The organism is Lachnospiraceae bacterium oral taxon 096, assembly GCA_018141845.1.
In the GTDB taxonomy this organism is placed as follows: Bacteria; Bacillota; Clostridia; order Lachnospirales; family Lachnospiraceae; genus F0428.
Window position 1 is genome coordinate 1,510,073 of sequence record CP073340.1, and the last position, 57,671, is coordinate 1,567,743.

Sequence of the window (57,671 nt, forward strand, 5' to 3'; positions counted from 1 at the left end):
TTCGGAGTTATCTGCAATTACACATATTTTTGATGAATTAGAAGGCAATGAGGGCATTTTAGTGGCCAGTAAGATTGCTGACCGTGTGGGCATCACAAGAAGTGTCATTGTCAATGCATTGAGAAAGTTTGAGAGTGCAGGGGTGATTGAAAGTAGATCTTCGGGAATGAAGGGAACCTATATTAAGGTGCTCAATGATGTTGTCTTTGATGAACTAAAGAGAGTAAAGAGTGCACAACAATACGATAATCATTAGGATTTTTCTTGATTTTTAGGAAAGAATATGATATCATCGAATAGCTAATTTAGAAAGCACGTCTGTGCAAGGGTAGGAGCGGTGCCCAAAGGGTACTCCGTGCAGCGCATAGACGGAAGAGAAAAACCAAAGGAGAAAAACAATGAGCGTAATTTCAATGAAGCAATTACTCGAGGCAGGTGTTCATTTTGGACATCAGACAAGAAGATGGAACCCTAAGATGGCTCCATACATCTACACAGAAAGAAATGGTATCCACATTATCGATCTTCAAAAGAGTGTCGGTATGGTCGATGCAGCATACAAGGCAATTGCCGATGTAGCTGCTGAGGGCGGCACAATCCTCTTTGTAGGTACAAAGAAGCAGGCACAGGATACAATTAAGGAAGAGGCTGAGCGCTGTGGAATGTTCTATGTCAATGAGAGATGGCTCGGTGGTATGTTGACAAACTTTAAGACCATTCAGTCAAGAATTAAGAGACTTCAAAAGATTGAAGAGATGAGCCAGGATGGAACATTTGACGTTCTTCCTAAGAAGGAAGTCATTGAGATCAAGAAGGAGTGGGATAAGTTAGAGAAGAACCTCGGCGGTATCAAGAACATGAAGAAGCTTCCAGATGCAATCTTTATTGTTGATCCTAAGAAGGAAAGAATTTGTATCCAAGAGGCACACAATCTTGGCATCGAGTTGATCGGTATCTGTGATACAAACTGCGATCCAGAGGAGCTTGACTATTGCATTCCTGGCAATGATGATGCTATCCGCGCAGTGAAGTTGATCGTGTCAAGAATGGCCGATGCAGTTATCGAGGCAAAGCAGGGCGAGGCAGTTTCAGCAGAAGAGGCTGAGAGTGCAGCAGCTGATGCAGAGACAACAGAGGCATAATTTATTATAAGCACAATAGCCCTGTAGTATTACAGGGCTGTATTTATCATAATTGAGATTGAGGAGGACAAAAATGGCAGCAGTTACAGCAGCAATGGTGAAAGAACTTAGAGAAATGACAGGTGCAGGTATGATGGACTGCAAGAAGGCTCTTGCAGCTACAGAGGGAGATATGGACAAGGCAGTCGATTTCCTTCGTGAGAAGGGACTTGCTGGTGCACAAAAGAAGGCAGGACGTATTGCAGCAGAGGGTATTGTTGCAACCGTTGTTAGTGCAGATGGAAAAAGTGCAGTTGCTGTTGAGGTGAATGCAGAGACTGATTTCGTGGCAAAGAATGAGAAGTTCCAAAGCTATGTAAATGAGGTTGCAGAGCAGGCCTTGACAACAAAGGCAGCAGATATCGATGCATTCCTTGCAGAGCAGTGGGCACTAGATAACTCCTTAACTGTCAATGAGAAGCTTTCTAGCATGATTTCCATCATCGGTGAGAATATGCATATCCGTCGTTTCCAGCAGGTACATGAGGACAATGGTGTTGTTGTATCTTACATCCATGCTGGCGGAAAGATTGGTGTTTTAGTTGACATCGAAACAGATGTTGTCAACGATGCGATTTTGGAGATGGGCAGAAATATCGCAATGCAGATTGCAGCACTTAAGCCACTCTACACATCAGATAAGGAAGTAGATGCTGACTATATTGCTAAGGAGGAGGAAATCCTTCGTGCACAGATTGCCAATGATCCTAAGGAGTCTCAAAAGCCTGCAAATGTAATTGAAGGTATGATTAAGGGACGTATCAACAAGGAGTTAAAGGAGATCTGTCTTCTTGACCAGGCATATGTAAAGGCAACAGATGGAAAGCAATCCGTTGCAAAGTATGTTGAGGAAGTTGCAAAGGCAAATAATGCAAAGATTACGATTAAGTCATTTGTTCGTTTTGAGACAGGTGAGGGTATCGAGAAGAAGACTGAAGATTTTGCAGCAGAAGTTGCAAAGCAGATGGCACAGTAATAGTTTGAGGGAGGACCACCGACTGCAGTCGTGTGGTCTTTTTTCTTAGATAAAGAGTGATTGAGGGAGTGAATAATATGAGAATAGGGCAGATTGTAGCAATTACTGCGGCAATTGTATGGGGGGCATCCTTTTCGGCCATGGCAGATCAAAATACCGTCAGAGCCATTGCCACTGATCTCTATGCAAATGAAAATGATACCACAATTCGGCAATTGGGTATTGATTCGATGGTGGCGAGTGTGACAAAGGCTAATCCTGGCGAGTGGTTTACAAAAGTTGGAGAGTATGCACCGGATGCGAAGTTATTGATGAGTAGCAATGCTGTAGCCTCAACCTATCCTTATGCTTTTGCAAAGCGTGGGGACAAGGTGTTTGTGGCACTGGCCAATGCCAATACAGAAGAAAATATTGCTCAAAATGAGCAATACATCCATACCCTCTACAATGTCGCAAAGAAAATAAAGACCAAGACAGCAAATATGGATGAGTTTTCAAAGGCAAAGTATATTGCAGACTATATTTGTACGCATTCGTCCTATGACTATACGCACAGCAATTATGGGGCGGCGCCAATGTTAGCTACAGGAAAGGGAACTTGTCAGTCCTATGCGGCGTTGTTTTATATTTTGGGACGCTATTGTGGATTGCAGACCAATGTCGTGGCTGGGCAATTTAAGACAGGCAGCGTGACAACGAATCATACATGGAATGAGATCAACATTCAGGGAAAATGGATGTTTGTCGATTTGACCTCCTTTGATACCAAGCAAGATGCCCAGTACCTATTTCAGCCAATCGAGAAGGAAAGTCAAATCTACACTCAATATACAGGAAATTATGATCAGGTATTTGAGGTGTTTAAGAAAAACCAATAGGAGATGGAGAAGATGTTAAAGCATATTGTGATGTGGAATATAAAAAAGGAAGTCAAGGATGTTGAAAAAGTAAAAAGAGAAGCCAAGGAAGCTATTGAAGGCCTATATGGAAAGGTGCCAGCAATTCAAAAGATTACTTTTGTTACCGAGACCTTGCCAAGTAGTAACATGGATGTTGCGGTCATTGCAGAAGTCAAAGATGAAGAGGCACTAAAGGCCTATGCCACCCATCCGCTTCATGTGGAGGCAGGAGAAAAGTTTATTCGCCCATTTATGGAAAATCGCAGTTGCATTGACTTCTTTTATTAAATTTTTTTCTATATTTTACGAAAACATTACAAAATATGAAAAACCTTGCAACCCATTGTAAATAATGGTATAACTACAATTGTTTTGAGGTTAAAATAAGAAGAAGGAGTGTTTTACAATGAGAAAGAATTTAAATAAGACACGTGTAGCTATTGCTACTGGTGCAGTAGCTTCCATGATGGCCTTTGGTGTCGTAGCACTTGTTAACAGCAATCCAGTTGATACATTTGCGACAACATCTGCAGCATCAAACAGCAATACAAGACCAGTGAACCCAGCAAACAACAATGGTACAAGACCAGTGAACCCAGCAAACGACAATGGTACAACACCAGTGAACCCAGCAAATAACAATGCTCAGGCACAGGAACAGTTGAATCAATTACTTGCTGCTGTCAATGGCAAAACAGGTGCACAGGCAAAGCAGATTTTGGATGCAAAGTTTGGTAGACCAGCATCTACAACAAACAGTGTTGTCGATGGAAAGCCAGCAACAACTTATAACTATGTAATTCCAGCAGGATTTACTTCTGCAAGAATTACGGTTACAGAGAAGGATGCAAATGGCAACTTGATTGCAACTTACTACTACAATGTTCCTGTAGGTAATAGCAATGCAAATACAAATACCAACACAAATACCAACACAGATACAAGAACAGCAACACCTTCAGACTTAAGACGCAGAAGCACTGGCGGCGGAACGAAGTCATCAGGTGGCGGTTCAGGCTCCTCAACTCCAGGTAGAAGAGTGGACACAAATGGAACAAGCCAGAATACAACAAATAACACAACTACAGATAACACAACATCAAATGTAACTCCAGGTTACACAACTGATGATACGGCTACAGTAGATGGTGCTCCAGCAAATCGTGGATTCAATGGAGCAAATGGTGTTAAGGGAAATGCTGGTGTCAATGGTGCAAATGGTGCAAGAACAAAGTCTGGTGTCAATGGTGTAAGTGGTGCTAAGTCAAAGTCAACAAAGGGCGGCGTAGCAGGTACATCTGATGTCAGAAAGGGCAAAGTGCCAAAGACAGCTGATCAGTTTAACCCAGCATTGTATCTTGGTTTATTTGCTATTGGTGCAACAGGTGCAGCAGTAGTAGCAAAAAAGAGAAAAGAAGACTAATTCTTTTAAAAGAGAGCAGGCTTTAGGCCTGCTCTTTTTGCATTAAATGATGACCAGTGGTTGCTGGTAGATATTGGGGAGTTCTTCGCTATAGCAAGAATAGTAGAGGGCACGGTATAGATGAGCAGCGTGAACTTCACAGAAGAGAAGTTTGAGGGCAGTGGGAGATGTTGAGAGGATATGATTGGCATCGGCGAGTTTGCTGATGATGGGGATGGAGGAATTTTTCTTTAGTTGAGTGAGTAGATCAGAAGATTCCTTTTTAAAGCCGATTAGTCTTGCATAGGGGGCTAGTTTTCCCTCCTTGTATTCGAGCATATCTTTTTTTGTGATTCCCAAAAAGATATGGAGCAGTGCACGGCTAACCCGAGAAAAGGTGTATTGTTTGGGCTTTATATTGGTGATAAATTCTTCATAATTACTACCTTGGCGAATATAGTTGATGATTCGCCTTGATAACTCATGGCTGACATCAAAAAAATGACTTAGGGGAGTATCATCATATTGTAGCATGAGAATGCGATAAAATATCGGGTCACAGAGAATATCTCGAGGAAGCGGCTTTGCTTCTTTGAGCAGAGAAAGAACACTATGAGGAACAAAGGGAGAGTAATCATTGTGATGCTGAAAAATAGAATTTCTTATGGCCGAGGCTGAAGCAAAGTCTTGAAATTTTGGCAGGGAAGTATCGTGGTAGCTACTGCCCATGCGAGGAATGGCAATGGGAAGGATGGGGGAGCGATAATTTAATTTGGCTTTCATGTACTCAATGCCAAGGATGTTGTTGGGGCTTTGGAGAATTTCTTTGTAGCGAAATCGTTCATCGCTTGAAAGACCATCTTCTTTCATCTGTGCAAGGAGAGCCCCTTCTCTTGCTTGGGGAAAACTGCTGCCAAGGAGTAGCAATTCCTTTAGGTGAAGTTGATAGGTGGGACTTTCATTTTTTAGCAATGAGGCAAGGTAAAGTAATTCCTTAGCACTTGCTCCCTCTGTGCCAAAGCTAATATAGGGAATACCAAGACTTCCAAAGAGATTGATGCCATAGCTGGCAAAATCTTCAGCACTGGCACAGGAAAAGGGAGCGGGCATTTCAAATACAGCATCAGCACCACCGAGTAGAGCCATTTTTGTGCGGGTGTGGCTGTTAAAAATGGCAGGTTCTCCGCGCTGAGTAAAATGACCACTCATCAGCACAACAACAAAGTCTGCGTCGGCCATTTCTTTTGCTCTTTGAATTTGGTAGGCATGACCATTGTGAAAGGGATTGTATTCGGCAATAATACCAATCACCTTTTTTTGATTTTCCATAGTATCCTCCAGTTATTTTTTCCATAACTTTAGCAGATAAAACAAAAGTTGTATAGTCAAAAAAACAAAATTTTGCTTGAATTATCTGCAATCACTATACTATAATTATAAAAGTGTATTTCAATACGCTTTATGCGATGATATGAAAGGGGTAATACAATGGGAGTAATGGAACAAATTAAGGCTAGGGCAAAAAAAGCAAATAAGACAATTATCTTGCCAGAGTCTATGGATCCAAGAACATTTAAGGCAGCAGAGGCCGTGTTAAAGGAGGGAATTGCCAATATCATTATTATTGGTACCCCTGAGGAGATTGAAAAGAATTCTGCTGGTTGTGATATCTCAAAGGCCACAATCATTAATCCACACACCTATGAAAAGACACAGGAGTATGAGGATCTATTTGTAGAGCTTCGCAAGGCTAAGGGCTTGACTCACGAAGAGGCAAGAAAAACGATGCTTACAGACTATGCATACTATGGTTGCTTGATGATTAAAAATGGTGATGCCGATGGTATGGTCAGTGGTGCTTGTCACTCATCAGCCAACACACTTCGCCCATGTTTACAGATTATTAAAACAAAGCCAGGCACAAAGTTGGTATCAGCTTTCTTCTTGGTGGAAGTGCCAGATTGTGAGTTTGGTGAGAAGGGCACATTTGTATTTGCGGACTGTGGTCTTGAGCAAAACCCAGATCCAGAGAAACTTGCCGCAATTGCTCTTTCTTCTGCAGACAGCTTTAAGCTTTTAGTTGGCAAGGAGCCAAAAGTTGCTATGCTCAGTCATTCTTCAAAGGGAAGTGCAAAGCATGCAGATGTCACCAAGGTGGTTGAGGCAACAAAACTTGCACAGGAACAGGCACCAGAACTTTTGCTCGATGGTGAGTTGCAGTTGGATGCCGCAATTGTTCCAGAAATTGCAGCAAGCAAGGCACCGGGTTCAAAGGTTGCGGGACAGGCCAATGTATTGGTATTTCCTGATCTTGATGCAGGAAATATTGGATATAAGTTGGTTCAAAGACTTGGCAAGGCAGATGCTTATGGCCCAATGTGTCAGGGTATTGCAAAGCCAGTCAATGACCTTTCTAGAGGTTGTTCTTGGGAGGACATCGTTGGTGTTGTAGCCATCACAGTTGTACAAGCACAAGCAGACGAATAATCAATAATTAAGGAGATTATCAACATGAAGATTTTAGTTATTAATTGTGGAAGTTCTTCACTGAAATATCAATTGATTAGTATGGAGACAGAAGAAGTTCTTGCAAAAGGACTTTGTGAGAGAATCCATATTGAGGGATCAAAATTGACACATCAAGTTCCAGGAAGAGAAAAGTATGTGGTGGAAGAGCCAATGCCTGATCACACAGTAGCTATTAACCTTGTACTTTCTGTGTTGACAGATCAAGAGCATGGAGTCATTACAGATAAGAGTGAAATCTTTGCTGTGGGACATCGAGTATTACATGGTGGAACAAAGTACAGTGAGTCCATTATTATTGATGAGGATGTAAAGGCAAAAATTAGAGAGTACTTTGACCTTGGTCCTTTACATAATCCAGCAAACCTTATGGGTATTGAGGCCGTAGAAAAGTCAATGCCAGGTATTCCAAATGTAGCTGTATTTGATACTTCTTTTGGTATGAGTATGCCAGAGAAGGCTTATCGCTATGCAATTTCTAAGGAGTACTACGATAAATATTCAATTCGTCGCTATGGTTTCCATGGAACAAGCCATATGTATGTATCAGGTGAGGTTATTCAATTTGCCAATCTTGACCCTCAAAAGGCCAAAGTGATTGTCTGCCATCTTGGAAATGGTTCATCAGTTTCTGCGTCTATTGGTGGAAAGTGCATCGATTCTTCTATGGGTCTTACCCCACTTGAAGGATTGATTATGGGAACTCGTTCGGGAGATATTGATCCTGCATTTGTACAATTTTTGTACAATAAAGAGGGCAAAAATCCAAATGAAGTTTTGGATATCTTGAACAAGAAATCAGGAATTCTTGCAATGGGCGGATATCAATCTTCTGACTTTAGAGATGTCGAGAGTGCAGCGGCCGATGGCAATCCAGATGCAAAATTAGCAATGGAGGCCTTTGGCTATCGCTTGATTAAGTATATTGGAGCGTATATCGCAGCACTGGGCGGTGTGGATGCCATTGCCTTTACAGGTGGTATTGGAGAGAATGATATGCGTGTTCGCCAAGAGATCGGTGATGCCTTTGGATATATGGGTATCAAGATTGATCCAGAGAGAAATCACATTCGTGGAGAGGCAAGAATTATTTCAACAGATGATTCTACAGCAAAGGTTGTTCTATTCCCTACCAATGAGGAGCTTGCCATTGCAAGAGAGACAAGACGACTTACAGAGAAATAGTGATTGACAAACATCCGTGTCGTCTGTATAATATAAAAGTCGTAATCAGGACGCAAGGAGGTGTTTTCATGTCAATTTGTCCAAAGAATAAGACTTCTCGTGGAAGAAGAGATAAAAGAAGAGCGAACTGGAAGATGTCTGTTGCTAGTCTTGCAAAGTGTCCAAAGTGTGGAGAGCTTATGCTTCCTCACAGAGTCTGCAAGAACTGTGGAACATACAACAAGCGTGAGATCGTTACAGTTGAATAGTGGATTGATTAAGCGTAAAAATGTGCCGACCCCAATTGTTAGACTATGCAATTGGTGGTCGGCATTTTTTTCTGAATACTTATTGATATTTGCTTCATTATCGTATATTATGAATTTGTCGCGACAATATAGAATATAGAGGTGAGACATGGTAACAGTAGCATTAGATGCAATGGGCGGAGATCATGCACCAGACGAAATCATTCAGGGTGGTCTTGATGCCTTACAGAAGAACCCGAACATACGAGTAAAGATGGTTGGCGTAGAGGAGACAATTGCACATTATCTGGAGGGAAAGGATTATCCAAAGGAGAGAGTAGAGATTGTGCCAGCCACAGAGGTGATTGAGACAGGAGAGCCCCCAGTGGCCGCAATTCGAAGTAAGAAGGACTCCTCTATTGTGGTCGGTATGCAGCTTGTTCGAAATGGGGAAGCGGATGCCTTTGTTTCTGCGGGAAGTTCAGGTGCAATCTTGGTCGGCGGACAAGTGATTGTGGGGAGAATTAAAGGAGTGGAAAGACCCCCATTGGCACCCGTAATCCCAACAGCCACAGGCGTTTCTCTCCTCATTGATTGCGGAGCAAATGTAGATGCCAAGCCAAGTCATCTTGTGCAATTTGCTCGAATGGGATCTATCTATATGGAAAAGGTTGTCGGAATTAAAAATCCTCGTGTGGCCATTGTCAACATTGGTGCAGAGGAGGAAAAGGGCAATGCATTGGTCAAGGAGACATTTCCACTGCTCAAAGAGCTAAAGGACATCCATTTTATTGGAAGTATTGAAGCGAGAGAAATTCCAAAGGGAGGTGCAGATGTCATTGTCTGTGAGGCCTTTACAGGAAATGTTATTTTAAAATTATATGAGGGACTTGGGGATACATTGCTCAAAAAAATTAAGGGAGCACTCCTAAAAAACTTACAGACAAAAATTGGTGCATTGCTCATCAAATCTTCTTTGAAGGAGACATTAAAGTCCTTTGATGCCAGTCAATATGGTGGAGCACCATTACTTGGATTAAAGGGATTGGTTGTCAAGACACATGGAAATTCCAAGGCATTGGAAGTGTGCAATTCGGTTTTACAATGTGTCAAGTTTAAGGAAGAAAGAATTAATGAATGCATAAGAGACAGCCTAGTAGAGACTGCAGAGGAAAGGAAATAAGGGGATAAAAAAGTGGAATTTGAGAAGTTAAAAAAAATTGTGGCCGAGGTTTTAAATGTCGATGAGAATGAGATTACAATGGACTCCACATTTGTCGACGACCTTGGTGCGGATTCCCTAGATATTTTCCAGATTATTATGGGGATTGAAGAGGAATTTGATATTGAAATTCCGCAAGAAGTTGCAGAAAACATTACTTCTGTGGCCGATGCGGTCGAGCAAATTAAGAATGCAACAAACTAATTTGACCAGATGTAGGGAGGTCACATATCCGCCGATATGTGGCTTCCCATTTTAGAAAGTGAGGAAAATAGTGAAGAAAAAGTTGATGGAGTTACAAGGAGCCATTGGCTATCACTTCCATGATGTGACACTCTTAGAACATGCACTATCCCATAGTTCCTATGCAAATGAAAAGCGATTGGGAAGAGCTGGATCAAATGAACGATTGGAATTTTTGGGCGATGCTGTGCTTGAACTTGTCAGCAGTGAGTTCTTTTTTAAACTCTATGCAGATAAACCAGAGGGAGATTTGACAAAAATTAGGGCAAGTTTTGTGTGTGAGCCAGCACTTGCCTATTGTGCAGAGCAATTTCACCTCGGAGAGTATCTCTTACTGGGAAAGGGAGAGGAAGCCACGGGAGGAAGAAGTCGTGCGAGCATTGTCTCTGATGCGTTTGAGGCCCTGATTGGTGGCATTTATTTAGATGGTGGTTTTGCTAGTGCAAAAGAGGTGATTGACCGATTTATCCTAAGCGATATTGAGGGCAAACAATTCTTTTATGATAGCAAGACGATCTTGCAAGAAGAGGTGCAAAAGGAGGGACAGAGCGTGGAGTATGTCCTTATTTCTGAGCATGGACCAGATCATCAAAAGATATTTACAGTGGCTGTCTTTGTTGATGAGAAGGAATATGCAAGGGCTAGTGGCACAAGCAAGAAGAATGCGGAGCAACTTGCAGCTTATGAGACATTGAAGATATTGGGGAAGGTAAATGTATCTAAAAAAGATTGAAGTGCAGGGATTTAAGTCTTTTGCCAATAAAATCCTGTTTGAATTTCACAACGGAATTACAGGTATTGTTGGACCGAATGGTTCAGGAAAAAGCAATGTTTCTGATGCTGTGCGTTGGGTACTTGGAGAGCAAAGTGCCAAGCAGCTTCGTGGTGGGAATATGCAAGATGTTATCTTTGCGGGGACAGAATTAAAAAAACCACAGGGATTTGCTTATGTTGCGATAACACTCGATAATGCGGACCGAGCACTGAGTATTGACTTTGACGAAGTAAAGGTTTCAAGGCGGCTCTATCGTTCGGGCGAGAGTGAGTATCAAATCAATGGTTCAGCTTGTAGGCTAAAGGATGTTCAAGAAATTTTTTATGACACAGGAATTGGAAAAGATGGCTACTCTATTATTGGTCAGGGGCAAGTAGACAAAATTTTAAATGGAAGACCGGAGGAAAGGCGAGAGCTCTTTGATGAGGCGGCAGGAATTACCAAGTACAAGCGAAGAAAGACCTTGGCGAGCAAGAAATTGGAGAGCGAGAGGGCAAACCTTGTGCGTATCAAAGATATTTTGTCTGTGTTAGAAAAACAGGTTGGCCCTTTGAGAGAGCAATCGGCAAAGGCAAAGGAATATCTTCGATTGAGGGATGAACTTAAGCACTATGATGTCAACTATTTTCTTTGTGAGATGGATGCAATTTCGACACGCATACAGAGCTTAGAAGAAAAAAAGCAAATAATAGAGGGCGATGTCAATGAGACAAAGTCAAGGCTTGTGCAATTAAAGGCTTCCTATGAGCGGATGGAGAGGGAAATTTCCAATATTGATATTTTGTTGACTTCGAATAGGGAGAAAGTTGCACTTTCCAATGTCAGAGAAAAAGAGTTATTTGGTCAAATCGATGTATTGAGAGAGCAAGTAAAGAGCGAAGAGAAAAACATCGAACATATCCACACAAGAGTTTGCACCATTGATGCAGAGATTTCCCAAAAGCAGGAAGGATTTACAAAGTTTCAATCCGAAAAGGAGAACATTGAAAGCGAGCAAAGAGAGCTTGAACAGAGGAAGAAGAAGGTATTGCTTGCCTTGGAAAAAATAGATGGACAAATTGCAAGGATACAAGAGGCTGTGGAGGCCCAAAAGCAGAGCCATCTCGATTACAAAGAAAAGCGTGCGAAATTAATTGCTGAAGAGCAAAAGATGGATTCTTTTTTGGAACAAGTTCGATTGCGAAGTAGTGAGGTATTACAAAAATTACTGAAGGTAAAGTCAAAAGAAAGTGCCATTGGAATGAAGAGAGAACAAAAAATGGCACTGCTTTCTTCTTTGGAGGAAAAGCTTGACCAATTGGAAGGGCAAAAGCAAACCCTTTTGCATTCTTTGCACGAAAGAGAAGAAAAAAAGGTTGAGGAAGAAAGAGAATTTTCAGTGCTTCAAGAACAGGTGCAACACTGCCGTGTAAAACTTGAAACTTTGCAAAATATTGCTGAACACTATGAGGGCTATGGCAATGCCATTCGCCGTGTCATGGAGAAAAAGTCTGAAGGCGTGTGTGGCGTTGTGGCAGATTTGATAGAGAGCGAACAGAAATATGAGCAAGCTATTGAAACCGCACTTGGCGGTCGCATTCAAAATGTAGTCACTAGGGATGAAGAAACAGCAAAGGAGCTGATTTTATATCTAAAGAAGAATCGCTATGGAAGGGCAACATTTTTGCCATTGACAGCCATTCCCAAAAGGGGGAGCGGAAAAGATGAGAATGTGCGACAAGAAGAGGGCGTTCTTGGAATGGCCAGTGAGCTCGTTCGCACGAGGTCGGAGTATCAGCCACTCATTCAATCTTTGCTGGGAAATATCTGGGTGGTAGAAAATATTGACAGAGCCATTGCGATGGAGAGAAAGTATCGCTATGAACTTCGCATTGTGACATTGGACGGAGAGCAGTTTAGCCCAGGTGGAGCAATGAGTGGCGGTGCATTTAAAAATTCTAACAATCTCTTGGGAAGAAAGAGAGAAATTGAAGAGTTAGAAAATCAATTTCTTGTGGCAAAGGAGAAATGGAATCTCCAAAAAGAAAGACTAAAAAAGAGTCAGGAAGAGATTTTGTCCATTCAAAAGCAATTGGAGCAGATAAGAAGCCAAGTTCAGGAAAAGCTCATTGAAAAAAATACCCTAGATATGGATATTCGGGGATTCGATCAGCAAATAGAGGAAATTAGTCATTCGACAAAGGATATGGAAAAAGAAAACAGACTTCTTTTAAAGCGGGCAAAGGAGCTTGAAAATGAAAAGGTGTTGATTCAAGAAGATATTGAAAGGATCGATGACCACAGCCAAGGAATTGATCAAGATGTTCAAGAACTCTTGCATCATTTCGATGAAAAGAAGAGTGAGCAGGAGAAGACGAGGGAGGAAATGGCGAAAATAGAACTTTCCCTTTCAAAGCTTGGGCAACAGATGGTCTTTGCCAATGTCAATGCAGAGCGAGTGGAGACAGAAAAGCGTCAATTGATGGAGGAAAAAGAAGGATTTGATGAGAGCGAAAAGGGCTCGAGAGATAAAATTGCAACAAGGCAAAAAGAGATAGAAAATCTTCAAGTGGAGAGAGAGACTCTGTTGGCCCAGGTGGAAAAGATAAGAGAGGTACTCGATAAAAAGTCAAGGGAAAAGCAAGAATATCAGAGCAAACAAAAGAAGTTCTTTGATCAGCACGAAGAGATTGCTGAGCGGGAGAGAGCACTGGATAAAGATTTTGTGCGACTGACGAGTCAACTAGAAAAGAGCAAAGATGATCAGACAAGTTTAGTGAAGCATATTTGGGATGAGTATGAATTGACCAAGGAGGGAGCACAGAAACTTAGGGATGAGGGGCTTTGTGATCTTTTTCATATACGAAAGCATATGGAAAAATTGCACAAGGACATTCGCCTACTTGGAAATATCAATGTCAATGCGATTGATGAATATGAAGCGGTATTTGGTCAATATGAGCAGATGAGCATTCAGCACAATGATATTGTGGAGGCAGAAAAAAATCTCTTAAAGGTAATTCAAGATTTAGATTTAGGGATGCGACAGCAATTTGCCGAAAAATTTGGATTGATACAAAAAGAGTTTGATGTTGTATTTAAAGAGCTATTTGGTGGTGGACATGGAAAGCTAATTTTAGATGAGGAAAGTGATATCTTGGAGGCGGAAATTCGCATTATTTCTCAGCCACCGGGGAAAAAATTGCAAAATATGATGCAACTTTCTGGTGGAGAAAAGGCTTTGACTGCAATTTCATTACTTTTTGCTATTCAGAATTTAAAGCCATCACCATTTGCCTTGCTCGATGAGATTGAGGCGGCACTGGATGATTCCAATGTCGACCGCTTTGCTAAATATTTACATAAATTGACAGATCACACGCAATTTATTGTGATTACACACCGAAGGGGAACGATGGTCGCGGCCGACCGCTTATATGGCATTACTATGCAGGAAAAAGGCGTTTCCACATTGGTCTCTGTAAATTTAATTGAAGATAGTTTAACCTAGGGGGAAATATGGAAGAGAAGAAGAAGGGATTTTTTGGCAGACTTGTCGAAGGCTTGGCTAAGACAAGAAATAAGGTAGTCAATAGTATTGAGAGCGTATTCTTGGGCTATGATGTCATTGATGAGGATTTTTATGAAGAACTTGAAGAAACCCTAATTATGGGCGACATTGGCATTCGTGCATCGACAGATATTATTGAGGAATTGAGAGCTCGTGTAAAGGCGGACAAAATTAAAAATCCTGCAGATTGCAGGCAAATTTTAATTGAGACAATTAAGGAAAGAATGGATCTTGGCGAAAATGCCTATGCCTTTGAAAATCAAAAGGCAGTTGTTTTGATGATTGGAGTCAATGGGGTGGGAAAAACTACCTCTGTGGGCAAGCTCTCGGCCCAGTTGAGAGAGATGGGCAAGCGAGTGCTGATTGTCGCTGCCGATACCTTCCGTGCAGCTGCCATTGATCAGCTTGCCGAGTGGAGCAAGAGAAGTGGTGTGGATATGATTGCACAAAATGAGGGTTCTGATCCAGCAGCAGTGGTCTATGATGCCTGTCAGGCAGCAAAGGCAAGAAATGTAGATGTCTTAATTGTCGATACAGCAGGAAGATTGCACAACAAAAAGAACCTCATGGAGGAGTTGAGAAAAATCAATCGCATTATTGACAAGGAATACGAGGGAGCATTTCGAGAGACTTTGGTTGTCTTAGATGGCACGACAGGACAAAATGCCTTGGAACAGGCAAGACAGTTTAAGGATGTTGCGGATATTACAGGAATTGTGCTCACAAAGCTCGATGGAACAGCAAAGGGAGGAATTGCCGTGGCTATTCAGGCTGAGCTTGGCATACCTGTGAAATACATTGGTGTGGGTGAAAAGTTAGATGACTTACAAAAGTTTAATTCAGAGGAATTTGTCAATGCCTTGTTTGAATCTGATGATGAGGTAAAAGAAGAAATACAAGAAGAAATTGACGAATAGGAAGGGTGAAAAAATGGATAAGTTGACACTAGAAAAGTTTGAAGAGGCAAGTGAAATTGTAAAGGAGGTGACGGCAGAGACAAAACTTGTATTTAGTGAGTTTTTCTCTGAACAATCGGGAAATAAGGTCTACTTAAAGCCTGAAAATATGCAGCGAACAGGTGCCTATAAGGTGCGCGGTGCCTACTATAAGATTTCACAGCTTCCTGATGAGGACAAGAAAAAGGGCATTATCACAGCCAGTGCAGGAAACCATGCACAGGGTGTTGCCTATGCATCAAAGCTTGCAAAGATTAAGGCAACGGTTTGTATGCCAACCACTACGCCATTGATGAAAATCAATCGAACAAAGGGATATGGTGCAGAGGTTGTACTTGAGGGGGATGTCTTTGATGAAGCCTGTGCAGCAGCATATCGCATTGCTGATGAGACAGGAGCAACCTTTGTTCATCCATTTAATGACTTGGAAGTGGCAACAGGTCAGGGAACCATTGCAATGGAGATTATTAAGGAACTTCCAACCGTTGATATTATTCTTGTCCCTGTCGGTGGTGGCGGTCTGATTACAGGGGTGTCTACCTTGGCAAAGATGCTCAATCCCAATATTACGGTGATTGGCGTTGAACCTGCCAATGCAGCATGTATGAAGGCTTCCCTTGAAGCTGGTCAAGTTGTGACTTTGCCAAGTGCCAATACCATTGCCGATGGAACAGCGGTGAAAAAGCCAGGAGAGACTATTTTTCCATATGTTCAAAAAAATGTTGACCATATCATCACCATTGAAGATGATGAGTTAATTGTGGCCTTTCTTGATATGGTTGAAAATCACAAGATGATTGTTGAAAATTCAGGTCTTTTGACAGTTGCAGCATTAAAGCATCTAGAGGTCAAGGACAAAAAGATTGTTTCGATTCTCAGTGGTGGAAATATGGATGTCATCACGATGGCTTCTTTGATTCAACATGGATTGATTCAAAGAGACCGAGTATTTACAGTGTCGGTACTTCTTCCAGATAAGCCAGGTGAGCTTGCAAAGGTTTCTGCACTTTTGGCGGAGGAAAAGGGCAATGTCATTCGCCTAGAGCACAATCAATTTGTTAGCATCAATCGAAATGCAGCTGTTGAATTAAAGATTACCTTAGAGGCGTTTGGAACAGAACACAAGAAAATGATTGTTAAGAGGTTAAAAGATGAGGGATATCGTCCGAAAGTTGTTAAATCCACTGGCATTTATACAGACTGATGCACAGCATCCAAGAATTGATGAGAATTTTAAGGAGACTTCGCTCTATCGAAATGTGCACTACTTTATAAAGTGGTCCATAATTTCAATTTTGATTGGAACTTCAGTGGGGTCAGTGGGTGCAATTTTTGCACGTGCCATTGAGTTTGCCACTACTTTTTGGATGGGGCACAGCTATGCACTGTTTTTACTGCCCATCTGTGGTTTAATTATTGTATTTTTATATCATTTTGCTGGGGCGGATGCACCGAGAGGAACAAATTTAGTTTTGAGCTCTATTTCTACAGGAGAAGAGATTACATCGAAGATGGCACCGCTCATTTTTGTCTCTTCTGTGCTCACCCATTTGGGCAGTGGGTCGGCGGGACGAGAAGGTGCGGCTCTTCAGATTGGTGGAAGCCTTGGAAATTTATTTGCACGTATTTTTAAGCTCAATCAACTTGACCGAAATATAGTCGTGATGTGTGGAATGAGTGCCTGCTTTTCGGCTCTCTTTGGCACACCACTTTCAGCAGGAATTTTTTCTATGGAAATTTTTAGTGTCGGGGTGATGTACTACGCTGCATTGATTCCCTGCCTGTTTTCTGCCTATATTGCTGCGGCCGTTGCTCCATTTTGGGGCGTAGCTCCAGAGCGTTTTGTTGTGGAGAGTCTTCCAAATTGGGATATTAAGACGGTTTTACTGTTGATTGTGCTTTCCGCAGCGACAGCCATTGTCTCCATTGCCTTTTGCGTAATGATGCACGGGGCAGAACATCAATACCACAAAATAAAGAAGACCAGTGTCCGCATTTTGGTTGCAGCACTCCTTTTTATTGGCGTGACTTTATTGATTGGAACAAGGGACTATTGTGGCGGCGGTTTTCCATTGATTGAAAGATGCATGGAGGGAAAGGTAAGACCAGAGGCATTTTTTATGAAAATGCTGATGACGAGCATTGTCATTGGTGGCGGATTTAAGGGAGGAGAGATTGTGCCGACCTTTACTATTGGGGCGACTTTTGGATGCTTTTTTGGCACACTCATTGGTCTTCCGCCACAGATTTCTACCGCCTGCGGAATGGTGGCCTGCTTTGTGGGGGTTACAAATTGTCCGATTGCCTCATTGATTATGGGATTGGAACTCTGCGGAGGTTCTGGACTGGCTTTTTATGCCATTGCGGTAGCAGTGAGCTTTACACTCTCTGGCTATTATGGCCTTTACAGTGCACAAAAGTTTGCCTACTCAAAGACCATGCCAATGTATATCAATGCTGAGGCAGAAAAGATTAGGCAGAATAGAAAGAAAAAAAGTGTCAAGTAAAAATACTTGACAAGATATCACTTTTGCTTTACTATAGCAGAGGTGATTTTATGGAAGATATTGTAAATCAGAGCTTATTATATGATTTCTATGGAGAGCTTTTAACTGAACATCAAAGGCGTATTTATGAGGAAGTGGTCTTTAATGATTATTCGATTAGCGAGGTTGCCAGAGATGAGGGCATATCCAGACAGGGCATATCCGATTTGATTCGCCGGTGCGATAAGTTACTGCAAGGATATGAGGAAAAATTGGGTCTAGTCAATAAATTTGAACAGACGAAAGCATTGGTACAGCAAATACACAGAATTTCTACAGAGTTTCATGAGACCAAAGATGATCGTTTGATGAATGAGGTCGAAAAGATTTCTAGGGAAATACTTGCATTATAGGAGATCGATATGGCATTTGAAAGTTTATCAGAGAAACTTCAAAATGTATTTAAGAATTTGAGGGGGCGAGGAAGACTCTCAGAGAATGATGTCAAGGCAGCGATGAAGGAAGTCAAGCTCGCACTTTTAGAGGCCGATGTCAACTTTAAGGTTGTCAAGCAATTTATTAAGGCCGTCGAGGAAAGAGCAATTGGACAGGATGTCATGAACTCACTGACACCAGGACAGCAGGTCATCAAGATTGTCAATGAAGAGATGATCGCACTGATGGGTGCAGAGACGACAGAAATTACAATTAAGCCAGCAGGCGAGATGACCGTGATTATGATGGTGGGTCTTCAAGGTGCTGGTAAGACGACAACAGCGGCAAAGCTTGCGGGAAAGTTTAAGGCCAAGGGATACCAGCCACTGCTTGTCGGCTGTGATATCTATCGCCCAGCAGCAATTGAGCAATTAAAGATCAATGGAGAAAAGCAGGGGGTACCTGTGTTTACGATGGGAAACACACATTCTCCAGTCGATATTTCAAAGGCAGCGATTGAGCATGCCAAAAAGAACAAGAACAACATCGTCATTATTGATACAGCAGGTCGCTTGCACATTGATGAGAGTATGATGGATGAACTTGTGCAAATCAAGGAAAATGTAAATATTGATTACAGTGTGCTTGTCGTCGATGCGATGACAGGTCAAGATGCTGTCAATGTGGCAAAGACATTTGATGAGCGTCTGGATGTCTATGGTGTCATCTTGACAAAGATGGATGGTGATACCCGTGGTGGTGCGGCACTTTCTATTAAGTCAGTGACAGGAAAGCCCATTCTCTATGTCGGTATGGGCGAAAAATTGTCCGATTTGGAGCAATTTCATCCAGATCGAATGGCGAGCAGAATTCTTGGTATGGGGGATATCCTCACCTTGATTGAAAAGGCCGAGCTTGAGTATGACGAGGAAAAGGCCAAGGAGCTTTCTAAGAAAATCAAAAAGGCAGAGTTTGACTTTAATGATTTCTTGGAGCAGATGCAACAATTAAAAAAGATGGGTGGCATCAATGGACTGTTGGGAATGCTTCCTGGTATGGGAGCAAAGGCAGATGCCTTAGCTGAAGTTGATGACAAGCAAGTGGCTAGGATTGAGGCGATTGTGCTGAGTATGTCGGCACAGGAAAGAGCCAATCCTTCCATTTTGAATCCGTCAAGAAAGAATCGCATCGCAAAGGGTGCGGGTGTGGACATTGCGGAGGTCAATCGCATTGTGAAGCAATTTGACCAGATGAAGAAGATGATGAAGTCGATGTCTGGTCTTACAGGTGGCAAGAAACGTGGTGGCGGTCTTGGTGGCCTGATGGGAGGAAAATTTAAGCTCCCAGGTGGTATGTTTTAAAACAGAAAGATTTTAGGAGGAATACAACAATGGCAGTAAAGATGAGATTAAAGAGAATGGGACAGAAGAAGGCACCTTTTTACAGAATTATTGTGGCAGACGCAAGATCTCCAAGAGATGGTAAGTTTATCGAGGAAGTTGGTTACTATGATCCAACAAAGGAGCCAAGTGTAATCAAGTTTGATGAGGAATTGGCAAAGAAGTGGCTTTCTAACGGTGCACAGCCAACAGAGAGAGTTGCAAAGCTTTTGAAGGAAGCAAATATCCAAAAGTAAGCCAGTAGCATAGGGGAACAGCTATGAAAGAAGTTGTAGAAGTGGTGGCAAGAGCACTAGTAAACGAACCAGAAAAAGTAGTTGTCACACAGACAGAACAAAAAGATTCAATTGTCGTGGAACTTCATGTTGCACCTGAAGATATGGGGAGAGTGATTGGCAAATCGGGAAGAATTGCCAGTGCGATTCGCAATGTTGTCAAGGCAGCATCTTCTAGGGAAGGAAAAAAAGTAATAGTTGATATTCGTTAGAAATGGGGACTCCACGCTTGAGTCCTCATTTTTTTGGAGGAAATAATGGTAGAAAAATTGCGAGTGGGTGTGATTACAAGTCCACATGGTGTGCGAGGAGAGGCGAAGGTCTATCCGACAACAGACGATCCAAAACGCTTTTCAAAATTAAAAAAAGTCCATATGAAAAGTATGCGGGAGGCAAAGGAACTGGAAATTGAGAGCGTCAAGTACTTTAAGAATATGGTGATTTGTAAGTTTAAGGGCATTGACACCCCAGAGGAGGTGGCAAAATATAAAAATGCAGATCTTTTCGTAGACAGAAAGGATGCAACACCTTTAAAAAAGAATGAAAATTATATTGCCGATTTGATTGGACTGTTGGTGGTTACGGATGAGGGAAAAGAGCTCGGCGTTGTGGAAGATATTTTTCCAACGGGAGCCAATCAAGTGATGGAAGTCAAGATGGAAAAGAAAAATGTGCTCATTCCTTATATCAAGGAATGCATTCTCGATGTCGATTTAGAAAATCAAAAGATTGTTGTGCATTTACTGAAGGGTTTACTCGATTTGTAGGAGAAAGAAATGAAATTTCATATTTTGACTCTATTTCCAGAGATGATGGAGATGGTATTAAAAGAAAGTATTATTGGCAGGGCACAGCAGGGAAATTTAATTGAAGTTGAGGCAATCAATATCCGAGATTATGCTCATAATAAGCATCGCCATGTCGATGACTATCCCTATGGGGGTGGGGCAGGAATGTTGATGCAGGCAGCTCCCATTTGTGAGGCCTATGAGGAACTTTCTAAGAAGTTGGGAAAAAGACCCAAGGTTTTGTATATGACACCACAGGGAAAGGTCTTTAATCAAGGTTTGGCCAAGGAGTTAGCAAGAGAGGAAAATCTCGTCTTTTTATGCGGTCACTATGAGGGCGTGGATGAGCGAGCACTGGAATTGTTAAATGTAGAGAGCGTCTCCATTGGGGACTATGTATTAACTGGTGGAGAATTGCCAGCGATGGTGATGATTGACTCCATTAGTCGAATGGTGCCAGGGGTGCTGACCAATCATGAGAGTGCAGATTTTGAATCCTTTGAAGACAACTTGCTTGAGTATCCACAATATACAAGACCTGAGGAGTATGCAGGGCTAAAAGTTCCCCCTGTTCTTTTGAGTGGACATCACAAAAATATTGCAAAATGGCAGAGAGAACAATCGCTGTTGAGGACTTTGCAGAGACGACCAGAGTTATTGGAGAATGCCAACCTTGACAAGAAGGATGTTGAAATTTTACAGAGGTTAAAAGAAGAACAAAATATAGAATAATTCTTGCACTTTCAAATGAAGTGTGCTAAGATAGGTGCGTTATTAAGCGATGTTCCTCTGGTTCGAAAAAAGAATGAACGAAAGAATGTCAAATGAAAAGCAGGAGGTTCACAATGAACGAGATTATTAAGAGTATTGAAGCAACACAATTAAGAGCAACACATGAGTTTTCTGTTGGTGATACAGTAAGAGTACACAACAAGATCAAAGAGGGAAACAGAGAGAGAATTCAGATCTTCGAGGGTACTGTTTTGAAGAGACAGGGCGGCGGAGCAAGAGAGACTTTCACTGTGAGAAAGAACTCAAATGGTATTGGTGTCGAGAAGACATGGCCTGTACATTCTCCTTTTGTTGATAAGATCGAAGTAATCAGAAGAGGTAAGGTAAGAAGAGCAAAATTGAATTATCTTCGTGATCGTGTTGGTAAGGCAGCAAAGGTTAAAGAGATTATTCGATAATTTTTGTACAAAAAGGGGGGACAATCGTCCCCCCTTTTGCCGTATTGAGGAGAAAAGATGAATTTCTATCGAGAAGAAAGCAATATTTTTGTGAGGACATTGGACACCATTGCCATGATTTTTGTTGTCATTGCATTGGCGTGGTTTAGTGTGTTTTCATTTGGAAAACAGATTACAAATACAGGGCAGTCGATGCAGCCAGTGCTCCTTTCGGGAGAACACGCCCTGATGGACCGCTTGAAATATGGAGTTACAGGACCATCTCGCTATGATGTGGTGGTATTTCGCTCTATTGATGGTCGCACCAATATTAAGCGGATTATTGGACTTCCAGGGGAGACCGTACAAATTCAAGGTGGAAAAGTCTATATTGATGGCGAACAACTAGGCGGAAAATATGGCGACGCTTCACTCTCCGGTCTGGCATCGAGTGGAGTGTTCTTGGGAAGAGATGAGTATTTTGTATTGGGAGATAATCGGGAATCCAGTGAGGATTCAAGATTTGATAGTATTGGAAATGTAAAGCGAAAAGACATTGTGGGAAAGGTTTGGCTAAGAATCGGAAAAATTTCTCGCTTTGGCTTTATTCGGTGATGGGGGAGAAAAAATGAAGATTCAATGGTATCCAGGACATATGACCAAGGCCAAGCGTGCGATGGCTGAGGATGTCAAGATTATCGACTTAATTATCGAGATGACGGATGCGAGGGCACCGCTTTCAACAAGAAATCCAGATATCGACCAACTGGGACAGGGAAAGGCGAGATTGATCATTCTGAACAAGGCAGATGCTGCAGATGAACGAGCAAATCGGCAGTGGGAGGAGTATTTTCAAAAACTTGGCTATGAATGTCTAATGATGGACTCGAGAGAAAAAAAGAGCATAAAAAAGTTGATGGCTAGTATTGACAAGGCGTGTGAAAAAAAGAAAGAAAGGGATAGAAAGCGTGGTATTTTAAATCGTCCAATTCGAGCTATGGTGACAGGAATTCCCAATGTAGGAAAGAGCACATTGATTAATTCCATCTCAGGAAAGGCCACTGCAAAGACGGGAAATAAGCCAGGAGTTACGAAAGGAAACCAATGGATTCGACTCAATAAATCCGTCGAACTTTTGGACACACCAGGAATCTTGTGGCCAAAATTTGAAGACCAACATGTCGGAGAGATGATTGCTTTTATTGGCTCCATCAATGATATGATTATAGACACAAGAGAGTTGGGAACAGAGTTAATTCGTTGGTTCTTAGCCAATCGACCAGAGATTTTGAGAGAAAGATTTGAAATTGAAGATATGGATGAGCATGAGGCATTGATTCAGATTGCCAAATTGCGTGGCTGTATAATTAAGGGAAATGAGTATGATTATGATAAGGCCGCAAGTATTTTTATCAATGAATTTCGCTCAGGAAAACTTGGAAAAATTACATTGGAATGGCCGCAAAAGAGTCAGGAAGAAGAGGCGTAGTATGGCAGTGTTGAAGGAAGAAAAATTGCAGGCAGAGCGAGAGCGACTGGAAAAAATGCGTGAGTTTGAACATCAATATGCCAGATATCACTATATTTGTGGGATTGATGAGGCAGGGCGAGGTCCACTGGCAGGGCCTGTGGTGGCAGCGGCGGTGATTTTGCCAAGAGATGAGGAAATTTTATTTTTAAATGATTCAAAGAAGCTCTCCGAAAAAAAGAGAAATGCCCTATTTGTAGAAATTAAGCAAAAGGCCATCGCCTATGGCATTGGCATTGTCGATCACAAGGTGATTGACGAAATCAATATTTTGCAGGCGACCTATCAGGCCATGCGGGAGGCCATCCATCAACTTCAAGTCAAACCAGACCTCTTGCTCAATGATGCGGTGACCATTCCAGAGGTGGATATTCCTCAAGTGCCCATTGTCAAGGGAGATGCTAGGAGTGTAAGTATTGCAGCAGCAAGTATTCTAGCCAAGGTGACAAGAGATGAGTTGATGGGAAAATATGATACGCTCTATCCTGATTATGGATTTGCCAAGCACAAAGGTTATGGCACGCCCCAGCATGTGAAGGTACTCAAGGAGAAGGGGGCTTGTGAAATTCATAGAAAGACCTTTATTGGAAAAATTGTAAAGGACAAAGAAAAGGAATGAATCGGCGAACCATTGGCAGTGAATACGAAAAAAAGGCTGCCCAGTTTTTGCAACAAAGAGGCTGTGTCATTGTAGAGATGAATTATCGCACAAAGAGGGCAGAAATCGATATTATTTTTCTTGATGGTGATACCTTGGTGTTTGGTGAAATCAAATACCGAAAAAATCTTTGCTATGGTATGCCACTGGAGGCTGTGGATGAGAAAAAGGCAAGGCGAATTTATCAAGGGGCAAGGCAATATATCTATGAAAGGCAGATAGAAGAAATGCCCATGCGCTTTGATTGTATTGGTATTTGTGGAAATGAGTGGACTTGGGAAAAGGATGTGTTTGAATGGATCAATGGATAAGAACAGATAAAAAGATGGAGATTGTAGAGAGGGTGGCAGAAAATGGTGTGCCTTATCTGTATTTTCCAGCACTTGAAGATATCGGTGTGCGTCATGCTTTTTCGACAAAGGAAGGCGGTGTCAGCACAGGTGTCTATGAGAGTATGAATTTAAGCTTTACAAAGCCAGGAGAGAAAAGGGAAAATGTCCTTGAAAATTACAGACGAATGGCTAGGGCCATTGGTGTTGGAGAAAATTCTTTTGTGCTTTCTGACCAAACGCACACGACAAATGTCTTGCAGGTGAAAAAGGAGCATTTAGGTCTTGGTATAACAAAAGAAAGAATCCCAGATATTGATGGAATGGTGACCAATGTGCCAGGAATTACCCTCGTGACCTTCTATGCGGACTGTATTCCTTTGTATTTTGTCGATCCAGTAAAAAGAGCGATTGGTCTTTCACACTCTGGGTGGAGAGGAACCATTAAAGAGATGGGGCGCATCACCGTGGAAAAGATGATCGAATGTTATGGCAGCAAACCTAGAGATATTATTGCGGCCATTGGACCTGGAATTTGTGTCGATTGCTATGAAATTAGCAAAGAGCTTGGCAAGAGATTTGAGCAGGAATTTCAGGCTGGAGATGTCAAAGAGATCCTCACGCCCTATGTCAACGATCATTGCCATTTAAATCTTTGGCGTGCCAATGAGATGATTTTAGAAAAGGCAGGAATTTTGCCAGAAAATATTCATACGAGTAATATTTGCACACATTGCAATAGCACTAGACTCTATTCCCACCGCACAATGGGAGCAGAGCGGGGAAATCTCGCGGCGATGTTGGCATTGATTGAATGATAAAAAAAGGGAGATGCGAAAAAACTCAATCGAGTTTTTTCACACCCCCTTTTATCATTTATTCGTCTGTGTCAGGTTCTTCTGAGTGATTTAATTTATTGACAAACTTTTGAATTTTATCTGTAGGGGATAAAACCTTGCCGATTGGCACATCATGATTAAAGGAATTGATGATGGCCGCAAGATATTTATTCATATTTGCCTCTAAATACCATGGTTTGGTCAAAAGTTCTGGTTTTCTGTAATTTAAATTGGTGGTACATACATAGTCAAAGTCACCATTTTTGTGAGCCTCATCAAACTTTTCTAGACCATTCGTAAAGAGACCAAAGGTTGCACAAATAATGACACGTGCGGCCTTTCTTTGCTTTAATTGTCTCGCAGTATCAAACATTGACTCGCCAGAGGCAATCATATCATCCATGATGATGACAGTTTTTCCCTCAACACTCGCACCGATAAATTCATGAGCGATAATCGGATTTCGCCCATCAACAACTTTGGAATAGTCACGGCGCTTGTAGAACATACCCATGTCCACTTTGAGGTTATTGGCAAGGTATACGGCACGATTCATTGCACCCTCGTCTGGACTGATAATCATTAAGTGATCCTTGTCAATCACTAGGTCAGGAATATTTTCAAAAATGGTCTTTACAAATTGGTAAGTTGGCGAAAAATTATCAAAGCCATGAAGTGGAATTGAATTCTGCACACGAGGATCATGTGCATCAAAGGTGATAATATTGCTGACACCCATATCAACGAGCTCTTGGAGAGCACTTGCACAGTCAAGGGATTCTCTCTTGGTTCTTTTGTGCTGTCTGCTCTCATAGAGAAATGGCATAATGACATTGACTCTGTGCGCAGATGGAATACAAGCAGCAATAATTCTTTTTAGATCCTGATAGTGATCATCAGGGGACATGTGGTTTTCAAAACCATTGAGCGTGTAGGTGAGCGAGTAGTTTGTGACATCAGCCATCACAAAGACATCGGCACCACGTACGGATTCATCAATCTGTCCTTTTGCTTCGCCAGAACCAAAGCGAGGGGTTTGTAACTTTAAGAGATAGTTTTCTTCCTCATAACCACGGTAGTGTAGGTTTTCTGGCTGATTCTTCAATGCTTCCATATCATTTTTTCTAAAAGAAACAATGATATCATTCACATCTTTTGCAAGATCTTTGCAGCTATTCAGTGCTGCAATCTTCAACGGTCCGATCGGCAGACGATCATTAAAAACAAATTGATTCGACATTCTCTTCTCCTTAATGTAACTTGTTAGTGTCAACTCATTTATAACATTTGACAGGGTGTGCGTCAAGAAATAGTTGCTCTATTCTTTACAAAGAATAGACAAATTGGTATGATAAAGAGACAGGGATTTGGAAAGGTGAGGATTTATGGAAAATAAGGGACATCGAATTGCTTCTGTTGCACCAGGCTCAATTGCAGAAGAATTGGAGATTGAGGTGGGGGATCGATTGCTTTCGATTGATGGACATGAATTAAAGGATGTGTTGGATTATCGATTCTATATCAATGCTGAGGAAGTCACTTTGCTCGTTGAAAAGCCAGATGGCGAGCTTTGGGAATTGGATATTGAAAATGACTACGAGGACCTTGGTATAGAATTTGATTCGGGATTAATGAGTGACTATAAGACTTGCACCAACCAATGTGTATTTTGTTTTATTGATCAAATGCCACCAGGAATGCGAGAGACACTCTATTTTAAGGATGATGATTCCAGACTTTCTTTTTTGCAGGGAAATTATGTAACTCTGACCAATATGAAGGACGAGGATATTGAGCGAATTATTAATTTTAATCTTGCACCCATCAATATTTCAATACATACGACCAATCCAAAATTGCGCTGTGAGATGTTGCACAATCGCTTTGCGGGCGAAGCCCTCAAGTACTTAGATAAGCTCTATGAAAGGGGCATTCCAATGAATGGCCAGATTGTGATGTGTAAAGGCTATAATGATGGAAAAGAGTTAGAACATACACTCAATGATTTATTAAAGTATGCTCCAGTGATGGAGTCCGTTTCTGTGGTACCACTGGGAATGACAAAATTTCGAAAGGGATTAAAGCCACTTGAGCCAATTGACAAAGACAGTGCCATACAGACTATTGGCATTATTGAAGAGATACAAAAAAAGGCAATGAAAAAATGTGGCAGTCACTTTGTTCAGGCCAGCGATGAGTTTTATTTATTGGCGGGAAAGGAGATTCCACAGGAGGAACAATATGATGGCTATATTCAGCTTGAAAATGGCGTGGGAATGCTTCGGCTTTTAATTGAGGAAGTAAAGGATGCCATTGTAGAACTTAATCATGGGAAAATAGAGACAGACCACAAGGCAGAAAAACTGTCCATTGCCACAGGGACATTGCCAGCACCTATTATCTCTGAGTTATTGAAGGAAATTGGCAAGGTTTTGCCTGATAAGAAGGTATCACTTTTTCCCATTCGCAATGATTTTTTCGGCGAGCAAATTACAGTTTCAGGTCTGGTGACGGCAACAGATATTATGGCTCAATTAAAGGATCAGGATTTGGGTAAACGCCTGCTTTTGCCTGTGAATATGTTTCGAAGTGGCGAGGAGACATTTCTTGATGACTACACAAGAGAAGATGTGGAGAAAAGGCTTGGTGTAAAGACAGTAATTGTGGGAAGTTCTGGCTATGACTTAGTAAGAGCGATTGCCAATGAAGCGTATGTAGAGAATGTGCAATACAATGCCTATGAGCTTTCAGACGAGGGCTTTTATACTGAAGAATAAAGGAGAAAAAGATGAGTAAACCTGTAGTAGCGGTGGTGGGGCGCCCAAATGTAGGAAAGTCCACACTGTTTAATGTAATTGCGGGGGAGGCGATTTCTATTGTCAAGGACACGCCAGGCGTGACAAGGGATCGAATTTACGCAGATTGTACTTGGCTTGATATGTATTTTACTTTGATTGATACTGGAGGAATTGAACCAGAAAGTTCCGATATTATTCTCTCCCAGATGAGAGAACAGGCACAGATTGCCATTGATACAGCCGATGTGATCGTCTTCATTACCGATGTTCGACAGGGACTTCAGGATGCAGACTTTAAGGTGGCCGATATGCTCAGAAAGTCAAAAAAACCAGTGGTCTTAGCCGTCAATAAGGTCGATAACATGGCAAAGTATGGAAATGATGTCTATGAGTTTTATAATTTGGGTATTGGAGACCCCATTCCTGTATCGGCGGCTTCTCGACTGGGAATTGGTGACTTACTCGATGCAGTGAGTGCCCATTTTACAAAGGAAATGCTAGAGGATGCGGAGGAAGATGATCGTCCAAGAATTGCGGTTGTTGGAAAGCCAAATGTTGGAAAAAGTTCTTTGATCAATAAACTTACGGGGGCAAATCGAGTGATTGTCTCCAATATTGCGGGAACAACAAGAGATGCGATTGACACGGTTGTTCGATACAATAAACAAGACTATGTCTTTATTGATACCGCAGGGTTGCGAAGAAAGAGTAAGGTAAAGGAAGACCTAGAGCGATATAGCATTATTCGCACCGTCACCGCAGTGGAGCGTGCCGATGTGGTTATTTTAGTAATTGATGCCACAGAGGGTGTGACTGAGCAGGATGCAAAGATTGCGGGCATTGCCCACGAAAGAGGCAAGGGCATTATTGTGGCTGTCAACAAATGGGATGCGATTGAAAAAAATGACAAGACCATCTATGAGTTTACCAATAAAATTAAGCAAGTCCTTTCTTTTATGCAATATGCAGAATTTGTTTTTATCTCTGCACTCACTGGTCAGAGAATGAATAAGATGTTTGAGTTAATTGATATGGTTAGAGAAAATCAAACCCTTCGTGTGCAGACTGGTGTGCTCAACGAAATTATTACGGAGGCCACAGTGATGCAACAACCACCTTCGGATAAGGGCAAGCGTCTAAAGATTTTTTACACCACACAGGTGGCAGTAAAACCACCAACATTTGTGATATTTGTCAATAATAAGGGTTTGATGCATTTTTCTTATCAAAGATATTTGGAAAATCGCATCAGGGAGTCCTTTGGCTTTAGAGGGACGGCCCTCAGATTTATTATTCGAGAGAGAAGTGAGGAAAGTTAAAAATGTGGACATTATATCGAATACTTGCCATCGTGGTGGGATATCTCTTTGGGTTATTACAGACAGGATATTTGTTTGGACATTTTCAACATATTGATATACGAAATTATGGAAGCGGAAATTCGGGTGCAACAAATGCTTTGCGTGTTATGGGGAAAAAGGCAGGAGCAATTGTCTTTTTTGGAGATTTTTTTAAGGCCTTTATTCCATGTATTGTGGTGCGTTTGCTATTAAAAAATCAACCAATCAATCCGACGCTCTTTGTCTTTTATGTAGGACTTGGCGTGGTATTGGGTCACAATTTTCCGTGCTATATGCATTTTAAAGGGGGAAAGGGCGTTGCTTCGACCGCAGGAGTGATTGCCACCTTGGATTGGCGATTAATCATCGCCTGTCTTTTGATCTTTATCATCAGTGTGGCCATTACAAAATATGTCTCCTTGGGTTCAATCCTGGTGATGCTTGTGATGATTGCAATGACATTTTTGTTGACCTTTGCAGGAAAAATGGGGACAAAAAATTTAGGAGAAATTCGAGTGATGTCTGTGGTCCTTGGCGGACTTTCCATCTTTCAACATCGAAAGAATATTATGAGGTTATTATCAGGGACAGAAAATAAGTTAGGGAGTAAAAAATAGGAAAAGGTAGGAGTAGATATGGATAAGATAACAATTATTGGCACAGGCACTTGGGGAACAGCATTGGGAATGTTACTGGTTGACAATGGTCATCAGGTAACTTTGTGGTCGGCATTTCCAGAGGAACTTGAGAGCATGGAAAAAACAAAAACGCATAGAAGTCTTCCGGGCATTGTGCTGCCAGAAGAATTTATTTATCAACCTGACCTTGAAAAGGCCATGGAGGGAGCAAAAGTTTTAGTTCTTGCCGTCCCTTCCATCTATACGAGGGGAACAGCAAGAAAAATGGCAAAATTCTATCGACCAGAGCAAATCATTGTCAATGTGGCCAAGGGCATTGAAGAGCATACATTGAAAGTATTAAATGTACAGGTGGAAGAAGAAATTCCAGGGGCAAATGTCTGTGTGCTCTCTGGACCAAGTCATGCCGAAGAAGTTTCTAGGAAATTGCCGACAACCTGTGTTGTGGGTGCACACACCAAGGAGACAGCACAAAAGATACAAAATATCTTTATGAGCCCTGTATTTCGTGTGTATATTTCTTCGGATATGTTAGGTATTGAGCTTGGTGGAAGCCTAAAAAATGTCATTGCCCTAGCTGCTGGTATTGCGGACGGACTTGGATATGGAGACAATACAAAGGCGGCACTGATTACCAGAGGAATTGCAGAGATGAGCCGTCTTGGTGTGAAGATGGGGGCGACAGTGCAAAGTTTTGCTGGGCTTTCAGGCATTGGAGATTTAATTGTTACTTGTGCAAGTAGGCACAGCAGAAATCGAAAAGCAGGTGTGTTAATTGGACAGGGAAAGACAATGCAAGAAGCGATGGACGAGGTCAAAATGGTGGTCGAGGGCGTGTATTCTGCAAAGGCGGCGAAGGCATTGGCTGAGGAATATGGCGTATCTATGCCAATTGTAGAGCAGGTCAATGCGGTGCTCTTTGAAAACAAGGCACCAAAGGATGCCGTCGATGAGCTGATGCAAAGAGAGAAAAATGTCGAAAGTCAGGCATTGGATTGGTAAGATGGATTGACAATTAAAAGTGAAAAAGATATAATCGGAGATTATACATTTGATTACAGGAGGTAAGGAAATAGTGAAAAAGCTATTGGGGGTTACATTGTCACTTGCTATGGTGGCATCACTTGCAGCATGTGGAACGAGCGCGCCAAAGGATGGCAAAGCGACAACACAGTCAACAGAGAAAAAGGCTGAGGATAAGAAGGCAGATGCAGGTACAAAGACAGATACAAAGGACGTCTTTACCATTGGTGCTATTGGACCGCTTACAGGAAGTGCAGCATCTTATGGAACATCCGTAAAAAATGCAGTAGAGATTGCCATTGATGAGATTAATGCCGCAGGCGGTGTTAAGGTGGGCGATAAGAATGTAAAGTTAGCACTTGATTTTCAGGATGACCAGGCCAAGGAAGATCAGGCTGTCACCGCATACAATAAGTTAATGAGCGATGGAATGGATGTGTTGCTTGGTTGTGTGACGAGTGGATCATCTCTTGCCGTGACATCCCTTTCGGCACAAGATAAGATTTTACAGATTACACCATCAGGTTCAGCAGCAGATATTACAGCAAATGACAATGTATTTCGTCTTTGCTTTACCGATCCTTTACAGGGAAAAACATTGGCTGACTTTGTTGCTGGTAAAGACTACAGTAAGATTGCCATCTTGTACAACAATGCAGATGAGTATTCTACAGGAATTAAGGACGCATTTAAGGAAGAGTTAAAGGCCAAGGGCAAGGACAGTATTGTTGTTGATGAGGAGTCCTTTAAGACAGAGGATGTTGACTATACAACCCAGCTGACAAAAATTAAGAATGCAGGTGCAGAGGCCATCTTTGTTCCGGCATATTATCAGGCAGCAGCGTATATTACACAGCAGGCCAAGAGTGCAGGAATGAATACTGCATTTATCGGTTCTGATGGATGGGATGGTGTGATTGCACAGGTGACAGATAAGAGTGCCGTAGAGGGAGCTGTATTTTTGAGCCCATTCCTTGCATCAGATCCTTCAGCAAAGAAGTTTGTAGATGCCTATAAGGCAAAGTACAATGCAACTCCAGATCAGTTTGCGGCAGATGGATATGACACAGTGTATGTGATTAAGGCAGCATTGGAAAAGGCAGGATCAACCAAGAGCGAGGATCTCATTGCTGCGATGACACAGATTGAAGTTGATGGATTGACAGGTAAGGTGACATTCGATGCATCGGGTGAGCCAAACAAAGAGGCAAAGTTTGTTACGATTACCAATGGGGAGTATGTTCCTTATCAGGCAAAGTAGTAAAAACTTTAGTGGAGATGTCGCATAGAGGTGATATCTCCATTTTTTTATAGATAGGCTATTTTATGGAGAGGTAAAACTATGTTTGTAAATTTCATTGAGCAGCTACTCAACGGTCTGCGTACGGGTAGTGTCTATGCTCTGATTGCATTGGGCTATACGATGGTCTATGGTATTGCAAAGATGATTAACTTTGCACATGGAGATATCATTATGGTCGGAGCCTATGCACTCTATGTGTTGGCGGCAATGGTGCAGGTCAATGTGCCCATCCCTGTCGCTATTATTTTGACCATTATTTTTTGTGCAGTTGTGGGAATTGTCATTGAAAAGCTTGCCTACAAACCACTTCGAAGTGCACCACCTTTAGCTGTGTTAATTACGGCGATTGGTATGAGCTACTTATTACAAAGCGTTGCCCTTTTGATCTTTAAGGGAACACCAATTTCTTTTGGCTCTGTGATTCCAAAGATTAATCTTTCCTTTGGGCCAATTGTAGTTTCAAGTATTACCGTGGTGACATTGATTGTGACGGCCATTGCTATGATACTCCTTACCCTCTTTATCAATAAGACCAAGATGGGAAGTGCCATGCGTGCAGTGGCTGAGGACAAGGGAGCAGCAGAGTTGATGGGTATTGATGTCAATGCGACCATTTCGTTGACCTTTGCCATTGGAAGTGCCTTGGCGGCTGTTGCAGGGATTCTCTATGTCAGCCAGTATGAGAGCTTAAGCCCAACACTTGGTGCATTGCCAGGTATTAAGGCCTTTGTCGCAGCAGTTTTGGGGGGAATTGGAAGCATCCCTGGAGCAATGCTTGGCGGTATTATTTTGGGGATTATTGAGAGTTTATCTAAGGCATATATTTCTTCAGATCTTGCCGATGCCATTGTATTTGGGGTGTTGGTTGTTGTACTTTTGGTAAAGCCATCTGGACTTCTTGGCAAGAAGAAATTAGTGAAAGTGTAGGTGGAGTATGACAAAGAAAAAGGGAAAAATAATTAAGAATGTGATTCTAATTGTAGTCGTCTATGCATTGATTACCATACTCCTCAAGGGGGGAATGCTCAATCGCCAATATCGTTCGCTTTTGGTGCCGATTGGGGTCAATATTATGCTTGCGGTGTCACTAAACTTAGTCACTGGATTTTTGGGAGAACTCTCTCTAGGTCATGCTTGTTTTATGTCCATCGGAGCTTATACAAGTTCTTTGACCTCCATTTATTTAGTTCATTCCTTGCCAACACCGATTGGTTTTGCCATTTCTTTGCTTGTGGGTGGCATTGTGGCCGCTGTTTTTGGATTATTAATTGGAATTCCAGTGCTTCGACTCAATGGTGATTATCTAGCGATTGTCACCCTTGCCTTCGGAGAGATTGTAAAGTCAGTGATTAATGTTATTGGGATTACAGGAGGAGCAAAGGGACTTTCAAAGATTCCCCTTCGCTCAGACTACAACAACTATACTTTGGTCTTTATTTTGACCGTGTTGACGATTGTATTTATTGTAAATTTTGTTCATTCAAGAGATGGTCGTGCGATCACTGCTATTCGAGACAATGAGATTGCCACAGAGTCTATTGGTATTAAGGTCAGTACTTATAAGATTAAGGCTTTTGTCATTGCGGCTTTTTTTGCTGGAGTGGCAGGCTGTGTCTATGCACACAATGTAGGTATTATTAAGCCACAGACCTTTGATTATAACAAATCGATTGAGATTTTGGTTATCGTGGTGCTCGGTGGAATGGGCAGTGTCACAGGTTCGGTCATTGCAGCTATTGTGTTGACGATTCTTCCAGAGTTTTTGCGTGGTGCCGACAATTTGCGTATGCTGTTGTATGCTGTTGTATTAATTCTCATTATGATCTTTAATCACAGCAAGATTAAAGAGGGACTGTTGAATAATAAAACTACTAGAAAATTGCTGGGAAAGGGGGAGGTGTAGTATGGCATTACTGGAGTGTAAAAATCTGGGCATTATGTTTGGTGGACTAAAGGCCGTTGATAACTTCAACTTAAAGATTGAAGAAGGACAGCTCTACGGCTTAATTGGGCCAAATGGTGCTGGAAAAACAACGGTGTTTAATTTGCTCACAGGTGTCTATAAGCCGACCTCAGGAAGTATTCATTTGCAGGGAGGACAGATTTCAGGTCTTGCACCGACACAAATTTGTAAGAGGGGCGTGGCCAGAACTTTTCAAAATATTCGTCTTTTTGACAAGATGAGCGTATTAGACAATGTAAAGACGGCCTTGCACAATGAAATTCAATATGGATTATTTTCAGCCATGCTTCATGGACCAAATTATCACAAGAAGGAAAGACAGATGAATGAAAAGGCCATAGAGATTTTGAAGGTCTTTGGCCTAGATAGTTTTTGTGATTGGAAGGCGGGAAATCTGCCCTATGGTCAGCAGAGAAAGTTAGAAATTGCGAGAGCTTTGGCCACAGGACCAAAACTTTTGCTTCTCGATGAGCCAGCAGCAGGAATGAACCCACAGGAGACACAGGAATTGATGGATACTATCACATTGATTCGCAAGCGCTACCATATGACTATTCTTTTGATTGAACACGATATGAAATTAGTGGCAGGAATTTGTGAGTATTTGACTGTATTAAATTTTGGAACAGAATTAGCGAGTGGAACCCCAGAGGTTGTGCTCAATGATCCAAAGGTAGTTACAGCATATTTAGGAGAGTAAAAATAAATGTTTCAAGTAGAAAATATTACCGTAAATTATGGTATGATTCAGGCAGTCAGAGGAGTTTCCTTTGAGGTCAATCAAGGAGAGATTGTGGCATTGATTGGAGCAAATGGTGCGGGAAAGACCACAATTTTACATACAATCACAGGATTGATGCATCCAAAATCTGGATCCATTACTTTTGAAGGTCAGGATATTACCAATCGACCGGCACATAAAATTGTTGGTCTTGGTGTTGCCCATGTGCCAGAGGGACGGCGAGTGTTTGCTGACCTTTCGGTTATTGAAAATCTTCGCCTTGGTGCGTATACTAGAAGTGATAAGGCAGAGATTGAACGGGATATTGAAAATATTTATCAAAAGTTTCCAAGATTGAAGGAAAGAAAGAATCAGTTGGCTGGTACATTGTCTGGTGGAGAACAGCAAATGCTTGCCATGGGAAGGGCATTGATGAGTAGACCAAAGATGATTGTCATGGATGAGCCTTCGATGGGACTGTCTCCTCTCTATGTCGGAGAGATTTTTAATATTATTGAAGAAATTCATCAATCGGGAACAACAGTACTTTTGGTTGAGCAAAATGCAAAGAAGGCACTTTCGATTGCCGACCGTGCCTATGTGCTGGAGACAGGAAAGGTAGTTCTTACTGGAGATGCAAAGAAATTGATGAATGATGAATCGGTCAAGAAGGCCTATTTGAGCGAGTAGAGAATGGGAGCGGGTGGAGAATGGAAAAGGTAGATATCTATAGTATGACGGTGACAGGAGAGGCGGAGGAAGGCCCAGGTGGCTATGGCACGATTTTGCGGTGGAAAGATAGAGAAGGAAAATTTCACCAAAAGACAATGGCTCAGGGACAGACCTATACTGATCAATTGAGTCTTTCTTTGGAGGGACTCATTGCAGGATTAATAGAATTGGGCGGTTCCTGTCAAGTGGATCTATACACAGATCAGGTCTTTATCTACGATGCCATTCGCCTAAAGTGGACGGAACGCTGGGTCAAAGAGGGATTTCAAAGAAAAAAATCAGGCTATGTCAAACATGCAACGCAGTGGATGGAACTAATTAAATGTTTGAATCGCCATTATGTGCAGGCACACAAAATCATACTAGAACAGATGGACGAGCCTGAAAAAAAGTGTGAGCAGTTGGCAAGGAAAGCCTTTTCGGCTGCACAGCTAGTGATACAAATGAGCAAGAAGCAAGAGGAGAAGAATGAGCAATAGGAAGAAATTAAATTTGATTATTTTTGTTATTCTTGTTGTAGGAATTGCCCTGAGCGTTGGCGTTCACCTTGCAGTTTCTATATAGCTATGCTATGATTTAGCAAGAACAGTTGGTTTTTGAGGAAAAGAGGTGAATGGGATGATTGCAGTGACATCAGCTTTGCTTGCCGCTATTATTAAGGCAATTTGCTATGCTATATTGGCCTTCATCGGCATTAAGATTGGCATCAGAATGCGCAAGAGAAAAAATGAGAAGATAAAAAAATAAGAGGTAATATTCGGAGGCAATATGACTAAGAAGTACGGATTGAACGAGATTAGAAAGATGTTTTTGGACTACTTTGAAAGCCAAGGACATCTGGTGTTGAAGAGCTTTTCTCTCGTTCCACATAATGATAACAGCTTGTTGTTAATCAATGCGGGTATGGCACCATTAAAGCCATATTTTACTGGACAGGAAATTCCACCAAGAAGACGAGTGGCAACTTGCCAAAAGTGTATCAGAACAGGTGATATTGAAAATGTCGGAAAGACGGCAAGACATGGTACATTTTTTGAGATGCTTGGAAATTTTTCTTTTGGAGATTATTTTAAGCATGAAGCCATTCATTGGACATGGGAGTTTTTAACCAAGATCATTGGGCTTGATCCAAATCGCCTCTATCCTACAGTCTTTGAAGAAGACGATGAGGCATTTGAGATCTGGACAAAGGAGATTGGTTTAGCTCCGGAGAGAATTCATCGCTTTGACAAGAGTGAGAATTTCTGGGAGCATGGCTCAGGTCCTTGTGGTCCTTGTTCAGAGGTGTATTATGACCGCGGTGAAAAGTACGGAAAGGACGAATATGTTGGCTCCGAAGGCGATCGCTTTATGGAAGTTTGGAACAATGTATTTACTCAATTTGAAAATGACGGACAGGGCCATTACACTGAATTAAAGAATAAAAATATTGATACAGGAATGGGACTTGAACGACTTGCTGTGGTTGTACAGGATGTCGATAGCATTTTTGAAGTGGATACCATTAAAGCTCTTCTTGATGAGGTGGCTGGTATTGCTGGTACAAAGTATAAGGAAGATGAGAAGAAGGATGTCTCTCTTCGACTAATTACAGATCATATTCGTTCCTGTACATTTATGATTTCTGATGGAATTATGCCAAGCAATGAGGGAAGGGGCTATGTCCTCAGAAGGCTTCTTCGCCGTGCAGCGCGCCATGGAAGAATGTTAGGAATTGAGGGAGAGTTCCTTGCAAAGCTTGCACAGACAGTGATTGAACTCAGCAAGGATGGCTATCCAGAGTTAGAAGAAAAGAAGGAGATGATCTTAAAAGTACTCACCGAGGAGGAGAGTAAGTTTGATAAGACCATTGACCAGGGACTGGCTATTCTTTCAGAAATGGAAGAGAAGATGGCTAGAGATGGCGTAAAGGTGATGAGCGGAGAGGATGCCTTTAAGCTCTATGACACCTATGGATTTCCAATTGATTTGACCAAGGAAATTATGGAAGAAAAGGGATTTTCTATTGACGAAGAGGGATTTGTTGCGGCAATGGAAAATCAGAGAGAGACAGCAAGAAAGGCAAGAAAGACAACCAATTATATGGGAGCTGATGTCACAGTCTATCAGTCTCTTGATCCAGCATTGACCACCGTCTTTACAGGATATGATTCCCTAAAGACGGAAGGAAAGATTATGGCACTCACTACAGATACAGAAGTAGTTGAAGCACTTACAGACGGTCAAGAAGGAACCATTGTGACCGATAAGTCCCCATTTTATGCGACCATGGGCGGACAAAATGCAGATGTCGGTGTGATCTTTACTGATGACGCAGAATTTGTTGTCGAAGACACAATAAAGTTACCAGGTGACAAGATCGGACACATTGGCCATGTGACCAAGGGAATGTTTACTATGTCCGATGTGGTCGAGATGGAAGTCGACGCAAAAAATAGAGAAAACACAGCAAAAAATCACAGTTGTACCCATCTATTGCACAAGGCTCTTCGAGAAATTCTTGGAAACCATGTCGAGCAGGCAGGAAGTTTGGTGGATGCCCATCGCCTTCGCTTTGACTTTACTCATTTTCAGAGCTTAACTGGCGAAGAGATTCGTATGGTCGAGGACTTAGTCAATCAAGAAATTAAGGCGGCCTTGCCTGTTGTGACTGAGGTGATGGATGTAGAGTCAGCAAAAAAGAGCGGAGCAATGGCACTATTTGGCGAAAAATATCATGGCGATGTGCGTGTGGTCAGCATGGGAGATTTTTCAAAAGAACTTTGTGGCGGAACTCATGTAAAGAACACTTCAGAAATCGGCGCCTTTAAGATTATTTCGGAGAGTGGAATTGCAGCAGGTGTCAGAAGAATTGAGGCACTTACAGGAGATGCACTCAATGACTATTATAGAGGATTGGAAGAAAAGTTACAGACCTTGGCAAAACAATTAAAGACCAATGTCTCTGAGCTTGGCGATCGCATCGACAATCTTCTCGAAGAGGTCAAGGCATTAAAGTCAGAAAATGATCAATTAAAGAGCAAACTCGCCAATGAGGCCATGGGCAATGCGGCAGAAAATATTGTTGATGTCAAGGGTGTCAAGCTCCTTGCAATGAAAGTAGAAGGCGTGGAGATGAATGAACTGAGAAATCTGGGCGATCAGCTAAAGAAGGACACAGATGATGGCGTTGTGGTCTTAGCCTCACAGGTTGAAGGAAAGGTCAATTTGATGGTAATGGCTGGAGAGAGTGCAGTCAAAAAGGGTGCACATGCTGGAAATATTGTCAAGGCGATTGCAGGATTTGTTGGCGGTGGCGGTGGTGGTCGTCCAAATATGGCACAGGCCGGTGGAAAGAAGCCAGAGGGCATAGATGAGGCACTTTTAGCAGCAAAGACCACTTTAGATCAGCAGTTGTAAAAGTTTTTGAAAGCTATTGACCTTTTACTAAAATATGATATAATGAGTAAGGTTTTTATTTCACAACCGGAGGGAGGTTAGTTTTTCGATGTCAAACGTGATTGTGAAAGATAACGAGAGTCTCGACAGCGCATTGAGAAGATTTAAGAGAAATTGCGCAAAAGCTGGTATCCAGCAGGAGATCCGTAAGAGAGAGCATTACGAGAAGCCAAGTGTAAGACGCAAGAAGAAGTCTGAAGCTGCTAGAAAACGTAAATTCAACTAATGCATAGTTCAATACCCGGTCATTGCGACCGGGTATTTTTCATTGTCGTGCTAATTGTTGACTGTGTTCTAGTGATGTGATAATATTTTGCTATAATCATACGGAAAGGAGTGCCCATTTTTGTGATTGGGCGGGAAGACAAATTTGGCAATAGTAGAAAATATCATTGATATTCCGATGGAACATGAGAGAAATGTATGTGGAGATTTCGATACCTATTTAAAGAAAATTGAACGGACATTGCATGTCACGATTTTGGAGAGAGATGGTGCAATTAAGATAATGGGTCCCGAGGAATATGTAGTGAGAGCAAAGTCTATATTTTCAAATTTAATTGAATTGTCAAAGAGAGGCAATCAAATCACAGAGCAAAATGTGGATTATGCGATTTCACTTTCCTACACAGAGGGCGATGACAAGATATTAGAGATCGATAAGGATGTGATTGCAAGAACCATCAATGGAAAGCCAATTAAACCCAAAACGCTTGGACAAAAGGCCTATATTGATGCTATTCGAAAGAAAATGATTGTCTTTGGTGTGGGACCAGCAGGTACAGGAAAGACCTATCTTGCCATGGCGATGGCCATTCAGGCGTTTAAGGACGGTCAGGTCAATCGCATTATTTTGACTAGACCAGCCATCGAGGCAGGGGAAAAGTTGGGATTTTTGCCGGGGGATTTGCAAAGTAAGATTGATCCTTACCTTCGTCCGCTCTACGATGCACTCTATCAAATTATGGGGGCGGAGAGTTACTTGCACAATGCAGAAAAGGGGCTGATAGAGGTGGCTCCTCTTGCCTATATGAGAGGAAGGACACTGGACAATGCCTATATTATTCTTGACGAAGCACAAAATACAACGCCTGCACAGATGAAGATGTTTCTCACTCGCATTGGCTTTGGCTCAAAGGTTGTCATCACTGGAGACCGCTCGCAGAAAGACTTGCCAAGTGGGGCAGTTTCTGGACTGGATGTGGCGATTAAGATTTTATCAAAAGTTGAAGATATTGGAATTTGTGAGTTGAGCACCAAGGATGTCGTGCGCCATCCATTGGTACAAAAGATCGTGGAGGCCTATGATGCCTATGAAAAAAAGCACAACACAACCAAGAGAGTGAGGTGATGAGGTGACATTTGAAATTACCAATGAGACAGAGATTGACCTTGAAATAGAGTATCAAAAAATCATTGAAGATGCCATTATGGCCTCACTGGATGAAGAAAAATGTCCGTATGAGGCGGAAGTATCGGTGACGATTACAGATGATGAGGGCATTCATCAAATCAATAGAGAATTTCGAAAAATTGACCGTGCCACAGATGTCTTGTCATTTCCTATGAATGAGTTTGAAAAACCTGGAGAGTTTGACCACCTTGAGGAAGAGGGAACCTTTAATCCAGAGACAGGGGAATTGATGCTGGGAGATATTGTACTTTCGGCAGAGCATATTATTCAACAGGCCAAGGAATATGGACATTCCAGGGAGAGAGAGTTGGCATTTTTGGTTGTGCACAGTATGTTGCATCTGATGGGCTATGATCATATGGAAGACGAGGAAAGAATCGCCATGGAAGAAAGGCAGAGACAAATCCTAGATGGAAGGGGATACACAAGATAATATGGACAATCAATTAACACCAAAGTCAAGGAAGAAGGGAAATAAGGCAAGATCGGGTTCAAACTTTGTCGTGCAAGGATCAATTCTTGCTGTGGCAGGTATTTTGGTGCGTATTATTGGTCTTGCCTACCGTGTGCCATTGACAAGAACGATTGGAGAAGAGGGAAATGGATATTATGCGGCAGCATATAATGTCTATGCGATTATGCTCCTCTTGTCCTCGTATAGTCTTCCGCTGGCTGTAAGTAAGATGGTGTCGGCGAGAATGGCCACGGGCGAGACAGAGGGAGTACATCGCATATTGAGGGCAGCACTGATTTATGCGACCATTGTCGGAGGGCTTGGCTGTGCGATTGTATGGTTTGGTGCAGATTTCTTTGCCAATACTTTTTTTGGTATGCCATTGAGTAAATATGCACTCTTACCACTGGCACCGACGATCTGGATTATGGCTTATTTGGGTGTATTTCGAGGCTATTTTCAGGGACATAAGACGATGATACCGACATCGGTCTCTCAGATTTTAGAACAGATCATCAATGCGGTGGTCAGTGTCGGCGCAGCCATATGGCTGAGTGAGTTGGCAGCAAAAAGTTTAGAGGATGATTCAACAAGAAGAGCCTATGGTGCGGCAGGCGGTACGATTGGTACAGGTGCAGGAGCCCTCTTTGCTCTTGTTATTCTTTTGATTTGGTTTTTCGTTAGCTATAAAAGTTATGCTCGGGTAAGTAGTGGAGAAAAAAAGAAAAAGGAAAGCTACAAGCAAATCACAAGACTTTTAATTTACAATGTCGTTCCTGTGATTGCTTCGACGGCGGTCTACAATATTAATAGTATTATTGACACTAGTATTTTTGGAAATTTAATGCAATATCTTGGCAGTGCAAAGGTTGATAATGCCAAGCAATATGGCATTTATACAGGATATTATCTTCTTTTAATCAATGTGCCTGTGGCTATTTCCAATGCTCTGTCCTCGTCATTGATTCCAACACTTTCTCAGGCGACCGCTGCAAGAGAGAGAGGAAAGGTCAGAGAGACGATTGCAACCTCTATTCGCTTTTCCATGCTGGTGGCGTTGCCATGTGCCGTGGGACTTGCTGTGCTTTCTGAGCCCATTATTACGATGCTCTTTGGGCGAAATGAAACCGCAACAATGCTTCTTCGCATTGGCTCTATTGCCGTAGTTTTGTATTCGCTGTCTACGATTACCAATGCAGTACTACAGGGAACCAATCATATGAGTTTGCCAGTGAAAAATTCAGTAATTTCGCTAATTATTCACTGTATAGCCTTAGTGGCAATGATTATGTTCTTCCACTTGGGCATCTATAGTTTGGTCTTTGCCAATATTGTCTTTGCCCTTTGTATGTGTATCTTAAATGCAAGGCAGATGAGGAGATATTTGCGCTATCGCCAGGAAATCGTCAAGACCTATATTGGACCAGCTTTAGCTTCGATCACTATGGGCGTGGTGACCTATCTTGTTTATACAGGCTTTTCAAGATTTATTCGCAGAGGTTCACTTGCTGTATTGGTGGCCATTTTGGCTGCAATGTTAAGCTATGCGATTGCTGTGGTTAAATTCCATGTAATCAATGAAGTTGAGCTTCGTGCGATGCCAAAGGGAAGAGGCTTGGTGAGAATCTTTAAGAAGATGCATTTGATGTAGAGTAGAGGGCAGTGATGAAGGTAGGAATTGTTGGAGCGGGTGCATCGGGACTTGCTGCTGCTATTGCAGCAGCAAAAGCTGGTGCTAAGGTGATTGTGTGGGAACACAACAAAAGTGTGGGAAAAAAGATTTTAGCTACAGGAAATGGAAAGTGTAACTACACAAATCTCTTGATGAATCCAGATTGTTTTCATTTAAAAGAGGGGGCGGTGCCCCTTCAAGTCGTTGAAGATTTTGGACCAGAAGATGCCATTGCGTTTTTTCAAGAGCTTGGTGTGGAGCCATTTTCAAGGGATGGCTATATCTATCCAAAGTCAGAGCAGGCCGTGGCCATTGCACAGGCTTTGGAGGTAGGAGTTAGGCGATGGGGGGGAGAAATCGTGACAGAGGTCTCCATTGCCAAGATCAAAAGGGAAAAAAATGGTTGGAATGTCATTGCACAAGATAGACAGTGGAATGTGGATCGCATCATTATTGCAACAGGATTAAAAGCTTCCCCGACTACAGGGTCGGATGGAAGTTTTTTGACGCTCATAGAGCAAATGGGCTATCAAGTCAAGTCACCACTTCCTGCTCTTTGTGCACTCTATGCTCAGGAAAAGAATTTTTTTAAAAAGGTCGCTGGTGTGCGCATCAAATGTGGATTGGATGTGAGCGTCGATCAAAACATTGTGGCCAGTGAATATGGAGAGTTGCAGTTGACAGATTACGGTCTGTCAGGAATTCCCATTTTTCAAGTCAGTGGAAGAGTGGCCAGGGCAATTTTTGAAAAAAAGAAAGTGGAGATTATTGTTCATTTTGTGGAGGACAAATCTTTTTTGTTGGAAAGAAAAGAGCGTTTTGCAGAGGAAAGTATGGGCTTTTTTGGCAATGGAATACTAAATAATAAGTTGTGGAAGGCATTCCTTTCTCAGTTTGCTATTGCCGAAGAAGAAAAGGTGATGAAGGTTTCAAAAACAAAATTGAACAAGTTATTTGACTTTTTATTATCGGCAAATTTTGTCATTGAAAAGAGTGCGACTTTTGACAAGGCTCAAGTTTGTAGCGGTGGCATTTGCTGTAAGGAAATTAATTTTTCTGATATGAGTAGCAAAAGAGATAGGGCACTATTTTTTGTTGGAGAAATCATTGATGTCGATGGTATCTGTGGTGGCTATAATCTACATTGGGCCTGGGCAAGTGGAATTCGAGCAGGTAGAAGTGCGGCGAAAGGATAAATATGATTAGAATCAGTGGTCTTTTGTTGTCTGTGTATCACGATCAACAGGCAATGATGAAAAAAATTGCAAGTAAATTGCATATAAAACCAGCACAATTAGGAAAGATAGAAATTGTGCGTCGCTCCATTGATGCGAGAAAAAAGCAGGACATTCTCTATAATTACACTTTGGATGTCGAAGTGGAGGGCGAAAATCAAGTACTTGCTCGACTAAAAAAAGAAAAAAATATCGAGCAGACAAAAAGGACGGTTTATGAATTGCCCAAGATGGGAGAGGAAAAGTTAAAATATCGTCCTGTTGTTGTGGGATTTGGACCAGCGGGAATTTTTGCAGCACTTTCCTTAGCTAGAAGGGGTTATCGACCAATTGTCATCGAGCGAGGAGAAGAGGTTGAGGCTAGAAGTAAGACCGTGGAAGAATTTTGGAAGAGTGGAAAACTCAATGAGGAGTCCAATGTCAGCTTTGGCGAAGGTGGTGCAGGCACATTTAGTGATGGAAAATTAAATACCTTAGTCAAAGATCACATTGGAAGAAATACCTTTGTGATGCGAACCTTAGTTGAGTTTGGAGCAGATAAGGAGATTATCTATGACCACAAGCCACATATTGGTACAGACCGATTAAAAGAAGTGATTGCCGGCATAAGAAAGGAAATTATTCGCTGTGGTGGAGAAGTGCATTTTCGTACAAAGCTCTGTGACATTAAGGAAGAAAATGGAAAAATTTGTGGCATTGAGGTAGAGTGTGGAAAGGAAAGAGCTTATTGGAATACTCAGGTACTTATCTTGGCCATAGGGCACAGTGCAAGGGATACTTTTTTTATGCTCAAAGAAAGGAATTTGAGCATGGAGGCGAAGGCCTTTGCCATTGGTGTTCGAATGCAACATCCACAGGAGATGATTGATATTTCGCAATATGGAGAAAAGGAAGCGAAGTTTTTACATCCCGCTCCATATAAATTGACAGCAAAGACAAGTAGTGGCAGGGGTGTGTATTCTTTTTGTATGTGCCCAGGTGGATATGTGGTCAATGCCTCGACACAGAAAAATAGATTAGCGATTAATGGAATGAGTTATCACGACCGAGATTCAGCATCAGCAAACTCGGCCATTATCGTCACTGTGGGTGTGGAAGATTTTGGATTTGATGGACCACTTGCAGGAATGTACTATCAGCAGGAGTTAGAACAGAGGGCATTTTTGGCGGCCAATGGAAAAATTCCAGTACAACTTTATGGAGACTTCCAGAGCGGAAAAGTGAGCAAAGAATATGGGCAGGTCAAACCTTGCTTTTGTGGGCAGGAAGAATTTGCACCTGTACACCAAATTCTTCCAGAGACGGTGTATCAATCTATTGTAGAGGTTATGCCAGAATTTGACCGAAAAATTAAGGGATTTGCAAGAGAAGATGCCATTGTTGCTGGAATTGAGTCAAGGACATCGTCGCCCGTGCGTATTCATCGAAATGAGGAGTTGCAGACCAATATTTTGGGTATCTATCCGTGTGGGGAAGGTGCAGGTTATGCAGGTGGCATTACCAGTGCAGCAATGGACGGACTAAAAGTAGCGGAGGCGATTATTAGAAAATATCACCATATGGGGAGATAAAGTGGAAAAGAGAAGCGAATTAAGAAAGAGAAAAAAGATTGTCATTAAAGTGGGATCATCGACCATCACTCACGAAAAGACAGGACAGATCAATATCGAAAAGATTGAAAAGATGGCAAGACGAATTGCCGACTTAAAGGGAATGGGAAAGGATGTCATCTTAGTTTCTTCAGGAGCTATTGCTGCAGGTCGACAAGCTCTTGGCAATGGAGAAAAACCAAAGACTTTGTCGCAAAAGCAGGCCTTTTCAGCTGTTGGTCAGGCAAGGCTGATGATGATCTACCAAAAGATTTTTTCAGAGTACAATATTACGACAGCACAGGTCTTGATGACCAAGTCGACTATGATTGAAGATGATGCTCGGTATAATGCCCAGAATACTTTTGATGAGTTATTGGCCTTGGGGGCGGTTCCGATTGTCAATGAAAATGATACAATTTCTACTTATGAGGTGCAATTTGGTGACAATGACCGACTTTCCGCCATTGTGGCTGCACTGGTCAATGCAGATTTATTGATTCTATTGTCAGATATTGACGGGCTCTATTCCGATGATCCAAGGAGAAATCAGAATGCAAAGTTTATTACTGTTGTGCCAGAGATGAATGAAGAGTTCATGAAAATGGGCAAGGGAACAAACTCCAATGTTGGCACAGGTGGAATGCAGACGAAGTTGATTGCCGCAAAGATTGCGACAGCTGCGGGAGCAGATATGGTGATTGCCAATGGAAAAAATATGGACATCATCAGTGAAGTGATGAAGGGAAGAGTGGTGGGAACCCTCTTTATGGCACATAAGAGCAAAGTTTTTGACTTAGTAAAAGTGATTGAAGAAGAGATTTAGAAAAAGATTTCGTGGAGGGGAAAATGAAACAGGAAAAAATTGATCGCATCAATGAATTAGCTATTAAGCAAAAGTCCATTGGATTGACAGAAGAAGAAAAAAAGGAGCAGGCTGACCTTCGAAAGGAATACCTTGAAGCCATCCGTGAAAGTATGCGTGCAAATTTAAATAATATCTCCATTGTAGAAAAGGATGGAAGTGTAACAGATCTTGGCAAAAAGTTTGGTGGAGAAAAGGATGAGTAGACAAGAAAAGCAAGAGATTCGAGAGCGTCTGGCCAATCAAAGGGCAAAGATGGATGAAAAAAGTGTAAGAGAACTGAGCAGTCGCATTGTCGATGTGTTGTATCGCCAGATTGAAAATTATATTTTGGAGCTCGGCACAGAAAAAAATATTATTTTTGCCTATGCAGCTAAGGGAAATGAAGTGGATTTATCTTCATTGTTTGAATTGCTTTGGAAGAGAAATGAAGGATCCAGTCAAAAGGTAAGTATTGCTCTCCCAAGAGTGCATGGAAAGCACATGGATTTTTATGTAATTGAGTCAATGGACGATCTAGAAGATGGAATTTTTGGTGTGAGAGAGCCAAAATTAAAGTGCAAAAAGGTTGAGGCGGTCAATGCCATTGTCATTACACCAGCCATTGCCTATGGCATGGATGGAACGAGAATTGGCTATGGTGCGGGCTACTATGACCGCTACTTTAAGCAAGATCGTGCTAATTTTTTGATTGGTGCAGCATATGAGTTTCAGACAGATGTCGACTTTACAGGAGAAAGTTATGATATCTGTGTGGATGCCGTGGCAACAGAAAATGGCATAAGATATATTTAGGAAAGGATTTTATTCATGGAAAAGGCAAGACAAGAGGAAATAGATCAGATGATTGACGCAATTGATTTAAGTATGCAAGAGCCAGAGGTGGAACCCTATCGCCAATATTACTTTATCAAGAAATGTCGCCAGATGATTGCCCAGTTGACAGATAAACTTGGCAGAAGGCCAACCGCTAATGTGGTGACCTTTGGCTGTCAGATGAATTCAAGAGATTCTGAAAAATTGGAGGGCATATTGGCAGATATTGGTTATACCTTTGCAGACAGCGAAGATGCCGACCTTGTCCTCTTTAATACCTGTACAGTGCGCGAAAATGCCAATGATAAGCTCTATGGTCGATTGGGACAATTAAAGCGCTATAAGGAAAAAAATCCAGACATGCTCATTGGTATCTGTGGCTGTATGATGCAAGAGGCCGAAGAAGTGGAGCGAATTAAAAAGAGCTACCGCTATGTCGATATTGTCTTTGGAACCCACAATATCTACAAGCTTGCAGAGATTTTAAATGAACGCTTGGAGGGCAATCGCCAAGTGGTTGATGTGGTGGACAAGGCCGATGAAATTGTAGAACAATTGCCAAATAAGAGACTCTATTCCTTTAAATCGGGAGTGAATATTATGTTTGGTTGCAATAATTTCTGCACCTATTGTATTGTTCCCTATGTCAGGGGAAGGGAGCGTTCAAGAGAACCAGAAGACATTATTCGTGAGATTCAAAACTTAGTTGCCGATGGTGTGGTAGAGGTGATGCTTCTTGGACAAAATGTCAATTCCTACGGAAAAAACTTAGAAAATCCCATTTCCTTTGCCCAGCTTTTGGAGAAAGTTGTTGCGATTGACGGATTAAAGAGAGTGCGCTTTATGACCTCACATCCAAAAGATTTATCGGATGATTTAATTCGTGTGATCAAGGAAAATCAAAAGATTTGTCGACATTTGCATTTGCCACTTCAATCGGGGAGTACGGCCATTTTAAAGAAGATGAACCGAGGCTATACAAAGGAAAGTTATCTAGATTTAGCTCTAAAGATTCGAAGAGAAATTCCAGAGATGAGTTTGACTACAGACATTATTGTGGGATTTCCTGGGGAGAGTGAAGAGGATTTTGAGGATACCCTCGATGTGGTTAGAAAGGTAAAATATGATTCGGCATTTACCTTTATTTATTCAAAGCGATCGGGAACGCCAGCAGCAAAGTGGGAAAATCAAGTGAGTGATGAGGTAATCAAGGAAAGATTTGACCGCTTGCTAAAGGAAGTACAAAAAGATGCCGCCAATAGCACCAAAAAGTACGAAAAAGAGACGGTGGACATTTTAGTTGAAAATCTCAATGACCACATGGATGGATATGTGACTGGACGAATGAGCAACAACATGGTTGTCCATATTCCAGGACAAAAAAGTCTTATTGGAAAGATTATTTCTGTTGTGCTCGATGAGGCCAAGGGATTTTATTACATGGGACATATGGTCGAAAGTGAGGTATAATTTTGGCTTTATCACCGATGATGACACAATATTTAGAGACAAAGAAGGAAAATCCAGATTGTCTTTTATTTTATCGCTTGGGCGATTTTTATGAAATGTTTTTTGAAGATGCCAAGATTGTGTCGCAGGAATTAGAATTGACTTTGACAGGAAAAGATTGTGGTCTTGAGGAGAGGGCTCCAATGTGTGGCGTACCCTATCACGCAGTGGAAGGATATTTGACTAGATTGGTCAGCAAGGGCTATAAAGTGGCTATTGCTGAGCAAATGGAAGATCCAAAACTTGCCAAGGGATTAGTAAAGCGAGAGGTTGTTCGCATTGTCACGCCAGGAACCATCACAAGTGAGAGTGCCCTAAGTATTGACAAGAACAATTATCTGATGGGAATAGTCTATCTCTTTGACCGCTTTGGCATCGCCACCGTTGATATTAGTACAGGTGATTTTTATGTCACTGAGGTCAATGAGACGAGAGAGCTACTAGATGAAGTACATCGCTTTGCACCAGCAGAAATTATTTGTAATCCAAGTTTTTCAATGTCGGGCATTGGTGACTTTGGCGTTACCATTTCCACGCTTGACCATCAATACTTTAACGAGGTAGAGGACGAAAAGATCCTCAAGGAACATTTTCAAGTAAAGGACATGGAAGAACTTGGGCTTTTAGAATATCCTGATGGCGTGGTGGCCGCCGGGGCGGTGATGCACTATCTATATGATACGCAAAAGTCAAGTTGTGCCCAAATTGTAAATATAAAGACCTATCGCACAGGTCAATATATGATGATTGATGCGAGCTCAAGGAGAAATTTGGAGCTTGTAGAAACCATGCGAGATAAGAAAAAGCAGGGAAGCTTATTTGGTGTGCTCGATAAGACAAAGACGGCTATGGGTGCTAGGCTCTTAAGAAGTTATATTGAACAGCCACTGATTCAAAGAGATTTGATTTTGCGTCGTCAAGAAGCGATTGAGGAATTGCTCGGAAGCTATATTGACCGAGAAGAATTGAGAGAATATCTAGGACCAGTCTATGATTTGGAAAGATTGATGGGAAAGATTAGCAGTGAAAGTGCCAATACAAGAGATTTGTTGGCCTTTGGAAGTTCGATAGATATGGTTGAGCCAATCAAGATGATTGTAAAAAACTTTCATTCTCCGATGCTTGTCCAGATCAATGAAGATCTGGATTCAATGCCTGACCTTTGTGATTTGATTAAAAGATCGCTCAATGACGAGGACACACCCATCACTTTAAAGGAGGGCAATCTCTTAAAAGATGGCTATAATGAAGATGTCGATCAACTGCGAAGAGCAAAGACAGAGGGAAAGGATTGGCTTTCTGAGTTAGAGAGCAGGGAGAGAGAAAAGACACAGATTAAGGGGCTAAAGATTAAGTTTAATAAGGTCTTTGGCTATTACTTTGAAGTGACCAATAGCTATAAAAATTTGGTGCCAGAGTATTTTATTCGAAAGCAGACACTGACCAATGCCGAGCGCTATACCAGTGAGGAGTTAAAAAAATTAGAGGGCGTAATTTTGGGAGCAGAGGACAAGTTAAAGAATCTGGAATACAGTCTCTTTGTTGGGATTCGTCAACAGATTGCAGGACAAGTAGAGAGAATCCAAAAGACGGCCAAGGCCCTGGCCATGCTCGATGTCTTTTTGTCTTTGGCAACGGTGGCAGAAAAGAATCAATATGTTCGCCCAAATATCAATGAAAAGGGATTAATTGATATTCGAGATGGTCGCCATCCTGTGGTTGAGGAGATGATGAAAGACCACGAATTTATCAGCAATGATACTTTGCTTGACCAAAACAAAAATCGGATGAGCATTATTACTGGTCCAAATATGGCAGGAAAGTCAACTTATATGCGACAGACAGCAATTATTGTCTTGATGGCACAGATGGGTTCATTTATTCCTGCAAGTGCAGGAAATATTGGAATTTGTGACCGCATCTTTACCAGAGTGGGGGCATCGGATGATTTAGCCAGTGGTCAATCGACCTTTATGGTGGAAATGATGGAGGTCGCCAACATTTTACAAAATGCCACTCGACAAAGCTTAATTATTTTGGACGAAATTGGCAGGGGAACTTCAACTTTTGATGGTCTTTCTATTGCGTGGGCTGTTGTTGAGCACATTGCCAACACAAGAATGATTGGAGCAAAGACCTTATTTGCGACACATTATCACGAGTTGTCCGAGTTAGAGGGAACTCTTTCGGGAGTCAATAACTACTGTGTCTCCGTAAAGGAGCAGGGAGAAGACATTGTGTTTCTTAGAAAGATTGTGCGAGGTGGTGCGGATAAAAGCTATGGCATTCAGGTGGCCAAACTTGCGGGTGTGCCAGAGAGTGTCCTTCTTCGGGCAAAAGAACTAGTGGAGGAGCTTTCAGGGGCAGATATTGCCACAAAAGCTAGAGAAATTGCAGAACTTGGCATACCCAAAAAGAGCAGAAAGCCCGTTTCTAAGCCAGATGATGTGGAATCAGCCCAGCTTTCTTTGATGGATGCGATGAATGACGGTGTAATAGTTACAGAGATTCGAGATATGGATTTGAACATGATGACGCCAATGGATGCGATGAACACCCTTTTGCGTTTGCAAAATAAAATCCGAAATCGAATTTAGAAAGGGTAGATATGATTGCAGTACTGGACAAGGATACCATTGATAAGATTGCTGCCGGTGAAGTAGTGGAACGACCAGCATCGATTGTAAAGGAACTGTTAGAAAATGCCATTGATGCGGGGGCCACTTCGATTACGGTGGAGATTAAGGATGGCGGAAAGAGTTTGATTCGTGTCACTGACAATGGAAGTGGCATTGCAAAGGACGAAGTGCGCATCGCCTTTTTGCGTCACGCCACGAGCAAAATTCAAAGTGCAGATGATTTACAAAACATTACCAGTTTGGGATTTCGTGGCGAGGCTTTATCGAGCATTGCGGCTGTGAGCAAAATGGAGATGATCACCAAAGTCAGATCGGAGATGGTCGGGCATTGGTATGTCATTGAAGGGGGAATTGAGCAAAGTTTTGAAGAGGTTGGGGCAGTAGATGGAACGAGTATCATTGTCAGAGATCTCTTTTTTAATACCCCTGCTAGAAGAAAATTTTTAAAGTCAAATCAAACGGAGGCGGCACATATTGCTGAGCTAGTGGAAAAGATTGCACTCTCTCATCAAGATGTGTCGATTCGCTTAATTGCCAATAATCAGGCAAAATTGCAGACATCAGGCAATGGAAATCTAAAGGACTCGATTTATCGTCTCTATGGGCGAGAAGTGGCTATGGCCCTTTTACCTGTGGAGTACCGTGCTCAGGGAATAGAAATCACAGGTGTTATTGCAAGGCCAGAGGTTTCAAGAGCCAGTCGAAGCATGGAAATGTATTTTGTGAATGGCAGGTATATTAAGGCAAAAACCATTGCCAGTGCCATTGAAGAAGGCTATGGAAATCGCCTGATGCAACATCAATATCCCTTTACCGTATTACATTATCATATTCCGCCGGAGGTGATGGATGTCAATGTCCATCCGACCAAGATGGAAGTTCGCTTTTCAGAGGAAGTAAAGATCTATGAAGTCACAAGAGATGCCATTGTGTCTGCATTGATGGAAAAGGAGCTGATCAAAAGGGTCGAGGCTGATCGTGTGCAGCTAAAGAGAGTCTCCGATCTTCCAGTGAGCGATGTGAAACAGAAAGGAAAAATATCAGAAGCCTTTGAGACGAAGCCTCAGCATAATCAACGAAAAATTCAAGAAAGAATTGAAAATTATCAAGTGCAAAGCGATCCAGTGTCAAACCCAATTTTTTTAGATAGACCACAAGAAGAAAAAACAAATCAGGTCGTAGATAAGGTGTGGAATAGCACGGAAGAGGTACCTGTTGTTGGCGAGCAGTTAAAATTTTTAGACAAGAAAAATTTGCATTTGCATAAAATTGTGGGACAAATCTTTGGCACCTATTGGATTGTCGAATTTAATCAAAAGATGATTGTGATTGACCAGCATGCGGCACATGAAAAGGTACTCTATGAGCGATTGATGAAGCAGTATCAAAACACAGTGCCATCACAGATGGTCGTTCCTCCGATCCTGTTGACCCTCACGGCTATTGAGGCCGATGCTCTCAATCAAAATCAAAAGGTATTGTCTGACCTGGGCTTTCACATCGAAAACTTTGGTGGCCATGAATATCGCATTGATGGGGTGCCTTCAATTTTGCCAAGTGTTTCAAAGAAGGAGATGCTAAAGGAATTGATCGCTGAACTTGCCGATCACAATCAGCTAAAGACACTAGAGAGTATCATTGCAAAGACGGCTTCAATGGCGTGCAAGGCAGCCGTAAAGGGGAATCACACCTTGTCACTTTTGGAGGCAAAAGCTTTGATTGATGAATTGATGAGCTTAGAGAATCCCTACAATTGTCCCCATGGAAGACCGACAATGTTTGAGATGAGTAAGTATGAAATAGAGAAGAAGTTTAAGAGGATTGTATGAGAAAATTAGTGATTATTGCAGGACCGACGGCGGTGGGAAAAACGGCCTCTTCTATTTTACTGGCAAAGAAAATTGGGGGAGAGATTATCAGTGCGGATTCGATGCAGGTTTACCGAGGAATGGATGTGGGTACGGCAAAAATTCGCAAAGAGGAGATGGAGGGTGTTCCTCATTTTCTTATTGATGCCTTTGATCCCGACGAAGAATTTAACATTGTCATCTTTCAGCAGTTAGCTAAGCAAGCGATGGAGGGAATTTATGCCCGTGGCCATATTCCAATGATTGTGGGCGGAACAGGATTTTATATTCAATCCATTCTCTATGATATTGATTTTTCTCAAGGTGATGGGGAGAATGAAGCACTCAGAGAGCATTTAGAAAAGGAATATGACCTTCTTGGAGCGGATGCGATGCAGGAAAAACTTCGTCTACTTGATCCGATTTCTGCTGATACCATTCACAAAAATAATAAAAAGAGAGTGGTGCGTGCCTTAGAATATGCCCTGACACAGAATGAACCAATTTCTGCACATAATGAGCGGGAGAAGCAGAAGAAAAGTCCATATGACTACAATTTTTTTGTGCTGAATATGGACAGAAAGATTCTTTATGATAGAATAGAACAACGTGTGGATAAGATGTTTGACGATGGCCTTGTGGAGGAAGTGAGAGATTTACAACATCGAGGATTTCATCAAAATTTAGTGTCAATGCAGGGAATTGGGTACAAGGAAGTTTTAGAATATCTCGATGGAAATTGTAGCTTAGAAGAGGCTATTGCTCAAGTTAAACAATCGACCAGACATTTTGCAAAGCGTCAGATTACCTGGTTTAAGCGAGAAAAAGGAGCACAATGGATTGATGTGACCAAGTTTCATTCGCCACAGGATTTGGCAGAATTTATGGCAGGAGAGGTAATAAAGTGAAAAATTTAATGCAAATGTATGCGAGTATGGGCATTGGAGCGAGGGCACTGGAAATTGGAGAACAGATAGAGAACAAGTTGTCTGGGCGATTTGCACAGATTGACAGAGTGAGCGAATACAATCAATTAAAGGTGCTTCGTGCAATGCAAGAAAATCGTGTGAGTGCGGAGCACTTTAGTGCGACAACAGGATATGGCTATGACGATGCAGGTAGAGATACCTTAGAGAAGGTATATGCCAGTGTATTTTGTGGAGAGAGTGCCCTAGTGAGAGCACAGCTAGCCAGCGGAACCCATGCCTTGGCTGTCGCCTTATTTGGAAATTTGCGTCCTGGAGATGAGCTGCTTTCCCCTGTGGGAAAGCCGTATGACACTTTAGAAGAAGTCATTGGTATTCGACCATCAAAGGGGTCCCTTGCCGAATATGGGGTGACTTATCGCCAGGCCGATTTAAAGGAAGATGGGGCATTTGACTTTGATGCCATTCGACAAAATATCACAGAAAAGACAAAACTAGTGACGATTCAAAGATCAAAGGGCTATGCGACAAGACCAACACTTTCGGTTGACCGCATTGGGGAATTGATTTCCTTTATTAAGGGAATTAAGCCCGATGTCATCTGTATGGTAGATAATTGTTATGGAGAGTTTGTCGAAGAAAAAGAGCCATTGGAAGTTGGAGCAGATATGATGGTTGGCTCATTGATTAAAAATGCAGGAGGTGGACTCGCCCCTATTGGAGGATATATTGTGGGAACAAAGGAGTGCATTGACAATGCCTCCTACCGCCTATTTGCCCCAGGAGTTGGAAAGGAAATTGGAGCAAACTTAGGAATCAATCGGAGTTTGTATCAGGGACTTTTTATGGCTCCGACGGTAGTAGCTGCCGCATTAAAGGGAGCTATTTTTGCTGCCAACATCTATGAAAGTTTTGGTTTTTTGTGCCATCCCAATGCGACGGAGAGTCGCCATGATATTATTCAGGCAATTACCTTTGGAAAGGCACAGGGATTGCAGGCCTTTTGTGAGGGAATTCAAGCTGCTGCACCAGTAGATAGTTATGTGCGCCCTGAGGCGTGGGATATGCCAGGTTATGATAGCCCAGTGATTATGGCTGCAGGGGCATTTATATCGGGTTCTTCCATTGAATTGAGTGCCGATGGACCGATGAAGGAACCCTATGTTGCTTATTTTCAGGGTGGATTGACTTGGCATCACGCAAAAGTTGGAATTTTATTCTCTTTGCAAAAACTTATAGATGCTAAACTGATTAAATAGTGGTAAACTATACTTGCGTGTATTGTATTGTCTGTCTGGAGAGCAGAAAGAGAGGCAAAATGCAAGAAAAAAAGAACATGAAACAAATCCCAAAGGAAGAAAGACCGATGGAAAGATGCCTTCGCTATGGGGTACAGAGCTTGACCGATGCAGAACTTTTGGCTATTTTTTTGCATTCGGGCACGAAGAAAAAGAATGTCCTTGGCGTGGCCAGAACAGTACTTGAAGGAGCAAATGGAAGAAAAGGACTTCAAGCATTGTTTGAACTTTGTTATGAGGAACTCATTAAAATTGAGGGAATTGGGCAGGTTCGTGCAGTGCAACTTCTTTGTGTCGCAGAGATTTCCAAGCGACTTTGGCGAGTTGAAGAAAAAGAGAGATTACAATTTCTTACGCCAAAGGCCTGTGCGATGCATTATATGCAACAGATGCGTCATTTACCGAGGGAGGAGCTTCGCGTCGCCTTTTTGGATACGCGACAATGTTTGATGAGCGATATGATTTTGAGTGTTGGCACAGTGAATGCCTCATTGATTTCCGTCCGTGAGGTGCTGATTGAAGCTCTGCGTCATCAGGCCGTGCATTTGATTTTGGTTCACAATCATCCCAGTGGCAATCCTATGCCAAGCAAAGAGGATGTCTTTGTGACAAGACAAGTCAAAAGTGGCTGTGAGAGTGTGGGCTTGGAGCTCAATGATCATATTATTATTGGCGACAATGTCTATTACAGTTTTAGAGAAAGAGGAAACTTCTACAATGGATCCAAAGAATAATCGATTGGTACTCACTGTGTTGAGTGCGATATGTGTTGTCTTGATTGGAGTGACATCCATCAAGAATACTTGGCTTGCACCATTGCGTGCAGGAGTGGGTTTTATCCTTACGCCGATTCAAGTTGGTGTCAATACAGCAGGAAAGTCGCTGTACAATAGTATTGAGCAACATGAAAAATTAAAGTCAGCACTGGAAGACAACAGCAAACTACAGGAAAAGATTGAGGAATTGAGGAGCGAAAACACAAGACTTGAGGAGGCAACCTATGAGCTTTCTCGACTTCGAGAGCTCTATAAGCTCAACACAGAGTATGAGAAATACAATTTTGTCGGGGCAAGAATTATTGCCAAGGACTCTTCGGGCTGGTTTCGTGTATTTCGAATTGACAAAGGCTCAGCTGATGGCATTAAAGTGGATATGAATGTGATGGCCAGTGGCGGATTGGTTGGCATTGTGACCGATGTTGGTTCAAATTATGCGACCGTGCGCTCAATTATTGATGATTTGAGCCGTGTCAGTGCGATGGCCGTGCAATCTGGAGACAATTGCATTGTGGCAGGAGATTTAAAGCTCTATCAGGAGGGAAAGTTGAAACTTTCCGATATTCGTGCCAATGCAGATATCAAAGATGGAGATAAGATTGTCACCTCCAATATTAGTACAAAGTATGTTCCAGGGCTCTTAGTGGGCTATGCTACCGATATCACAGAGGACCAGAGCCGATTGACAAAGAGTGGATATATCGTTCCTGCTGCTTCCTTTGACACTATGCAGGAAGTGTTGATTATTACCGATGTAAAGAAAACACAGGATGAATAGTTGGGGGAGAGAATGAGACGCAGAATTGCCAATATTGTATTGATGATTATATTTTTTGCCATACAAAGTTGTATCTTCCCATTTATTCCATTTTTGGCTGGCTCACCAAATTTTATGGTGATTTTAGTCTTTACCTATGGCTTTATCTATGGAGAGCGGGAGGGCATTTTTTATGGCGTCTTTGCAGGAATATTGATGGATTTATTCTATAGCAATGCCTTTGGGATTTTTACCCTCATCTTTATTTGGATGGGATTTATCAATGGAAAGTTTTCTAGGTATTTCTACGAGGACTATATTATATTGCCAGTGTCACTATGTGCAATCAATGAAGTTGTCTACAATTTTGTTATCTATGTCGTGCGCTTTTATATTCGAGGAAAGACAGATATCTTTTTTTATGTCAGAACCATTGTCCTTCCAGAGATGATTGCAACAATGCTTTGCACATTGCTGCTGTATCGCCTCTTATTAGAATACAATAGGCGATGGAAAGCAATTGATGATAAGCGAGGTAAGGAAAGTGCTTAGAGAGTTAAGAGAGAGGATTTTTTCCTCAAGAATATTAGTGGTCGGTGCGGTATATGTCGCTATGCTGGTCATTTTGATATCGAGGTTATTTCGGCTTCAGCTTGTTGATGGAGAAAAGTACCTCAATGACTATGTGATGTTGACGGAAAAGACAGTGACAGAGCCGGCGACAAGGGGAAATATTTATGATCGAAATGGTAAACTTTTGGCTTACAATGAATTGGCCTATGCGGTGACTGTGCAGGACAATGGAGAATATAAAAAGGCGACCGATAGAAATTATATGCTCTACCAATTGGTCAAAATTCTTGAGGCAC

General features: G+C 41.9%; 59 protein-coding genes (2 of these 59 running past the window's edge). 57 read left to right on the forward strand and 2 right to left on the reverse strand.

Translation table 11 applies throughout. The features are described 5' to 3' along the window. From codY to J5A74_07515, 6 genes are all read left to right on the forward strand, one after another. Positions 1–256, forward strand: the 3' end of a protein-coding gene (gene codY, locus J5A74_07490) for a GTP-sensing pleiotropic transcriptional regulator CodY (protein ID QUI95227.1). It extends 536 nt beyond the left edge of the window; the window shows 256 of its 792 coding nt (coding positions 537–792); its start codon lies beyond the left edge, outside the window; its stop codon occupies positions 254–256. Between the two features lie 142 nt (positions 257–398). Then, on the forward strand, positions 399–1,142 hold the full coding sequence (gene rpsB / locus J5A74_07495) for a 30S ribosomal protein S2 (protein QUI95228.1): 744 nt from the start codon (positions 399–401) through the stop codon (positions 1,140–1,142). A gap of 73 nt (positions 1,143–1,215) precedes the next feature. Next, on the forward strand, positions 1,216–2,157 hold the full coding sequence (locus J5A74_07500; GenBank protein ID QUI95229.1) for an elongation factor Ts: 942 nt from the start codon (positions 1,216–1,218) through the stop codon (positions 2,155–2,157). A gap of 77 nt (positions 2,158–2,234) precedes the next feature. Next, the gene (locus tag J5A74_07505) at positions 2,235–3,035 is read left to right on the forward strand and encodes a transglutaminase domain-containing protein (protein QUI95230.1); all 801 of its coding nucleotides are present in this window, start codon (positions 2,235–2,237) and stop codon (positions 3,033–3,035) included. A gap of 12 nt (positions 3,036–3,047) precedes the next feature. Further along, on the forward strand, positions 3,048–3,344 hold the full coding sequence (locus J5A74_07510; GenBank protein QUI95231.1) for a Dabb family protein: 297 nt from the start codon (positions 3,048–3,050) through the stop codon (positions 3,342–3,344). Positions 3,345–3,462: 118 nt separating this feature from the next. Beyond that, the gene (locus J5A74_07515) at positions 3,463–4,479 is read left to right on the forward strand and encodes a hypothetical protein (GenBank protein QUI95232.1); all 1,017 of its coding nucleotides are present in this window, start codon (positions 3,463–3,465) and stop codon (positions 4,477–4,479) included. Positions 4,480–4,521: 42 nt separating this feature from the next. Here the strand turns inward: J5A74_07515 and J5A74_07520 are convergent, their stop codons facing one another. Continuing rightward, positions 4,522–5,787, reverse strand: a complete 1,266-nt coding sequence (locus J5A74_07520; GenBank protein QUI95233.1) for a nucleotidyltransferase family protein — start codon at positions 5,785–5,787, stop codon at positions 4,522–4,524. Between the two features lie 159 nt (positions 5,788–5,946). Here J5A74_07520 and pta point away from each other — a divergent pair, with 159 nt between their 5' ends. From pta to pgeF, 22 genes are all read left to right on the forward strand, one after another. Further along, positions 5,947–6,945, forward strand: a complete 999-nt coding sequence (gene pta, locus J5A74_07525) for a phosphate acetyltransferase (protein QUI95234.1) — start codon at positions 5,947–5,949, stop codon at positions 6,943–6,945. Positions 6,946–6,969: 24 nt separating this feature from the next. Further along, a complete protein-coding gene (locus J5A74_07530) occupies positions 6,970–8,169 on the forward strand; it encodes an acetate kinase (protein ID QUI95235.1) in 1,200 nt (399 codons plus the stop codon). Positions 8,170–8,237: 68 nt separating this feature from the next. Next, positions 8,238–8,417, forward strand: coding sequence for a 50S ribosomal protein L32 (gene rpmF, locus J5A74_07535; protein ID QUI95236.1), 180 nt, complete (start codon positions 8,238–8,240; stop codon positions 8,415–8,417). A gap of 148 nt (positions 8,418–8,565) precedes the next feature. After that, a complete protein-coding gene (plsX, locus tag J5A74_07540; GenBank protein QUI95237.1) occupies positions 8,566–9,579 on the forward strand; it encodes a phosphate acyltransferase PlsX in 1,014 nt (337 codons plus the stop codon). A gap of 12 nt (positions 9,580–9,591) precedes the next feature. Then, positions 9,592–9,822, forward strand: coding sequence for an acyl carrier protein (gene acpP, locus J5A74_07545; GenBank protein ID QUI95238.1), 231 nt, complete (start codon positions 9,592–9,594; stop codon positions 9,820–9,822). A gap of 70 nt (positions 9,823–9,892) precedes the next feature. Then, complete coding sequence (gene rnc / locus J5A74_07550) at positions 9,893–10,594, forward strand: ribonuclease III (protein QUI95239.1); 702 nt, start codon at positions 9,893–9,895, stop codon at positions 10,592–10,594. Continuing rightward, complete coding sequence (gene smc, locus J5A74_07555; GenBank protein QUI95240.1) at positions 10,575–14,126, forward strand: chromosome segregation protein SMC; 3,552 nt, start codon at positions 10,575–10,577, stop codon at positions 14,124–14,126. The genes rnc and smc overlap by 20 nt, the downstream gene beginning before the upstream one ends. 8 nt (positions 14,127–14,134) lie before the next feature. Next, positions 14,135–15,103 (forward strand): signal recognition particle-docking protein FtsY, encoded by a 969-nt coding sequence (gene ftsY, locus J5A74_07560; GenBank protein ID QUI95241.1) that lies wholly within the window; start codon positions 14,135–14,137, stop codon positions 15,101–15,103. A 13-nt stretch (positions 15,104–15,116) separates the two neighbouring features. Then, positions 15,117–16,346 (forward strand): threonine ammonia-lyase, encoded by a 1,230-nt coding sequence (locus J5A74_07565; GenBank protein ID QUI95242.1) that lies wholly within the window; start codon positions 15,117–15,119, stop codon positions 16,344–16,346. After that, the gene (locus tag J5A74_07570) at positions 16,294–17,649 is read left to right on the forward strand and encodes a chloride channel protein (protein ID QUI95243.1); all 1,356 of its coding nucleotides are present in this window, start codon (positions 16,294–16,296) and stop codon (positions 17,647–17,649) included. Before J5A74_07565 ends, J5A74_07570 begins: the two co-directional genes overlap by 53 nt. A 50-nt stretch (positions 17,650–17,699) precedes the next feature. After that, positions 17,700–18,041 (forward strand): DNA-binding protein, encoded by a 342-nt coding sequence (locus tag J5A74_07575; protein ID QUI95244.1) that lies wholly within the window; start codon positions 17,700–17,702, stop codon positions 18,039–18,041. Between the two features lie 9 nt (positions 18,042–18,050). Further along, a complete protein-coding gene (ffh, locus tag J5A74_07580; GenBank protein QUI95245.1) occupies positions 18,051–19,424 on the forward strand; it encodes a signal recognition particle protein in 1,374 nt (457 codons plus the stop codon). 29 nt (positions 19,425–19,453) lie between these two features. Then, entirely contained in the window at positions 19,454–19,699 is a 246-nt protein-coding gene (gene rpsP, locus J5A74_07585; GenBank protein QUI95246.1) for a 30S ribosomal protein S16, read from the forward strand. A gap of 23 nt (positions 19,700–19,722) precedes the next feature. Then, on the forward strand, positions 19,723–19,950 hold the full coding sequence (locus J5A74_07590; protein QUI95247.1) for a KH domain-containing protein: 228 nt from the start codon (positions 19,723–19,725) through the stop codon (positions 19,948–19,950). Positions 19,951–19,995: 45 nt separating this feature from the next. Beyond that, on the forward strand, positions 19,996–20,505 hold the full coding sequence (gene rimM, locus J5A74_07595) for a 16S rRNA processing protein RimM (protein QUI95248.1): 510 nt from the start codon (positions 19,996–19,998) through the stop codon (positions 20,503–20,505). 9 nt (positions 20,506–20,514) lie between these two features. Beyond that, positions 20,515–21,258: a tRNA (guanosine(37)-N1)-methyltransferase TrmD gene (trmD, locus tag J5A74_07600; GenBank protein ID QUI95249.1), complete on the forward strand. Its 744-nt coding sequence runs from the start codon at positions 20,515–20,517 to the stop codon at positions 21,256–21,258. 113 nt (positions 21,259–21,371) lie between these two features. Then, positions 21,372–21,716, forward strand: coding sequence for a 50S ribosomal protein L19 (rplS, locus tag J5A74_07605; protein QUI95250.1), 345 nt, complete (start codon positions 21,372–21,374; stop codon positions 21,714–21,716). Positions 21,717–21,773: 57 nt separating this feature from the next. After that, the gene (gene lepB / locus J5A74_07610; protein ID QUI95251.1) at positions 21,774–22,310 is read left to right on the forward strand and encodes a signal peptidase I; all 537 of its coding nucleotides are present in this window, start codon (positions 21,774–21,776) and stop codon (positions 22,308–22,310) included. A gap of 13 nt (positions 22,311–22,323) precedes the next feature. After that, on the forward strand, positions 22,324–23,184 hold the full coding sequence (gene ylqF / locus J5A74_07615) for a ribosome biogenesis GTPase YlqF (GenBank protein ID QUI95252.1): 861 nt from the start codon (positions 22,324–22,326) through the stop codon (positions 23,182–23,184). Further along, positions 23,111–23,842 carry a ribonuclease HII gene (locus tag J5A74_07620; GenBank protein QUI95253.1) on the forward strand — a complete coding sequence of 244 codons (732 nt, stop codon included), beginning with the start codon at positions 23,111–23,113 and terminating at the stop codon, positions 23,840–23,842. Before ylqF ends, J5A74_07620 begins: the two co-directional genes overlap by 74 nt. Then, on the forward strand, positions 23,839–24,192 hold the full coding sequence (locus tag J5A74_07625; GenBank protein ID QUI95254.1) for a YraN family protein: 354 nt from the start codon (positions 23,839–23,841) through the stop codon (positions 24,190–24,192). Before J5A74_07620 ends, J5A74_07625 begins: the two co-directional genes overlap by 4 nt. Beyond that, positions 24,177–25,028 (forward strand): peptidoglycan editing factor PgeF, encoded by an 852-nt coding sequence (gene pgeF / locus J5A74_07630; protein QUI95255.1) that lies wholly within the window; start codon positions 24,177–24,179, stop codon positions 25,026–25,028. The genes J5A74_07625 and pgeF overlap by 16 nt, the downstream gene beginning before the upstream one ends. A 58-nt stretch (positions 25,029–25,086) precedes the next feature. On the opposite strand, the gene J5A74_07635 is transcribed toward pgeF, so the two are convergent. After that, positions 25,087–26,289 (reverse strand): ribose-phosphate pyrophosphokinase, encoded by a 1,203-nt coding sequence (locus J5A74_07635; GenBank protein QUI95256.1) that lies wholly within the window; start codon positions 26,287–26,289, stop codon positions 25,087–25,089. 145 nt (positions 26,290–26,434) lie between these two features. Here J5A74_07635 and J5A74_07640 point away from each other — a divergent pair, with 145 nt between their 5' ends. From J5A74_07640 to J5A74_07780, 29 genes are all read left to right on the forward strand, one after another. Then, the gene (locus J5A74_07640) at positions 26,435–27,826 is read left to right on the forward strand and encodes a DUF512 domain-containing protein (GenBank protein ID QUI95257.1); all 1,392 of its coding nucleotides are present in this window, start codon (positions 26,435–26,437) and stop codon (positions 27,824–27,826) included. Positions 27,827–27,837: 11 nt separating this feature from the next. Next, a complete protein-coding gene (gene der, locus J5A74_07645) occupies positions 27,838–29,166 on the forward strand; it encodes a ribosome biogenesis GTPase Der (protein ID QUI95258.1) in 1,329 nt (442 codons plus the stop codon). A 2-nt stretch (positions 29,167–29,168) separates the two neighbouring features. After that, a complete protein-coding gene (gene plsY, locus J5A74_07650; GenBank protein ID QUI95259.1) occupies positions 29,169–29,804 on the forward strand; it encodes a glycerol-3-phosphate 1-O-acyltransferase PlsY in 636 nt (211 codons plus the stop codon). A gap of 18 nt (positions 29,805–29,822) precedes the next feature. Beyond that, positions 29,823–30,827: an NAD(P)-dependent glycerol-3-phosphate dehydrogenase gene (locus J5A74_07655; protein QUI95260.1), complete on the forward strand. Its 1,005-nt coding sequence runs from the start codon at positions 29,823–29,825 to the stop codon at positions 30,825–30,827. A gap of 109 nt (positions 30,828–30,936) precedes the next feature. After that, positions 30,937–32,109 carry an ABC transporter substrate-binding protein gene (locus J5A74_07660; protein ID QUI96856.1) on the forward strand — a complete coding sequence of 391 codons (1,173 nt, stop codon included), beginning with the start codon at positions 30,937–30,939 and terminating at the stop codon, positions 32,107–32,109. An 81-nt stretch (positions 32,110–32,190) separates the two neighbouring features. Then, entirely contained in the window at positions 32,191–33,078 is an 888-nt protein-coding gene (locus tag J5A74_07665) for a branched-chain amino acid ABC transporter permease (protein QUI95261.1), read from the forward strand. A 7-nt stretch (positions 33,079–33,085) separates the two neighbouring features. After that, entirely contained in the window at positions 33,086–34,054 is a 969-nt protein-coding gene (locus J5A74_07670; GenBank protein QUI95262.1) for a branched-chain amino acid ABC transporter permease, read from the forward strand. A 1-nt stretch (position 34,055) separates the two neighbouring features. Next, the gene (locus J5A74_07675) at positions 34,056–34,814 is read left to right on the forward strand and encodes an ABC transporter ATP-binding protein (GenBank protein QUI95263.1); all 759 of its coding nucleotides are present in this window, start codon (positions 34,056–34,058) and stop codon (positions 34,812–34,814) included. Positions 34,815–34,820: 6 nt separating this feature from the next. Further along, entirely contained in the window at positions 34,821–35,525 is a 705-nt protein-coding gene (locus J5A74_07680; GenBank protein QUI95264.1) for an ABC transporter ATP-binding protein, read from the forward strand. Positions 35,526–35,545: 20 nt separating this feature from the next. After that, the gene (locus J5A74_07685) at positions 35,546–36,046 is read left to right on the forward strand and encodes a hypothetical protein (GenBank protein ID QUI95265.1); all 501 of its coding nucleotides are present in this window, start codon (positions 35,546–35,548) and stop codon (positions 36,044–36,046) included. A gap of 325 nt (positions 36,047–36,371) precedes the next feature. After that, positions 36,372–38,966, forward strand: a complete 2,595-nt coding sequence (gene alaS, locus J5A74_07690) for an alanine--tRNA ligase (protein QUI96857.1) — start codon at positions 36,372–36,374, stop codon at positions 38,964–38,966. An 88-nt stretch (positions 38,967–39,054) separates the two neighbouring features. After that, positions 39,055–39,231 carry a 30S ribosomal protein S21 gene (rpsU, locus tag J5A74_07695; GenBank protein ID QUI95266.1) on the forward strand — a complete coding sequence of 59 codons (177 nt, stop codon included), beginning with the start codon at positions 39,055–39,057 and terminating at the stop codon, positions 39,229–39,231. Between the two features lie 144 nt (positions 39,232–39,375). Next, complete coding sequence (locus J5A74_07700; protein ID QUI95267.1) at positions 39,376–40,356, forward strand: PhoH family protein; 981 nt, start codon at positions 39,376–39,378, stop codon at positions 40,354–40,356. 4 nt (positions 40,357–40,360) lie between these two features. Then, positions 40,361–40,852 (forward strand): rRNA maturation RNase YbeY, encoded by a 492-nt coding sequence (ybeY, locus tag J5A74_07705; GenBank protein QUI95268.1) that lies wholly within the window; start codon positions 40,361–40,363, stop codon positions 40,850–40,852. A gap of 1 nt (position 40,853) precedes the next feature. Further along, positions 40,854–42,524, forward strand: coding sequence for a polysaccharide biosynthesis protein (locus J5A74_07710; protein QUI96858.1), 1,671 nt, complete (start codon positions 40,854–40,856; stop codon positions 42,522–42,524). Between the two features lie 14 nt (positions 42,525–42,538). After that, complete coding sequence (locus J5A74_07715; GenBank protein ID QUI95269.1) at positions 42,539–43,741, forward strand: aminoacetone oxidase family FAD-binding enzyme; 1,203 nt, start codon at positions 42,539–42,541, stop codon at positions 43,739–43,741. A gap of 2 nt (positions 43,742–43,743) precedes the next feature. Next, positions 43,744–45,351: an FAD-dependent oxidoreductase gene (locus J5A74_07720; GenBank protein QUI95270.1), complete on the forward strand. Its 1,608-nt coding sequence runs from the start codon at positions 43,744–43,746 to the stop codon at positions 45,349–45,351. Between the two features lies 1 nt (position 45,352). Then, positions 45,353–46,195, forward strand: coding sequence for a glutamate 5-kinase (gene proB, locus J5A74_07725; GenBank protein QUI95271.1), 843 nt, complete (start codon positions 45,353–45,355; stop codon positions 46,193–46,195). Between the two features lie 23 nt (positions 46,196–46,218). Next, a complete protein-coding gene (locus tag J5A74_07730) occupies positions 46,219–46,440 on the forward strand; it encodes a DUF896 domain-containing protein (GenBank protein QUI95272.1) in 222 nt (73 codons plus the stop codon). Further along, positions 46,433–47,029, forward strand: a complete 597-nt coding sequence (locus J5A74_07735) for a 5-formyltetrahydrofolate cyclo-ligase (protein QUI95273.1) — start codon at positions 46,433–46,435, stop codon at positions 47,027–47,029. The genes J5A74_07730 and J5A74_07735 overlap by 8 nt, the downstream gene beginning before the upstream one ends. Before the next feature lie 15 nt (positions 47,030–47,044). Then, on the forward strand, positions 47,045–48,520 hold the full coding sequence (miaB, locus tag J5A74_07740; GenBank protein ID QUI95274.1) for a tRNA (N6-isopentenyl adenosine(37)-C2)-methylthiotransferase MiaB: 1,476 nt from the start codon (positions 47,045–47,047) through the stop codon (positions 48,518–48,520). 17 nt (positions 48,521–48,537) lie between these two features. Continuing rightward, positions 48,538–51,156: a DNA mismatch repair protein MutS gene (gene mutS, locus J5A74_07745; protein ID QUI96859.1), complete on the forward strand. Its 2,619-nt coding sequence runs from the start codon at positions 48,538–48,540 to the stop codon at positions 51,154–51,156. Positions 51,157–51,167: 11 nt separating this feature from the next. Then, positions 51,168–53,027 carry a DNA mismatch repair endonuclease MutL gene (gene mutL / locus J5A74_07750; GenBank protein ID QUI95275.1) on the forward strand — a complete coding sequence of 620 codons (1,860 nt, stop codon included), beginning with the start codon at positions 51,168–51,170 and terminating at the stop codon, positions 53,025–53,027. Next, positions 53,024–53,953: a tRNA (adenosine(37)-N6)-dimethylallyltransferase MiaA gene (gene miaA / locus J5A74_07755; GenBank protein ID QUI95276.1), complete on the forward strand. Its 930-nt coding sequence runs from the start codon at positions 53,024–53,026 to the stop codon at positions 53,951–53,953. The genes mutL and miaA overlap by 4 nt, the downstream gene beginning before the upstream one ends. 8 nt (positions 53,954–53,961) lie before the next feature. Next, positions 53,962–55,230 carry a methionine gamma-lyase family protein gene (locus J5A74_07760; GenBank protein ID QUI96860.1) on the forward strand — a complete coding sequence of 423 codons (1,269 nt, stop codon included), beginning with the start codon at positions 53,962–53,964 and terminating at the stop codon, positions 55,228–55,230. A 59-nt stretch (positions 55,231–55,289) separates the two neighbouring features. After that, complete coding sequence (radC, locus tag J5A74_07765; protein QUI95277.1) at positions 55,290–56,003, forward strand: DNA repair protein RadC; 714 nt, start codon at positions 55,290–55,292, stop codon at positions 56,001–56,003. Continuing rightward, entirely contained in the window at positions 55,987–56,823 is an 837-nt protein-coding gene (gene mreC / locus J5A74_07770) for a rod shape-determining protein MreC (protein QUI96861.1), read from the forward strand. The genes radC and mreC overlap by 17 nt, the downstream gene beginning before the upstream one ends. A gap of 12 nt (positions 56,824–56,835) precedes the next feature. Next, on the forward strand, positions 56,836–57,354 hold the full coding sequence (mreD, locus tag J5A74_07775; protein ID QUI95278.1) for a rod shape-determining protein MreD: 519 nt from the start codon (positions 56,836–56,838) through the stop codon (positions 57,352–57,354). Next, positions 57,326–57,671: the beginning of a penicillin-binding protein gene (locus J5A74_07780; protein ID QUI95279.1), read on the forward strand. Its footprint extends 2,528 nt past the window's final position; the window shows 346 of its 2,874 coding nt (coding positions 1–346); the start codon lies at positions 57,326–57,328; the stop codon falls past the right edge of the window. Before mreD ends, J5A74_07780 begins: the two co-directional genes overlap by 29 nt.

Bases quoted from the DNA above. Each gene is read 5' to 3' on its own strand.
- rpsB (QUI95228.1), top strand. From the start codon at position 399: ATGAGCGTAATTTCAATGAAGCAATTACTCGAGGCAGGTGTTCATTTT.
- J5A74_07500 (QUI95229.1), top strand. From the start codon at position 1,216: ATGGCAGCAGTTACAGCAGCAATGGTGAAAGAACTTAGAGAAATGACA.
- J5A74_07505 (QUI95230.1), top strand. From the start codon at position 2,235: ATGAGAATAGGGCAGATTGTAGCAATTACTGCGGCAATTGTATGGGGG.
- J5A74_07510 (QUI95231.1), top strand. From the start codon at position 3,048: ATGTTAAAGCATATTGTGATGTGGAATATAAAAAAGGAAGTCAAGGAT.
- J5A74_07515 (QUI95232.1), top strand. From the start codon at position 3,463: ATGAGAAAGAATTTAAATAAGACACGTGTAGCTATTGCTACTGGTGCA.
- J5A74_07520 (QUI95233.1), bottom strand. From the start codon at position 5,787: ATGGAAAATCAAAAAAAGGTGATTGGTATTATTGCCGAATACAATCCC.
- pta (QUI95234.1), top strand. From the start codon at position 5,947: ATGGGAGTAATGGAACAAATTAAGGCTAGGGCAAAAAAAGCAAATAAG.
- J5A74_07530 (QUI95235.1), top strand. From the start codon at position 6,970: ATGAAGATTTTAGTTATTAATTGTGGAAGTTCTTCACTGAAATATCAA.
- rpmF (QUI95236.1), top strand. From the start codon at position 8,238: ATGTCAATTTGTCCAAAGAATAAGACTTCTCGTGGAAGAAGAGATAAA.
- plsX (QUI95237.1), top strand. From the start codon at position 8,566: ATGGTAACAGTAGCATTAGATGCAATGGGCGGAGATCATGCACCAGAC.
- smc (QUI95240.1), top strand. From the start codon at position 10,575: ATGTATCTAAAAAAGATTGAAGTGCAGGGATTTAAGTCTTTTGCCAAT.
- ftsY (QUI95241.1), top strand. From the start codon at position 14,135: ATGGAAGAGAAGAAGAAGGGATTTTTTGGCAGACTTGTCGAAGGCTTG.
- J5A74_07565 (QUI95242.1), top strand. From the start codon at position 15,117: ATGGATAAGTTGACACTAGAAAAGTTTGAAGAGGCAAGTGAAATTGTA.
- J5A74_07570 (QUI95243.1), top strand. From the start codon at position 16,294: ATGAGGGATATCGTCCGAAAGTTGTTAAATCCACTGGCATTTATACAG.
- J5A74_07575 (QUI95244.1), top strand. From the start codon at position 17,700: ATGGAAGATATTGTAAATCAGAGCTTATTATATGATTTCTATGGAGAG.
- ffh (QUI95245.1), top strand. From the start codon at position 18,051: ATGGCATTTGAAAGTTTATCAGAGAAACTTCAAAATGTATTTAAGAAT.
- rpsP (QUI95246.1), top strand. From the start codon at position 19,454: ATGGCAGTAAAGATGAGATTAAAGAGAATGGGACAGAAGAAGGCACCT.
- J5A74_07590 (QUI95247.1), top strand. From the start codon at position 19,723: ATGAAAGAAGTTGTAGAAGTGGTGGCAAGAGCACTAGTAAACGAACCA.
- rimM (QUI95248.1), top strand. From the start codon at position 19,996: ATGGTAGAAAAATTGCGAGTGGGTGTGATTACAAGTCCACATGGTGTG.
- trmD (QUI95249.1), top strand. From the start codon at position 20,515: ATGAAATTTCATATTTTGACTCTATTTCCAGAGATGATGGAGATGGTA.
- rplS (QUI95250.1), top strand. From the start codon at position 21,372: ATGAACGAGATTATTAAGAGTATTGAAGCAACACAATTAAGAGCAACA.
- lepB (QUI95251.1), top strand. From the start codon at position 21,774: ATGAATTTCTATCGAGAAGAAAGCAATATTTTTGTGAGGACATTGGAC.
- ylqF (QUI95252.1), top strand. From the start codon at position 22,324: ATGAAGATTCAATGGTATCCAGGACATATGACCAAGGCCAAGCGTGCG.
- J5A74_07620 (QUI95253.1), top strand. From the start codon at position 23,111: ATGAATTTCGCTCAGGAAAACTTGGAAAAATTACATTGGAATGGCCGC.
- J5A74_07625 (QUI95254.1), top strand. From the start codon at position 23,839: ATGAATCGGCGAACCATTGGCAGTGAATACGAAAAAAAGGCTGCCCAG.
- pgeF (QUI95255.1), top strand. From the start codon at position 24,177: ATGGATCAATGGATAAGAACAGATAAAAAGATGGAGATTGTAGAGAGG.
- J5A74_07635 (QUI95256.1), bottom strand. From the start codon at position 26,289: ATGTCGAATCAATTTGTTTTTAATGATCGTCTGCCGATCGGACCGTTG.
- J5A74_07640 (QUI95257.1), top strand. From the start codon at position 26,435: ATGGAAAATAAGGGACATCGAATTGCTTCTGTTGCACCAGGCTCAATT.
- der (QUI95258.1), top strand. From the start codon at position 27,838: ATGAGTAAACCTGTAGTAGCGGTGGTGGGGCGCCCAAATGTAGGAAAG.
- plsY (QUI95259.1), top strand. From the start codon at position 29,169: ATGTGGACATTATATCGAATACTTGCCATCGTGGTGGGATATCTCTTT.
- J5A74_07655 (QUI95260.1), top strand. From the start codon at position 29,823: ATGGATAAGATAACAATTATTGGCACAGGCACTTGGGGAACAGCATTG.
- J5A74_07660 (QUI96856.1), top strand. From the start codon at position 30,937: ATGGTGGCATCACTTGCAGCATGTGGAACGAGCGCGCCAAAGGATGGC.
- J5A74_07665 (QUI95261.1), top strand. From the start codon at position 32,191: ATGTTTGTAAATTTCATTGAGCAGCTACTCAACGGTCTGCGTACGGGT.
- J5A74_07670 (QUI95262.1), top strand. From the start codon at position 33,086: ATGACAAAGAAAAAGGGAAAAATAATTAAGAATGTGATTCTAATTGTA.
- J5A74_07675 (QUI95263.1), top strand. From the start codon at position 34,056: ATGGCATTACTGGAGTGTAAAAATCTGGGCATTATGTTTGGTGGACTA.
- J5A74_07680 (QUI95264.1), top strand. From the start codon at position 34,821: ATGTTTCAAGTAGAAAATATTACCGTAAATTATGGTATGATTCAGGCA.
- J5A74_07685 (QUI95265.1), top strand. From the start codon at position 35,546: ATGGAAAAGGTAGATATCTATAGTATGACGGTGACAGGAGAGGCGGAG.
- alaS (QUI96857.1), top strand. From the start codon at position 36,372: ATGTTTTTGGACTACTTTGAAAGCCAAGGACATCTGGTGTTGAAGAGC.
- rpsU (QUI95266.1), top strand. From the start codon at position 39,055: ATGTCAAACGTGATTGTGAAAGATAACGAGAGTCTCGACAGCGCATTG.
- J5A74_07710 (QUI96858.1), top strand. From the start codon at position 40,854: ATGGACAATCAATTAACACCAAAGTCAAGGAAGAAGGGAAATAAGGCA.
- J5A74_07715 (QUI95269.1), top strand. From the start codon at position 42,539: ATGAAGGTAGGAATTGTTGGAGCGGGTGCATCGGGACTTGCTGCTGCT.
- J5A74_07720 (QUI95270.1), top strand. From the start codon at position 43,744: ATGATTAGAATCAGTGGTCTTTTGTTGTCTGTGTATCACGATCAACAG.
- J5A74_07730 (QUI95272.1), top strand. From the start codon at position 46,219: ATGAAACAGGAAAAAATTGATCGCATCAATGAATTAGCTATTAAGCAA.
- J5A74_07735 (QUI95273.1), top strand. From the start codon at position 46,433: ATGAGTAGACAAGAAAAGCAAGAGATTCGAGAGCGTCTGGCCAATCAA.
- miaB (QUI95274.1), top strand. From the start codon at position 47,045: ATGGAAAAGGCAAGACAAGAGGAAATAGATCAGATGATTGACGCAATT.
- mutS (QUI96859.1), top strand. From the start codon at position 48,538: ATGATGACACAATATTTAGAGACAAAGAAGGAAAATCCAGATTGTCTT.
- mutL (QUI95275.1), top strand. From the start codon at position 51,168: ATGATTGCAGTACTGGACAAGGATACCATTGATAAGATTGCTGCCGGT.
- miaA (QUI95276.1), top strand. From the start codon at position 53,024: ATGAGAAAATTAGTGATTATTGCAGGACCGACGGCGGTGGGAAAAACG.
- J5A74_07760 (QUI96860.1), top strand. From the start codon at position 53,962: ATGCAAATGTATGCGAGTATGGGCATTGGAGCGAGGGCACTGGAAATT.
- radC (QUI95277.1), top strand. From the start codon at position 55,290: ATGCAAGAAAAAAAGAACATGAAACAAATCCCAAAGGAAGAAAGACCG.
- mreC (QUI96861.1), top strand. From the start codon at position 55,987: ATGGATCCAAAGAATAATCGATTGGTACTCACTGTGTTGAGTGCGATA.
- mreD (QUI95278.1), top strand. From the start codon at position 56,836: ATGAGACGCAGAATTGCCAATATTGTATTGATGATTATATTTTTTGCC.